The sequence below is a fragment of the Bacteroidales bacterium genome, assembly GCA_013314715.1.
GTDB lineage: Bacteria > Bacteroidota > Bacteroidia > Bacteroidales > GWA2-32-17 > Ch61.
Genome location: JABUFC010000028.1, coordinates 1 through 42,968 on the forward strand (window position 1 = coordinate 1; position 42,968 = coordinate 42,968).

Annotated in this window: 35 protein-coding genes; 9 read left to right on the forward strand and 26 right to left on the reverse strand. The window is 32.4% G+C overall.

The window, feature by feature from the left end:
• The first annotated feature begins 226 nt into the window (after positions 1–226).
• The 6 genes from HPY79_07820 to HPY79_07845 all read left to right on the forward strand — a co-directional run bounded on the left by HPY79_07820 (position 227) and on the right by HPY79_07845 (position 7,593).
• Positions 227–1,459 carry a DNA/RNA non-specific endonuclease gene (locus tag HPY79_07820; protein NSW45703.1) on the forward strand — a complete coding sequence of 411 codons (1,233 nt, stop codon included), beginning with the start codon at positions 227–229 and terminating at the stop codon, positions 1,457–1,459.
• 128 nt (positions 1,460–1,587) lie between these two features.
• Positions 1,588–3,975 (forward strand): PD40 domain-containing protein, encoded by a 2,388-nt coding sequence (locus tag HPY79_07825; GenBank protein NSW45704.1) that lies wholly within the window; start codon positions 1,588–1,590, stop codon positions 3,973–3,975.
• 2 nt (positions 3,976–3,977) lie between these two features.
• Complete coding sequence (locus tag HPY79_07830) at positions 3,978–4,526, forward strand: YfiR family protein (protein ID NSW45705.1); 549 nt, start codon at positions 3,978–3,980, stop codon at positions 4,524–4,526.
• Complete coding sequence (locus HPY79_07835; GenBank protein NSW45706.1) at positions 4,507–6,414, forward strand: response regulator; 1,908 nt, start codon at positions 4,507–4,509, stop codon at positions 6,412–6,414. The genes HPY79_07830 and HPY79_07835 overlap by 20 nt, the downstream gene beginning before the upstream one ends.
• Before the next feature lie 23 nt (positions 6,415–6,437).
• Positions 6,438–6,788, forward strand: coding sequence for an Hpt domain-containing protein (locus HPY79_07840; protein ID NSW45707.1), 351 nt, complete (start codon positions 6,438–6,440; stop codon positions 6,786–6,788).
• A gap of 46 nt (positions 6,789–6,834) precedes the next feature.
• Positions 6,835–7,593, forward strand: coding sequence for a toxin-antitoxin system YwqK family antitoxin (locus tag HPY79_07845; GenBank protein NSW45708.1), 759 nt, complete (start codon positions 6,835–6,837; stop codon positions 7,591–7,593).
• Here the strand turns inward: HPY79_07845 and HPY79_07850 are convergent.
• The 5 genes from HPY79_07850 to uvrB form a co-directional block, all read right to left on the reverse strand.
• Positions 7,530–8,009 carry a hypothetical protein gene (locus HPY79_07850; GenBank protein ID NSW45709.1) on the reverse strand — a complete coding sequence of 160 codons (480 nt, stop codon included), beginning with the start codon at positions 8,007–8,009 and terminating at the stop codon, positions 7,530–7,532. The two genes, HPY79_07845 and HPY79_07850, sit on opposite strands and share 64 nt — an antisense overlap.
• Positions 7,990–8,547, reverse strand: a complete 558-nt coding sequence (locus tag HPY79_07855) for a GNAT family N-acetyltransferase (GenBank protein NSW45710.1) — start codon at positions 8,545–8,547, stop codon at positions 7,990–7,992. Before HPY79_07855 ends, HPY79_07850 begins: the two co-directional genes overlap by 20 nt.
• Before the next feature lie 5 nt (positions 8,548–8,552).
• Positions 8,553–10,502 (reverse strand): ABC-F family ATP-binding cassette domain-containing protein, encoded by a 1,950-nt coding sequence (locus HPY79_07860; protein ID NSW45711.1) that lies wholly within the window; start codon positions 10,500–10,502, stop codon positions 8,553–8,555.
• Complete coding sequence (gene alaS, locus HPY79_07865; GenBank protein ID NSW45712.1) at positions 10,499–13,123, reverse strand: alanine--tRNA ligase; 2,625 nt, start codon at positions 13,121–13,123, stop codon at positions 10,499–10,501. Before alaS ends, HPY79_07860 begins: the two co-directional genes overlap by 4 nt.
• 106 nt (positions 13,124–13,229) lie before the next feature.
• Positions 13,230–15,233, reverse strand: a complete 2,004-nt coding sequence (gene uvrB, locus HPY79_07870) for an excinuclease ABC subunit UvrB (protein NSW45713.1) — start codon at positions 15,231–15,233, stop codon at positions 13,230–13,232.
• Positions 15,234–15,448: 215 nt separating this feature from the next.
• Between uvrB and HPY79_07875 the strand changes: the two genes are divergently transcribed.
• Entirely contained in the window at positions 15,449–16,840 is a 1,392-nt protein-coding gene (locus HPY79_07875; GenBank protein NSW45714.1) for an arginine decarboxylase, read from the forward strand.
• 4 nt (positions 16,841–16,844) lie between these two features.
• Here the strand turns inward: HPY79_07875 and HPY79_07880 are convergent, their stop codons facing one another.
• The 19 genes from HPY79_07880 to HPY79_07970 all read right to left on the reverse strand — a co-directional run bounded on the left by HPY79_07880 (position 16,845) and on the right by HPY79_07970 (position 37,164).
• The gene (locus HPY79_07880) at positions 16,845–18,839 is read right to left on the reverse strand and encodes a LysM peptidoglycan-binding domain-containing protein (protein NSW45715.1); all 1,995 of its coding nucleotides are present in this window, start codon (positions 18,837–18,839) and stop codon (positions 16,845–16,847) included.
• A 45-nt stretch (positions 18,840–18,884) separates the two neighbouring features.
• A complete protein-coding gene (locus tag HPY79_07885) occupies positions 18,885–19,274 on the reverse strand; it encodes a hypothetical protein (protein ID NSW45716.1) in 390 nt (129 codons plus the stop codon).
• A gap of 1 nt (position 19,275) precedes the next feature.
• A complete protein-coding gene (locus tag HPY79_07890) occupies positions 19,276–21,105 on the reverse strand; it encodes an ATP-binding cassette domain-containing protein (GenBank protein ID NSW45717.1) in 1,830 nt (609 codons plus the stop codon).
• Positions 21,106–21,107: 2 nt separating this feature from the next.
• Positions 21,108–22,454, reverse strand: coding sequence for an adenylosuccinate lyase (gene purB, locus HPY79_07895; GenBank protein NSW45718.1), 1,347 nt, complete (start codon positions 22,452–22,454; stop codon positions 21,108–21,110).
• 332 nt (positions 22,455–22,786) lie between these two features.
• On the reverse strand, positions 22,787–23,941 hold the full coding sequence (locus HPY79_07900; protein ID NSW45719.1) for a hypothetical protein: 1,155 nt from the start codon (positions 23,939–23,941) through the stop codon (positions 22,787–22,789).
• Between the two features lie 39 nt (positions 23,942–23,980).
• On the reverse strand, positions 23,981–26,035 hold the full coding sequence (locus tag HPY79_07905; GenBank protein ID NSW45720.1) for a hypothetical protein: 2,055 nt from the start codon (positions 26,033–26,035) through the stop codon (positions 23,981–23,983).
• A gap of 217 nt (positions 26,036–26,252) precedes the next feature.
• Positions 26,253–28,136, reverse strand: a complete 1,884-nt coding sequence (locus HPY79_07910; GenBank protein ID NSW45721.1) for a polysaccharide biosynthesis protein — start codon at positions 28,134–28,136, stop codon at positions 26,253–26,255.
• Positions 28,126–29,004 (reverse strand): 1,4-dihydroxy-6-naphthoate synthase, encoded by an 879-nt coding sequence (locus HPY79_07915; protein ID NSW45722.1) that lies wholly within the window; start codon positions 29,002–29,004, stop codon positions 28,126–28,128. Before HPY79_07915 ends, HPY79_07910 begins: the two co-directional genes overlap by 11 nt.
• Entirely contained in the window at positions 28,962–29,582 is a 621-nt protein-coding gene (gene mqnB, locus HPY79_07920) for a futalosine hydrolase (GenBank protein ID NSW45723.1), read from the reverse strand. Before mqnB ends, HPY79_07915 begins: the two co-directional genes overlap by 43 nt.
• Before the next feature lie 7 nt (positions 29,583–29,589).
• Positions 29,590–30,372, reverse strand: a complete 783-nt coding sequence (gene rlmB / locus HPY79_07925) for a 23S rRNA (guanosine(2251)-2'-O)-methyltransferase RlmB (protein NSW45724.1) — start codon at positions 30,370–30,372, stop codon at positions 29,590–29,592.
• On the reverse strand, positions 30,333–31,586 hold the full coding sequence (locus HPY79_07930; protein ID NSW45725.1) for a GWxTD domain-containing protein: 1,254 nt from the start codon (positions 31,584–31,586) through the stop codon (positions 30,333–30,335). The genes rlmB and HPY79_07930 overlap by 40 nt, the downstream gene beginning before the upstream one ends.
• 19 nt (positions 31,587–31,605) lie before the next feature.
• Complete coding sequence (gene radA / locus HPY79_07935; protein NSW45726.1) at positions 31,606–32,964, reverse strand: DNA repair protein RadA; 1,359 nt, start codon at positions 32,962–32,964, stop codon at positions 31,606–31,608.
• A complete protein-coding gene (locus HPY79_07940; protein NSW45727.1) occupies positions 32,964–33,356 on the reverse strand; it encodes a hypothetical protein in 393 nt (130 codons plus the stop codon). The genes radA and HPY79_07940 overlap by 1 nt, the downstream gene beginning before the upstream one ends.
• Complete coding sequence (locus HPY79_07945; GenBank protein NSW45728.1) at positions 33,349–33,711, reverse strand: hypothetical protein; 363 nt, start codon at positions 33,709–33,711, stop codon at positions 33,349–33,351. The genes HPY79_07940 and HPY79_07945 overlap by 8 nt, the downstream gene beginning before the upstream one ends.
• A gap of 87 nt (positions 33,712–33,798) precedes the next feature.
• A complete protein-coding gene (locus HPY79_07950) occupies positions 33,799–34,407 on the reverse strand; it encodes a hypothetical protein (GenBank protein NSW45729.1) in 609 nt (202 codons plus the stop codon).
• A gap of 34 nt (positions 34,408–34,441) precedes the next feature.
• Entirely contained in the window at positions 34,442–34,939 is a 498-nt protein-coding gene (gene rfaE2, locus HPY79_07955) for a D-glycero-beta-D-manno-heptose 1-phosphate adenylyltransferase (GenBank protein NSW45730.1), read from the reverse strand.
• A gap of 4 nt (positions 34,940–34,943) precedes the next feature.
• Positions 34,944–35,939: a flippase-like domain-containing protein gene (locus HPY79_07960; protein ID NSW45731.1), complete on the reverse strand. Its 996-nt coding sequence runs from the start codon at positions 35,937–35,939 to the stop codon at positions 34,944–34,946.
• Positions 35,940–36,290, reverse strand: coding sequence for an aspartate 1-decarboxylase (locus HPY79_07965; protein ID NSW45732.1), 351 nt, complete (start codon positions 36,288–36,290; stop codon positions 35,940–35,942).
• Between the two features lie 25 nt (positions 36,291–36,315).
• Complete coding sequence (locus tag HPY79_07970) at positions 36,316–37,164, reverse strand: pantoate--beta-alanine ligase (protein NSW45733.1); 849 nt, start codon at positions 37,162–37,164, stop codon at positions 36,316–36,318.
• Positions 37,165–37,265: 101 nt separating this feature from the next.
• Here HPY79_07970 and HPY79_07975 point away from each other — a divergent pair, with 101 nt between their 5' ends.
• The gene (locus HPY79_07975) at positions 37,266–37,970 is read left to right on the forward strand and encodes a UMP kinase (protein NSW45734.1); all 705 of its coding nucleotides are present in this window, start codon (positions 37,266–37,268) and stop codon (positions 37,968–37,970) included.
• Positions 37,971–37,974: 4 nt separating this feature from the next.
• Here the strand turns inward: HPY79_07975 and HPY79_07980 are convergent, their stop codons facing one another.
• Both HPY79_07980 and HPY79_07985 read right to left on the reverse strand, forming a co-directional pair.
• On the reverse strand, positions 37,975–39,087 hold the full coding sequence (locus HPY79_07980; GenBank protein NSW45735.1) for a hypothetical protein: 1,113 nt from the start codon (positions 39,085–39,087) through the stop codon (positions 37,975–37,977).
• Positions 39,088–39,154: 67 nt separating this feature from the next.
• Positions 39,155–40,789: a PD40 domain-containing protein gene (locus HPY79_07985; protein NSW45736.1), complete on the reverse strand. Its 1,635-nt coding sequence runs from the start codon at positions 40,787–40,789 to the stop codon at positions 39,155–39,157.
• Positions 40,790–40,972: 183 nt separating this feature from the next.
• On the opposite strand from HPY79_07985, the gene HPY79_07990 reads away from it, so the two are divergent.
• Positions 40,973–42,968: PKD domain-containing protein (locus HPY79_07990; GenBank protein ID NSW45737.1), on the forward strand; the 1,996-nt coding region annotated here is incomplete at its 3' end.

Consider the following 42,968-nt stretch of genomic DNA (forward strand, 5'->3'; position numbering starts at 1 on the left):
GTCATATTTCCTGATTTTTCTAATTTCATAACGCTAAAATAACCATTATTTCTGGAATTTTAAATAAAAACATCAATAAGTTATTAACAATCACATATTTGCATGTTAATAGCCTTGCAAAGGACTCTATTTTTAGGTATTTCAAACAATTTCAGAAAAGCATTTTTTTATTCACAAAGATATACGATTATTTAGTATTTTTATGCTTTAAAAAATATCATAAAATATGAAAATCATTAAACTATTGACCATTTTGCTTGCATGCATTACATTTGGTAGTTTATTCTCACAATCTGATACAGAAAATAAAATTAAGAATATTGAAAAAAGAATAAAACTATTAAGTGATAGTCAAATCGATTATTATAAACAGCTCGAAGTATATAAACACAAATGGATTCAAGAGCAATTAAAAAAATATGCCATACCTAAAATAACCGAAGAAGGTTTTTTGGTTTACCATTCTGCCATGGCTTTATTTTATATCGAAAAATATGGACAATCGAAATGGGTGGCTCATATGATTTTGCCCGATATTGCCACTGGTATCGAAACCAGAACCAACGATTTTAGACAAGACAGCCTTATTTCTGTTGGTACACCCGATAAAATCGATTATTTTAATTCGGGCTATGACCGCGGACACTTAGCCCCATCTGCCGATTTCCGATGGTCAAGAAAAGCGTTAAGCGAATCGTATTATTATTCGAATATGTCACCTCAAAAACCTGAATTTAATCGTGGTAAATGGTCACAAGTCGAAGATTTTCTTCGTCAATATGTAATTTATTCGGGGCACCCTATTTTTGTAATTACAGGTGGACTCCTTAACGATACCATCAAAAAAAGCATAGGAATAAAGAAAAAAATAAAAGTACCTCCCTACTTTTATAAAATAGCAGTTGACTTAGAAACTAAGCCTGCACAAGCCATAGCTTTCTATATGCTCAATGGAACCAATACTAAACCTATTATATCATACACCATTCCTATTGATAGCATTGAAAAAAAAACCGGTATAGACTTTTTCTATTTACTACCCGATACACTCGAAAATCGATTAGAAGCAATGAACGATGTTACTCTATGGCAATCAAAAGAAACAAAGGGCAATGTTAAACCATTGGAAGCAGAAGAGCTACCTAAAGGTGCTATTAATACTGTTGAAGCAGAAAAATATGTAAACCAAAAAGCCACAGTTTGTGGTACTGTTGTCGTTACTCGTGTTTTAAAAGATAACAAAGGCGTAGTTGTTAACTTAGACCAACGATTCCCTAACAATCTTTTTTCATTTACCATTTGGCAAAATAACATTCCTAACTTTAGCTACGAGCCAGCAAGTTATTTACTAAACAAAAAAATTTGTGTTACTGGCGAAATAAGCCTCTATCGAGGTAAGCCTACTACCGATGTTAGAAACGAAAAAGCAATTGAATTTTTAAACGACGAAAAAGAATAACCTAAATACAAAATATACGTAAAACATGCAAATCTATTTTTAGAGTGATACTTAAACTTAAACATACTATATTCATTATATTTGTAATGTCGCTCTTGACAGATTCACTACTAATTCTTTCTCAAAACATGCCACAAAGCAAAAAGAAACTACAAAAAATGGCTCAAAATTATTTCGACAACGAACAATTCGACAAAGCACTCCCATATTATCTCAAATTAGACAGTTTAGAGCCTAATAATTTTGAAACTAAATATTATATCGGAGCCTGTTATTTGAATTCATCTCAAGACAAAACTCAAGGAATCCCCTATTTAGAATTTGCGATTAAAAAAGGCGAAGCACTTTTGCCAAGTGTTGTATTTTACGATTTAGCAACTCTTTACCATTTAAACTATCAGTTCGACGAAGCCATTGAAATGCTCAAAAAATTTATCGATCGAGCTCCCAAAACCGATATTTTATTAAATAAAGCCAATTATTTAATTAAAAATTGTCAAAATGCGAAACAATTGCAAACTGTTGCCAATAATATTGACCTTATACGACTTGAAAAAAATATCAATACAGAAAATAGCGAAACAACCCCATTTATTTCAGCCGATGAAAATCAACTTTATTTCACCCGAACTTTTTATAAAAAAAACGCAGGTATTGAATTTGAAACTGCAAAAGAGATTTACTTAGCCACTAAAACAAACGAACAAACATTTGACATAAAAAAAATTAATTTTGAAAACAGTCAATTAAAAGCCTCCGTGTCATTAGCCGGTATATCGCCCGATGGCGAAACCCTATTCTTTGCAATTGGAGATGAAAACAATGCCGATATATATGCTTGTAAAATAAATAACGGTTCACTCGGTCCTCTTATTAAGCTCCCCGATATCATTAACTCACCCTATGCAGAAACCACCATAAGTGTTAGCCCTGATGGACGTACTTATTATTTTTCAAGCAATAGACCCGGAGGTTACGGTGGCAAAGATTTATATAGAGCCATTATGGACGACCATAACGAATGGTCTGTAATTGAAAATCTTGGACCATCAATAAATACAGAATTAGACGAAGATGCACCTTTTATACACCCAGATTCAAAAACACTTTATTTTTCATCTAAAGGACATAACAGTATTGGCGGCTACGACATTTTTTACTCACATAATATCAATAAAAACGAATGGGAATACCCTACCAATATCGGATTTCCAATAAACACCCCAACCGATAATGTGGGCTTTGTAATTACTGCCGATGGAAATAATGCCTATTTTACTTCATACAGCAATGATAATAAATATGATATTTATATTGCTATTCTTCATAAAACAATTCCTTTAACAATGGTAAAAGGTGTTATACGCGGTGGAGACCCTCCCAAGCCAATTAAAGCACGTATAAGAGTTATTGACAAAGAAACCAATCAATTAATCAAGTATGTTTACAATCCTAATCCAAAAACAGGTAAATACTTAATGATATTCCCTCCAAATAAAAACTACGATATGATTATCGAAGCCGAAAATTATTTGCCTCAACTCGTCAATATATACATCCCAAATCAAACCTATTTTTATGAACTATATCAAGAAATTTTTTTAAAACAAGTTAAAGTAAGCAAAAACGATACAGCTATTGGTCAAGAAATTAGAATATCTAACACCTTTTATGATATATATAAAACCGATATATCCGATAGCATTCTTACTATAGAACAACAAAAACGCCAAAAACACGTTGACGAGCTTCTTAAACTGGTAGAAAATATTATTACCACTACCGATAGTTTAACCATTGAACAAGTAGAAAAAACACTTACCAAAGACACTTCTATAAACAAAGAATATTTAACAAAAAATCGTTACAATAAATTACTCGACCTAGTGGAAACAGCTATCGAAAAAACAGACTCTACTACCCTTCAACTATTAGACGCCAATGCTATCTATAATGATGTAACCAATAAAATATTTTTTTACGGAACTCAACTTAACGAACAAAAAATGTCAAAAATTATTATCGGCAATGATACATTATACACCCTTCCGGCAATTAACACCATAAAACCTCTCGAAATAAAAACTCCATCCGTAGTTCAAATTAAAAACGATAGCATATTTAAACCAGTAAAAAAAGAACCCGATTTCAGAAATTGTCCTGACAGTTGCAAAAAATACATATACATAAACTATATATTTTTCAAGTCTGGCAAAAATAATATTGAAAATAAATATATAAACACATTAAAAGATATTGTTCAACTTATTTTAGCCAATCCTGATATTGGTATTGAGCTTAATGGATACGCAGACCCCAAGGGTGACAATCAAAAAAACTTAGAATTATCAAGAAAAAGAGCAAGTGCTGTGGCTAACTTTTTTGTTAACAATCAAATCTCACCTCGAAGAATAATAATTAACGGAAAAGGAGAAGTAGGAAACGAAACCGACGAAGACCTTACACTTCATCGAAGAACTGAAATAAAATTATTCGAAATTAAAGTTAAAGAATAAAAATGAAAATTTATAAATTCATATTATTCATTAACTTCATCCTCTTAAGTTATGCAACAAAAGCACAACAATACACCGAATATGAATTAAAATCTGCTTATTTATTTAATTTTGCCAAATTCATTACCTACCCACCTTCAACCTTTAATTCAACTCGAGACCCATTTATTATTGGCGTTTACGGAAATGATGCTTTTTTAGATGTATTACAAAATATTATTAAAGGTAAAAACATAAATGGTAGAAACGTAATTGCTATTAGTATTAACCAAATCGAAGATATTCAAAACTGTCAAATCGTTTTTTTTTCAAAAACTACTCGCAATCAAATTTTAATGTTTTTAGAATATATAAACAATAAACCTATTCTAAGCGTAGGGGACAATATTGAAGATTTTTGTGAAAATGGCGGAATCATTAATTTTACTCCTCAAAACGATCATAAACGCTTTGAAATAAACCCTAATGCTGCTCAACGTTCTAATCTTATTATAAGCTCTAAATTATTAGCATTAGCTAGAATTGTGAACGATGTCGAAAATAAGTTTTAAAAACATATCATTTAAGTATAAGATCATTGCAGTTATATTGCTGGTTTCGTTTCTAACACAATTTGTTGGAACAATTATCTATATTATTTTCGATAAACGCGATTTTCAGCTAAGTACTATCAGAGAATTAAACATTACGGGCGATATTATTGCCAATAATTCCGTTGCAACCCTCCTATTTAACGACCCATTAGAAGCCACAAAGGTTTTACAATCACTCAATACGAATCCTTATATTACTAAAACTGCCATTTATACCTCACAATTAAAAACATTTGCCGAAGTCGAAAAAAAGAAATTTTTTCATTACATTAATCCTATTAAAACCTCAAAAGATACCATTTTACAATCCGATTCCACATTTATTTTAATTAAACCTATTGTCGATCAAAGCGAAAACAATAAAATTATTGGCTATTTATACATAAGTCGCGAATTAACCGACTATTATAACCAATTTAAGCAAATCATTTCCATCAATTTAATCATTGCTGTTTTTCTATTGTTTTTTGCTTTTATTATAGCAACACAACTTCAAAAAATAATATCACAACCTATTTTAAGATTATCTTCTATCGTAAAAAAGATTGCTCAAAGTCGCGATTTCTCGATGCGAATCAACAAACGAGGCAACGACGAAGTTGGACAACTCATAGATATTTTTAACCATTTACTTCAAACCATTGAGTTACAAAATCGTGAACTTATTAAAGCTAAAGACGAAGCAATTAAACTAGCAAACACCAAACAACAATTCTTAGCAAATATGAGTCACGAAATTAGAACACCTATGAATGCCATTATTGGTATGATAAACATGCTTCAAAACACCAAATTATCTGATGAACAAAAAGAATATTTAAACCACATCCATCTATCAAGCAACAATTTACTTGTTATTATTAACGATATTCTCGATATTTCAAAAATTGAAAGTGGTAAAATTATTTTCGAAAAACATCGCTTCAACCTTAATGATACACTCGATAATATTCAAAAAATGTTTGAACCTAAAATTCTTGAAAAAGGATTAACATTTAATATAAAAAAAGATCCCCAATTACCTGTATTTTGGCTTGGCGATCAGGTACGTTTAAACCAAATTCTCATCAATTTAGTTGGAAATGCCGTAAAATTTACCCTACAAGGAAGCATCGAACTCCACGTTGAACTCAAACAACAAGTTAACGACAATATTTTTGAATTATTATTTAAAGTAAGCGATACAGGAATCGGTATTCCCGCCGATAGAAAAGAAAGCATTTTCGACAGTTTTACTCAAGCCTCAAACGACACCACCCGCAAATTTGGAGGAACGGGTTTGGGACTTACCATTGCCAAACAATTAGTAGAATTGCAAAATGGTAAAATTTGGTTCGATAGCGAAGTTAATCAGGGAACTTGTTTTTACTTTTACATTCCATTAGAAAAAACAAACCCTCCTACTTTAACCGAAATTCAAGCAAAAGCAGAATATTCCCTAATTAAAAACATCGATATATCTATTTTTCAAAATGCAATTATCTTAGTCGCAGAAGATAATCAGCTTAATCAATTTCTAATAAAAACACTTTTAATAAAACAAAACTTCAAAAATATACTTATTGCCAACAACGGAAAAGAAGCCATTGAATTATTACAAAACCACAACGTAAATTTAATACTAATGGATTTACACATGCCAGAAATGGACGGCTACGAAACCACTCATTTTATTCGAAACAATTTTACCAATGACAAGCAAAAAATACCCATTATTGCACTTACTGCAGCTGTTATACAAGGAGAAAAAGAAAAATGTCTGGCTATAGGCATGAACGATTACATTTCTAAACCATTTAATCCTAATGAATTATTTGAAAAAATCATTTTTTACTTAAACAAATAATCATATATTTACAAAAAAAATCAATGAAAGAAATACCCGATTTTTCATATTTAAACGAAGTGAGTGGTGGCGATTATACCATTATGCTTGAATTTATTCAAATATTTAAAGAGCAACTTCCCGAATTTATACAACAACTTAACGAAGCTATTCAAAATAAAAATTATAAACAAGTAGCAGCTATTGCTCATAAGGCTAAATCTACTGTTTCAATATTTGGCATGCACAGATGGGCAACACTATTAAAACAACTACAGATCGATATCAATCAAAACCATATTCCAGATAACCTTTCACAAATTGTAATTGATTTTGAAAAAGATTCACTAGAAACCATTGAAAAGGCATTGCAATATGCAGAAAAAAATAAATAAATACCTTACTTTACTAATTATCATGATTATGGCGGTAAAATGCAATATGTTTACAGCATCAGAAAAAGATTTAGTATATATAAAAGGTATTTATTACTATAAAAACACAAAAAAACCTTTTAACGGCATTACTAAAGATTACGATTCACTTGGAAATATTTATTCCGAATACAATTATAAAAATGGCAAACGATTTGGCAAAGCCCAAATTTGGTGGAGTAATGGTAAATTAGAATTTGAAGGAACATATGTAAATGGGCTTAAAGAAGGATTATTTAAAGGTTGGTATCCTAATGGACAAATAGGCACTATTCGAAATTACAAAGGAGGTCTTGAACATGGAGAGTGGAAAATATGGCACGAAAACGGGAACCTTAAAGAAAAAGGCCAATATGAAAAAGGTCTAAAAGTAGGTAAATGGAACTGGTACTACGAAAACGGGAAACTTTGGATAGAAATTAATTTTTGTAATGGATTAGAAAACGGAACATGGACAGCATGGTATCCCAATGGTCAAAAAAGAGAGGTTATTAATTATTCTAAAGGCAAAAAAAATGGACTTTGGCAAGAATGGAACGAAAAAGGTCGTTTATTATCTAAAGGTTTATACATTAACGATAAAGAAAATGGCAACTGGTACTATTTCTATCCAAATGGAAAGCTAAAAACTGAAATGTACTACGAAAATGGAAAATTAATATTTGAACAAAACTACGATACGCTGGGTAAACCCATAAAAAACTACTCAACTTCGTTATCTTCTTTCACTTCTTCAGATACCTCTTCTAATAAACGGTTAAAATAATTTTTTAAAGTCTGTGAAGTCTGCATCGAAGAAAGTAAATCATTATCTTTTTGCAAAAAACGTAATCGCAATACACGTTTCTCATCTATTTTTTCATTTTTTGATATTACACATACCTTAAAATTTCCATTTTTAAAAAAACCATGATATAATTCCACACGAATTTTAGCTTCAATGCTATCTATGGTTACATTATTCCATGTTAGTTTTCCATTTATTTCTTCGGTTTCACCCCACTTTTCTTTAAGTAAATCTAAAACAGCTATAGCAGAATCGCGTATTTCTAAATACGAAATTATTTTATTATCAGTACTAATTTCGCGTATAATTGATGCTTCAGGCCTTGATTCATCTTGAGCTTTAACAGCTAAAGTAATTAGCAATAATAATACAATATTAAAAATCCATTTTGCCATATTGATTCATATATTCATCGAACAACATTCGATAAAGTTTACTATCATAAAACGTTCCATTTACAAAAAAATTTTCTTTTAAAGTAGCTTCGTAAACAAATCCAAATTTTTCAAAAAAGCGAATGCTACGATCGTTATTTTGATGAATCTGCGCTTCAATTCGATGCAAGCCCTCTTCTGCATAAGCGTAAAACAATAACTCTTTTAGAGCTTTAGTCATTATGCCTCTACCCCAATACTTACTATCTAAAAAGCATCCTACCGATGCAAACTGATGATATAAATCGACTGTAAGAGAAATATCACCTATATATTTTTCACCCAAAAGCAAAAACCAAATATAAAAATCGGCTTTTGTACAATATTTGCTTAATAATTGTTTAGCTTCTTTTGTATTCTTAATAATAGAAAAACCACTATATCGAACTATTTCCTCATTTCCGTATAAACGCATTACTTCATTTGCATATTGTTCAATCATTTCTTCCTTAAGCGGAATTAAGTGATAGTTTTCAAAATCTATACGATGAGGATTCATAACTTTTAATTTGTTTTCTTTTCATTTAGCAACAATCCTAATTCTTCGCTCCATAAATCCCATTGTTCATATAGTAAATTTAAGTCATTTTTCATTTTTTCGTATTTCTCAAACCATGTATAATCAGACATTATGCTTTCATCAGCTTTTGCAATTAAATCTTCGGCTTCTTTAATTTTAACTTCTAACTCTGCTATTTCTTTCTCAGTTTTTTCAATTTGATTTTCTAATTTTCTGATGCGTTTATCAAATTCTTTTTTTTCTAAATAGTTTTGCTGATTACTTTTCTTTTCTAAAGTCTTTTCAATAGCATAATTATTAACATTACGATTAAACAAAAGTTGTAAATTTTCGGCTTTCTTTTTTTTCAGAAATTCCCATATATCTCCATCATATTGCTTAAGTTTTCCGTTACTAATTTCAACAATTTTATCAGTTAGCCCATCTAAAAAATCTCTATCGTGCGATACAATCAGCACTGTGCCATCGTATTGTTTGATTGCCTTCTTTAAAATTTCTTTTGAAGATACATCTAAATGATTGGTAGGCTCGTCGAGTACTAAAAAATTAACAGGTTCTAATAAAAGTTTAGCTAATAATAAACGTGCACGTTCGCCACCCGATAATACACTTACTCGTTTGTATACATCATCGTTGCTAAACAAAAAATAACCCAATATATTACGAATTTTTGGTCTAATATCAATAGGTGCAATATCTTCAATGGTTTGTATAACAGTTTTATTTAGATCGAGTACTTCATCTTGATTTTGAGCATAATAGCCAATTTTAACCTGATAGCCTTGTTTTACTATTCCCTGAGCTTCTATTTGTTGAGTAATTATTTTAACTAAAGTTGTTTTGCCTTCACCATTTTTTCCTACTAAAGCTATTTTCTGACCTCTTTCAATGGTAAAATCGATATCGTTTAGTACTTGATGGTTGCCATAATTTTTTGTTAAACCTTTTAATTCGAATACTACTGTACCACAATGAAGTGCAGGCGGAAAAACAATATTAATATTTTTATTATCAACTTCGTCAATTTCAATTTTTTCAATCTTTTCGAGTTGTTTTATTCGTGCTTGAACCTGATTGGCCTTTGTCGCTTTATATCTAAATCGTTCAATAAAACGCTCGGTTTGTTCTATTTCTTTTTGCTGATTTGCATAGGCTTGTTTTTGTAGTTCTATTTGATTCTGTCTAAATTCTACAAATGCAGAATAAGGCATATCATAATCAAAGATTCGCCCATTAACAATTTCAATAGTACGCTTAGTAACATGATTTAAAAAAGCTGTGTCGTGCGAAACAATAACCACCGCTCCATCATATATGGTTAAATAATCTTCGAGCCATTGTATCGATTCAATATCAAGGTGATTGGTTGGCTCATCAAGCAAAAGCACTTTGGGTTTCTGCAATAATATTTTTGCAAGTTCAATTCGCATTCTCCATCCTCCACTAAATTCCTGAGTAGGACGGTTAAAATCTGCACGACGAAAACCTAAACCCAACAATACCTGTTCCATCTGCTCCTCTATGGTATGTGCGCTTAAATAATGTAATCTATCATTCAACAAATGAATTTCGTCTAAAATTTTATTTAAATCTTTTTCATTGTTCTGCACTTTTTCTATTTGATCATGTAAATTTTCAAGACGCTCTTGTAAAGTTACAATTTCGCTAAAAGCAGTTTTTACTTCGAACCACAGAGTAGTAGTATCGCTTGCTGGTATATATTGGGGTAGATAACCAAAAGTGATTTCTTTTGGGCGTGAAATAATTCCTTCTTGAGGGGTTAAATGTCCTAAAATTAGCTCAAATAAAGTGGTTTTACCCGCTCCATTTCTGCCTATTAACCCAATCTTATCTTTCTCGCGAATAAGAAAAGATATTTGATTAAAAATATCTTGAGCTCCGTAACTAAATGATACTTTATTGAGTGCTATCATTTGCTCAACAACGAAAATAATTTTTCATTTATTTTTTGTAAACCATTCAAATTACTGCCTCCTGCTGTAGCATAAAAGGGTTGCCCTCCACCACCACCTTGTATTTCTTTTGCCAATTCTTTTATCCATTGTGATGCATTATATTTAGAATTTTGTACTAAATCGTCACTCAAACCAAGAGCTAAAAAGGGTTTTCCATTGCTTACAGAATAAAGAAAAACGACTGTTTGATTATCGTTTTTTAATTGGAATATCAAATCGCGCAATACATCAGTTGAAGGAACATCTACTTGTTGAGCAATAACATTATGGTTATTAATCATTACTTTTTTTAAACGTAATTCAACCAATAAAGACTTTATTTTTTCGCGTAATAAATCGTCATACTTTTTTTGCAACTCCTTGTTAGTATTAAAAAGTTGTTCAACAGATTTGATAACATCTTTAGGATTATTAAACAGGGCTTTTACCTGCTTCAAGTCTTTAACGGATTGGTTTAACCATTTCCAAGCCTCTACATTAGTAACCGCTTCTATTCTTCTTATTCCAGCTGCAATGGCCGATTCAGAAATAATTTTAAATAAACCTATAGTTGCAGTATTTTTAACATGGGTTCCACCGCAAAGCTCTATAGACGAACCAAATTTTACCACTCTCACTTCGTTACCATATTTTTCACCAAATAAAGCCATTGCTCCCATTTTCTTCGCTTCTTCAATTGGAATACTTCTATATTCTTGTAAATCAATAGCATTCCATATACGTTCATTAACTAAATTCTCAACTTTTTCGATTTCTTCGTCACTCATTTTTTGCATATGCGAAAAGTCGAAACGCAGGTATTCGGCATTTACCAGCGAACCACGCTGCTCAACATGATTTCCCAACACCTGACGCAGGGCTTCATGTAACAAATGCGTGGCTGAGTGATTTCGCTCGGTCAACTTTCGCTTTTCTTCATCAACCTGCGCAGTATAAACAGCATGAGGGTTAGACGGCAATTGATTGCAAATATGAATACTTAAACGATTTTCTTTTATCGTGTTTAAAATATTTATTTTTTCGTTCCCGTTAATCAACCATCCACAATCGCCTACTTGCCCACCGCTTTCTGCATAAAATGGAGTTTGGGCAAGTACCAAATGATATTGTACTTTACCTTTTTGTTCTACTTTTCGATATTTTATAATTTGTGTATCAATACACATAGTATCATAGCCAACAAAAATGCTATCTTCGCCTTGTATTAGCTCAACCCAGTCAGAGGCATCTACTTGAGCAGCTTTTCGTGAGCGTTCTTTCTGTTCGTTTAAACAAACATTGAATTTTTCTAAATCAACTTCTAAACCATTTTCACGAGCTAATATTTGAGTTAAATCGATAGGGAAACCATATGTATCGTACAATTCAAATGCAAATTCACCAGAAAGTATAGGTTTAGTTTGTAATAATTTTTTTTCTTTATCGATATAAGCTTCAAAACGTTTTATACCCGTTTCGAGGGTTCGTAGAAAAGAATTTTCTTCTTCCATAATGACTTTTTCAATGAGCGTTTGCTGCTTTTTCAATTCTTCGAAATAACCACCCATTTGATTTACTAACAAACTAACAAGTTTATATATAAATGGCTCATCGAAATGTAAATAGGTATATCCGTAACGTATTGCCCTTCGCAATATTCGCCTAATAACATAACCAGCACCCGTATTAGAAGGCAACTGTCCATCGGCAATGGCAAAAGATATTGCCCTTAAATGATCGGCAACAACTCTCATTGCCACATCTGTTGTATTATTGTTTCCATAAGGGACATTTGCCATTTGGGCTATTTGCTGAATAATAGGTTGAAATACATCGGTGTCGTAATTAGATTTTTTTCCCTGCATAACCATACATAAACGTTCAAAACCCATACCCGTATCGACATGTTTATTGGGCAATGGTTCTAGATTACCATCGGCTTTGCGATTAAATTGAATAAATACCAAATTCCATATTTCGATTACCAACGAATGTCCTTTATTTACCAATTGATCGCCAGGAATTTTGGCTATTTCATGCTCATCTCTCAAATCGATATGAATCTCAGAACAAGGTCCACAAGGTCCTGTCTCTCCCATTTCCCAGAAATTATCTTTACGTGACCCCATTAAAATACGGCTAGCGTCAATCCATTGTTTCCAATAATGGTATGCTTCGGTATCGGCTTCTAAACCTTCATCGGCAGAACCTTCGAAAACGGTAACGTATAATCGCGATTTATCAATTTTTAAAACTTCGGTAAGAAATTCCCAAGCCCAAGCAATAGCCTCTTTTTTAAAATAATCGCCAAACGACCAGTTACCCAACATCTCGAACATTGTATGATGATAAGTATCATGTCCTACTTCTTCCAAATCGTTGTGTTTACCCGAGACCCTTAAACATTTTTGCGAATTAGCAACACGTAAATATTCAGGTTGTTTATTTCCTAAAAAAATATCTTTAAACTGGTTCATACCAGCATTGGTAAACATCAAGGTTGGGTCGTTTTTTACCACAATAGGCGAAGATGGAACAAATTGATGTTGTTTTTGTTTAAAAAATTCAATAAAAGCAGTCCTTATCTTAGCAGATTCCATAAATTAAATATTTTATGTGCAAAGTTAGCAGAAATAATTCTTTTTGCATAAGATGTTTTCAATTGGAATATAAATCCAATACTTCAATATTTATTATTATTTTGTATCACTGTTTTTCTTTCAATAACTTTTGAAGGCGAAACATTTCGTCTCTGTACATAGCAGCCTCCATAAAATCGAGATTTTTTGCAGCATCCAGCATCTTGCGTTGACATTCCTTAATCGCCTTTTCCAATTGTTTTGCGTTCATATACTGGCTTACCGGATCGGCAGCTAACGAATTATCATTTTCAATGGTATATTCTGCTTCGGATTTTCGCTCTGTAGCTAACGATTTAGTTGTTTTAATTATTTGTTTCGGAGTGATATTATTTTCGATATTGTATTTCATTTGTTTTTCTCTTCTACGTTGCGTTTCGTCAATGGTTTTACGCATTGAGTCCGTTATTTTATCGGCATACATAATTACTTTACCCTCAAGGTGTCGTGCAGCTCTCCCCGCTGTTTGAGTTAACGAACGTTCTGAACGTAAGAACCCTTCTTTATCTGCATCTAAAATTGCCACTAAACTTACTTCGGGCAAATCTAAGCCTTCACGCAAAAGGTTTACTCCCACCAAGACATCGAATTGACCATTTCGCAAGCCATCCATTATCTCAATACGTTTTAAGGTATCTACATCTGAATGAATATAACTGCACTTAATATTCAAATCAAGCAAATATTTGTTGAGTTCTTCTGCCATACGTTTAGTAAGAGTAGTTACAAGTACACGTTGCTTTTTACTAACACGTTCTCGTATCTCTTTCAGTAAATCGTCTATCTGATACTGACTGGGGCGAACTTCGATAATGGGGTCAAGAATACCGGTAGGACGAACCACTTGCTCAACAATAATTCCTCCACTTAATTTTAGTTCTTCTTCGGCTGGTGTAGCACTTACAAAAATTACCTGATTGACCAACGACATAAATTCCTCGTATCGCAAAGGGCGGTTATCTTTAGCAGCTGGCAAACGAAAACCATATTCGACCAAATTATCTTTACGACTCCGGTCACCACCATACATGCCCCTAAGTTGTGGAAGCGTTACATGGCTTTCATCAATAATGGTAATAAAATCTTTCGGAAAGTAATCGAGTAAACAGAAAGGCCTACTCCCTGGTTGGCGTCCATCAAAATAGCGAGAATAATTTTCAATACCAGAACAATAACCAAGTTCTTTAATCATTTCTAAATCGAAGGTAACGCGTTCTTCTAATCTTTTAGCTTCTATTAAACGATTGTTTCGCTTAAAAAAATCGATTTGTAATATTAAGTCATTTTGAATTTGCTCAATTGCTTTGTGAAGCCTACTTTTTGAGGTAACAAAAATATTTGCTGGGTATATTGGGTATTCTTGATATTCCTCTATGGTTCTACCCGTTTCAGGATCGATGGTATAAATTTCTTCAATGGTATCGCCCCAAAATATTACTCGCAATGCCTCATCTCCATATGCTAAAAACACATCAACGGTTTCACCTTTCACCCTAAAGTTACCGCGTTTAAATTCGACTTCGCTTCTTGAATAAAGCGAATCGACTAATTTTCGTAAAAGTGTATCACGTGCAATCTTCTGATAACGTTTAATATGAATTACATTCTCATAAAAATCATCAGGATTTCCGATACCATATATACAACTTACCGATGAAACAACAATGACATCACGACGTCCTGACAACAATGCAGATGTCGCCGATAAGCGTAATTTTTCAATTTCATCATTGATAGATAAATCTTTTTCGATATAAGTATCTGTAGCAGGGATATATGCTTCGGGTTGATAATAATCGTAATACGATACAAAATATTCAACCTTATTTTTTGGAAAAAATTGCTTAAACTCACTATACAATTGAGCGGCTAAGGTTTTATTATGACTTAACACTAATGTAGGTCGGTTAACTTTTGACAAAACATTAGCAATAGTAAATGTCTTACCCGACCCTGTAACTCCTAATAATGTTTGAAACTTCGTATTCGCTTTTAAACCATTGACCAATTGATCAATAGCATAGGGCTGATCGCCAGTTGGTTGAAATGATGAATGCAACTCAAAATTCATAACACAAAATTAATAAATCTTAAATTTAAAATCACTAATATTTAGTCTAAATTAGCAACTTAAAAATTTTGTTGGTGATGCCCCAAAAAACATCAAAAAAATTCATATAAAGATAAAAATGAAAAGAAAAATGAATTAGTTTTGCAAAAATCTATTTAACTAAGTTAATTAGATTGTATATTAATTAAATAACTTAACTAACTTAGATTTGAAAAATGAAAACAAGGTATTATGATTTAATTGAACAAACATTTGATTGGCCACAAGCTGGTTTTGAAGTTATAGACGGAGAGTTACACTTCCATGATATTCCTCTAATGGATATTATAAAACAATACGGAACACCTTTAAAAATATCATATTTACCCAAAATTTCTGAACAAATACAAAGAGCAAAGCGAATGTTTAACGTTGCATTTGCTAAAACCGATTACAACGGAGACTATTTTTATTGCTATTGTACCAAAAGTTCATATTTTGAATTTGTATTAGACGAAGCACTTAAAAACGATATACATATTGAAACTTCCTCAGCTTTCGATTTTCCAATTTTAGACCGCTTGTACGAAAATGGTAAAATTACTACCGATAATTACATTATATGCAATGGTTTTAAAAAGCCCTTGTACATGCAATATATATGTGAATTTATTAATGGTGGCTTTCACAATACAATACCGGTACTCGACAATATGAACGAACTTTCGTATTACGAAAAAAATGTAAAAGTTAAAGCGAAATTAGGTATTCGTATTGCATCCGAAGAAGAACCAAGCTTTCAGTTTTATACATCGCGACTTGGTTTTCGATATAACGATATAATAGATTTTTATAAACAACGAATTAAGAACAATAAGAAGTTCGAACTTAAAATGTTACACTTCTTTATTAATACAGGCATAAAAGACACTTCCTATTATTGGAGCGAATTACATAAATCTGTAAATATTTACATTGAATTAAAAAAGATATGTCCTGAACTTGATAGCATAAACATTGGGGGGGGCTTACCTATTAAGAATTCATTAGCTTTTAGCTACGATTACGAGTATATGATAGAAGAAATAGTGAGCCAAATAAAAACATTATGTAACCAAGCCGATGTACCCGAACCCAATATTTTTACTGAATTTGGTTCATTTACAGTAGGCGAAAGTGGTGCTGTTTTATATTCAATTTTAGATCAAAAGAAGCAAAACGACCGCGAATTATGGAACATGATTGATAGTTCTTTTATGACCAACATGCCAGATATATGGGCTATGAATCAACGATTTATATTACTTGCTATCAATCGTTGGGATGAACCTTATGAACGTGTATTCTTAGGAGGTTTGACATGCGATAGTCAAGATTACTACAGCGAAGAAGCCCATGTAAATGCTATATACCTTCCTAAATTTGACGCAGAAAATCCATTATATATTGGCTTTTTCCATACCGGTGCCTATCAAGACACTTTAGGAGGTTACGGAGGTATTCAACATTGCCTTATTCCTGCACCCAAACACATTATTATTAATAAAGATGAAAATGGAGAATATTACACCAAACTTTTTGCAAAAGAACAAAGCGCCATATCTATGTTAAAGCATTTAGGCTATTAATTAGCTATGGTTTGTTTAAAACATTTACTTTTCTTACTTCAATAGGAGGAATCGATAAAGGCATTAGAAACTTATTAGTCACAATATTGGTTAAAACCATTTCATTTTGAACATCATCGTATCGAATAATAAAAATTCCTTTATTTTCGTAACCTCCTTTCTCTCCTATTTTTTCGAAATAAAATTTTGACGATAAAGTTGAAACATCTGTATGGTTTATACAATAAAAAAACTGAGATCCATATTTTTGAAGTAATGAAAGAAAGTATAAACTACAATCATAACCTAAAAAACTAAACTTAGTTGGTTCAATTTTATATAAATCTCTATAACTAAGCACAAAATTTTTAACCTGTGGATTGGAATAATCAACATAAAAAGGCTGAAATGCATGCGAATGTAAATTAAATAAATGCTCTAACTCGAAATTTTGTTCAAACTTTTTCCATGTAGGCATATACGATAAAATAAGCTTATAATTACGCGTAAGATCATTTAATTTGGTAATGGCATTGATTACAAAAACTTGTGATGATGATGGCAAAATGATAATATTTATTTTACGTTTATCGAGTGCTTTTTCAACAGCATCAATTCCTCCCTGCGAATAATTTACATCTTTTAGCGATGGACTTTTAGAGCCAAAATTATTATTAAATACATCTAAATACTGCTTTTTATATATATTAACTATTTGCAATTCATCATTTGCGTTACCATGAACAATTACGATGTTTAGTGAATCAAAAGCAGCTAAATATTTAGTAACTTGCGATAACTGTGAGTTTAGAGTAGTATTAAGTTGTATTACATTATCAAAATTAAATAACGCCTTATTAGTAGAAGAGATAGGATTTATAACAGCTATATGTCGAGCATGTGCCCACTCAGCCACATCATTAAAAATGTTATCGTAAAAAGGACCAATAATAAGTTGGACATCTTGCAAGTTTTTATCATTTAATAATAGCTTAATTTTTGCAGAATCACGTTTAACTTCATATTGAATAAGTTCAACGCTCAACCCCTGACGGCGAATAGAGTCGAGTGCCATTAAAAAACCTTCGTAAAATTCAATAAAAGGTTTAGGTGCTAATTTAAAATTTGGATCGGTAGAAGCATCTTCTTCGTCAATAAGTGCCTCATCGCCCATAAGTGGGATAAATAAAGCCACTTTTACATTTTTTAACGGAGATGTTTGCTGTTGTTTACAATCAGAAATTTTAACTGTATTAGGTTTAGTTTTATTAAAACTAGTGTCAATATTAGCAAGTGTTGTTGTTTCTTGTTTTATAGTATTTTTTTGTTCTTCAGCAACGGTTTGTTTGGTATTTTGTTCAATAGCATTTTTCATTTCTTTTTTAATTATGATTTCTTGCCCAATTTTTAGACCTGTAGTTTTTAATTCTGGATTTAATGCGTATAACGTTTCTTGCGTGATATTATATTGTTTGCATATACCATAAATAGTTTCGCCTTTTTGAACTTTGTGTTTAGCATTTTGAACTTCTGTATTATTTTGAACAGATGGATTTACTGCAACTTGTGGTTTATCATTTTTGTAATCGGCAGAAGTAATATTACGAACAGGAATTTGAATTTTTTGACCTGGTTTTATGCCATTTGAAACTTCTGGGTTTATTTGAACTAACTCTTCAATCGTTGTATTATTTTTCTTAGCAATACCATAAAGCGTTTCGCCCTTCTGAATTTCATATTCTTTTGTTTTATAGGGAGTTGCTTGTATAGGTATTCTTATTTTTTGTCCTGGCTTTAACCCATTTAAAACATCGGGATTTTCGTAAGCAATAGCATCGACACTCACTTCATAGGTTTTTGAAATGCTATAAAGGGTTTCGCTCTTCTGAACTTCGTGGATATAATATTTTTTTCCTTGAACAACCTCTATTTCGCTTGATTTTTTAACTTCCTGAGCATATGTATATGTAAGTGAACAAAAAAGAAACACAAAAAATAGTAAACACAAAAAATTTTTCATATCAATTTTTTTTACAAAAGTACACATTTTTTATACCATTGATAACTATGGACACAAAGATTGCAATTCCTTGATATTGCTAATTAAAATAGATTTAGGTCGTTGCTTGTAACGATAGTATATACGAATTGGCTCAAGGTGCTTTTCGCCTATCTTATTAAAGCTAACAATAATGGTATCGCCTTGGTTAAATTTCTGTTCGTTAATCGATTTACCTATTACAGAATAACTAAAATCTTTTATAGATGCATTATTTACAGTTAAGCTATCAAAAGTTACATTAACATACGAAGCTTTTGTTTTTAATAAAATATGATAATTTATGCCCTCAATGTTTTTCTCTTTTACACACCAATATTGCGATGTAGCTTTAGTAATTATAAACGAAGATGTGCAAGATTGAAAAAATAAAACAAATAAAAGATAAAGCTTCATATTATAACATTATGTGTTGATTTTGTATATCATGCAATTTTTTGTAGAGTCCATTTTTTGCCAACAATTCTTCGTGGGTTCCTTGCTCTATAACTTGTCCTTTGTTAATTACTAAAATTAAATCGGCGTTAACTATGGTTGATAAACGATGAGCAATAACTAACGAAGTGCGGTTTTTCATTAATTTTGTCAATGCATCTTGCACTAAACGTTCCGATTCTGTATCGAGCGATGAAGTGGCTTCATCGAGGATAAGAATGGGTGGATTTTTTAATACTGCCCTTGCAATACTAATTCGTTGCTTTTGTCCACCTGATAATTTATCGCCGCTATCGCCTATATTGGTATATACATGATTAGGATATTCCATAATAAAATCATAAGCATTAGCAACTTTGGCCGCTTCGAGCACTTGCTTTTCGGTAACCTCGTTAACACCAAAAGCTATATTGCGAAAAATAGTATCATTAAATAAAACCGGCTGTTGAGTTACAATCCCCATCAATGCACGCAAATTTTTAATTTTAACATTTTTAATAGGAATTCCATCGATTAAAATTTCTCCTTCAGTGGTATCAAAAAAACGAGGTATTAAGTCTGCAATGGTCGACTTACCTGCACCAGAAGGACCAACCAAAGCGACCATTTTTCCTTTTTCAATCGTAAACGAAACATTTTTAAGCACATACTCATTTTCATACTTAAAACTCACATTTTTAAACTCGATGGAATGATTAAAATCAGTTATAGCAACAGCTTGAGGATCTTCATATATTTTAATATCGGCAGCCATTATTTGCTCAATCCTATCGAGCGACGCCATTCCCTTTTGAATGTTGTAATATGCTTGCGAAAATGCCTTGGCTGGGTTTATTATTTGCGAAAAAATAACAAGATATGCTATAAATTCTTGCGACGAAAGTTCTGCTTTGTGATTGAGTACTAAAGTACCACCAAAATACATTAACGAGACTAAAACAACCGTTCCAAGGAACTCGCTTAATGGCGAAGCTAAATAACGACGACGAAATAACTTAATCATTAGTTGAGTATAAAAATGATTCATGTTTTTAAAACGCTGATTCATTTTATCTTCGGCATTAAAGCCTTTAATAATTCGAATTCCCGATAAAGTTTCTTCTACAACACTAATAATACCGCCTATTCTACGCTGTCCTTGGTTAGATTGTTTACGAAGCACTTTGCCCACTCTACCAATTACAATACCCGTTATGGGCAATAATATTAATGCAAACAACGTAAGCTGATAACTCATAAAAAAAAGTGTAACCAAATAAATTAGAATGGTAAGCGGATCGCGAAATATCATTTCAATAGAACTCATAATGCTCCACTCTATTTCTTGCACATCATTAGACATTCGGGTTATAATATCACCCTTTCGTTCATTCGAAAAGAACGATAATGGTAGTTGCAAAATTTTTGCATATAATTTATTTCGAATATCTTGAATAACCCCATTACGAATAGGAGCCATAAAATAATTGGCAAGAAAAATAAACATATTTTTAAGCAAAGAGGTAATAATAACAATAAGACTCACAATAAGTAAGGCCGAAGTTGGGCCATTGTTTTCTATTTGCTGTGTTAAAAAATAATTAAAATTATGCTGAATACTGTTTATTGAAAACTCAAAAGGGACTGCATCGTAAACAGCTTCTTGCGTTCCGAATAATATACCCAAAAAAGGAATAACCATCGTTAGGCTAAATAAACTCGATATAGAGCCTAAAATGTTAAATACTCCATTTAATATGGCTTTTCCCCAATAAGGTTTTACATATGATAATAATTTAACAAATTTCTTCATATTTATTGCTTCCCAGTATAATTAAAAGGACTTAAAAGCTTTAATTCTCTTTTTACTGATTCAGAAACATTAAGCTCTTCGATAAATGCATGTATATCTTCTTTTGTAACGGTTTTATGAGTACGGGTCAATTTCTTTAATGCCTCGTATGCACCTTCAACGCCCTCACGTCTTAATATTGTTTGTATTCCCTCAGCTATTACCATCCAATTATTATTCAAATCATTGTCAATAGCCGACTTGTTGACCATTAATTTATTCAACCCTTTCAAAATACTTTTATATGCTAAAAGCGAGTGGGCAATGGGATTTCCTATATTACGCAAAACTGTAGAATCGGTCAAATCTCGTTGAAGCCTCGATATAGGTAGCTTAGCACTTAAAAACTCGAACAAGGCATTGGCAAGCATCAAATTGCCTTCGGCATTTTCGAAATCGATGGGATTTACTTTGTGTGGCATAGCCGACGACCCTACTTCGTTTTCGTTGATTTTCTGCTTAAAATAATTCATCGAAATATACGTCCAAATATCGCGGCAGAGGTCAATTAAAATAGTGTTGATGCGTTTAATATTATCGAAAAGTGCTGCCAAATAATCGTAATGCTCAATTTGAGTGGTGGTTTGTGAGCGTTCGAGTTCGAGTATATGATTTACAAAGGCATTAGCAAATTCGTCCCATTTTATTTGCGGATAAGCGGCATAATGAGCATTGAAATTGCCAGTAGCACCACCAAATTTAGCAGCATAAGGTATAATATACAACATTCCTATTTGCTTATGCAGGCGTTCAACAAAAACCATCAACTCCTTACCCAAGCGTGTTGGCGAGGCAGGCTGTCCGTGGGTATGTGCCAACATGGGAATATCTTTCCATTCTTCGGCTAAATTCACCATGGTATCGACCAAATTATCTACCGTAGAAAAATAGTGCTGCTGCATCGCTTTTTTTAATAATAATGGAATTGCCGTGTTGTTTATATCCTGTGAGGTGAGACCAAAATGGATAAATTCTTTGTATTGCGATAAGCCAGCAGCATCGAATTTTTCTTTTAAGAAATATTCTACCGCTTTAACATCGTGGTTGGTTATTTTTTCAATATCTTTGATACGTTGAGCATCGTCGAGCGAAAAATTATCGAACCACGACATCAACACAGTATAGTTTGCACTATCGAAAGAAACAAGCTGTGGCAACGGCATTTTACATAGTGCAATAAAATATTGAATTTCGACATATAAGCGATATTTAATTAGTGCAAATTCGCTAAAATACTCTGCCAAAAAAGAAACTTGCTTTCGATAGCGTCCATCAATGGGCGTGATGGCTGTAAGTTCGTTTAATTGCATGGCTTTAAAATTTGTTGTAAAGGTACATTAAAATTTCAATTTCAATAACGATTGACCCCAGATTATGCATTTAAAATGCTTAATCTGGGGTCAATATAAAGTAAAAATAGCTGATATTAAGCTAATCAACAAATAAAGTTATTTTGATGATAGTTAATAAATTATATGTATTTGTTAATAAATGTTTTTTGACAGTCTGACGGTTTGCATGTTGTCGCAGCTGGCGATTTCGGAACCCTTTACTGTCAAGCAGCACAAAAGTTTGATAGTAACACTCAGCTTGATTTAATCACTAAACCGAAACTTTGGAGTAGCTGCTTTAGCATGAGTTTTCATTTTCTTTTATAGTGATAATATTCGTCAACATAATATCCGTTTTCTCTTATTTTCATACATTTTTTGCGTGCTTCATTCATTGAATCTGGTTCTTTATCAAAGTTCGAATAATTCCAATTATAATGTCCTGTGTCCCACTTTCCTTTAATATAAATGCCTGTGGATTCAGGAAAATAAACTTTTGCCATTGACCAGTTATTTAAATTTATTTCGGGAGTTTTTCTAATTAATGGTTCACGATTAGATTTTGGATTGAAATAGTAATGATGCTCCCACTCTCTAAAATGATTCTGCTTTTCTTCAAGTGTAGAATCTATTAACATATTCGTAAGTCCTAAGTTTTCGGAGTAAAGGTATATAAAATCCATTTTAGTTCTACTCCCGCCAAAACTTGCTCCACCATCATTAACATGTGTCAAGAAATCAATCTTAATGTTATTTTCAAGCAATACATCGTAGAAGAAATTTGAATTTTCCATTGTAAACAAAAGTATTATAAACTGTTTGGCTGTCGGAAAAATAAATGAGTTATAATTAGAATTCCATTCTTTACCTTCTTCATTAGCAACACGAAATTTATTATGATTTTGTTTATCTTTGGGATTTATTACAGTATACTTTATTCCTGATAATGAATAAATTGAAGTTCCACTCTTTAAACTATAAACATCTCTTTCAAGATTAATTAATTGACATTGGATAGCAAAAACCTTATGTGTATTTTTTTGAATTAGATGAGAGAAGTGAAAAAGGGCATGGTTTGGATAAAATACATCATTTTTAAGAAATAATTCCGTCCAATTTTTTATCACAACAGAATTTCCACCCCCAAATTCATCCAAAATATATCCGTTATAGAGAAGTGGATGCGGCAAAGGTTTTCCTTCTTTTTCGAGTTTATCGTAAACAAAACTGTATAATCCCATCATTTCTTTCGGAAAAGGGTTCCAATCAAGACAAGTAAAATCAGTATGAATGAAAATTTTAGGGAATTCTATGTTTTCTTTTTCACAATAATAATCCCAATAGAAAATATGCCTGAAGTCATATCCACTTGATGGATAATAACAAATTTTATTATTATTTTCCCAAAAGTAGTTTGGAAGTTTGTCAAGGTTTTCTGACTTGAATATTTCTCTTAAATTCTTCATAAAATTGATGTTACAAAGAATATAACAATTTATAAATTTCTATTTTTGCAAATCAATAGGAATTTTAACCTTGGGGTCTAATTTGGAAGCTTTTTGAAAATATTCTAAGGCTACATTTGTTTGATTGAGATTAAGATAAGTAATACCGATGTTCACCAATGTTTGTGCATCTTTTGGGTCAATTTCGACCGCTTTTTTCAAAAAAATCAACGATGAGTCGTATTGCAACGACATTCCATAAGCCACACCCAAATCTTTATTAACAGCAGCATTGTTGGGGTTAATAGCTTGTGCTCGCAATAAAAAATATTTAGCCTTGGGCAAATTATTTTTAAATTGCCCGTATAATATTCCTAATTGATAATTCACTTCAAAACGATTGGGATTAATAGTGAAATAATCTTCCCAAACCTTAATTTTGTAATCGACACTATCGGTAGCTCTTAATACCAATTCGGTATTGGAATATGCTAAATTATGCTCGGGATTAAGCGTTAACAACTTACGATATGCCCAAATGGTAGAATCTAAGTTTTTATTATATTCAAAGTAACCATTCCCAAGCAAAAGCAATGCATCGCCATAGTTGGGATAAATTTCGAGCGAATGAGTAAGATATTTAAGAGCCAGTTTTAAATACTCATTGCGTTTAGCCTCGTTTCCGGGTTTGGTAGCCTCTTCTATTAACTTTCCTCCAGCGGAGCAATTGCTTTTGGCACCATTGACCGAAACTTTAACATCGGTTGTAAAAAGTGTAAAATCGTTTTTCCAATCGCTATTACGCGCAATCGTTTTGCCTGCATAAGCAAGCATTACCAAAACAAACAAGGCTATGCGTAATGGTTCTGATTTTATCCATTTAGGCAAAACCTGTACAAAAAAATAAGCAGCTATCAAGCAAAACCCAATCGATGCTACAAAAACAAAGCGTTCGTTCATAAATACCCCAACCGGAAACAAAAAGTTAGAAACCGGAGCTAAACTAATAGCATAGAAAAAAATTGAAAACGATAGGAGCGATTTTTTTTTGAAATTTTTAAGCGCAATCCAAGCTAAAAACAACACTAATAGCAAAGACCCCCACGCATGCCAATGCGTCCATTCGGTAATGGGTATATGGTAGGGGTAATAATCGTATGTAAGCGGATGTGGAAAAAACAAAAGTTTAATATAAATACCCATAGTGTACATAATAGTTGCAAACTTTTGCGATGTATTCATTTCGAGAAAGGAGTCGTTCATCAATTCGGGCATGGTTTTAATACCACCCTGCCCCAATACCGATTGACGTATGGCAAAATAAATAATGGCAGCCGCTATAAGTGGCAAGCTTGTTTGAAAAATTGTTTTAGTTTTGGTATTGGTAAAAAACCATAAAGCAAGCGGAATAGTAACAATAAAAGTTGCAGCAATCTCCTTAGAAAGCATTGCCAGTAAATATGCTATAAAAGCCCACAATAAATTTCTCCATTTATCTTTACCCTCTATGGCCTTTAATACAAAATAAAACGAAACTAAAGCTCCCAGCAACGACATAATTTCGTCTCGTCCTTTAATATTAGCCACAACTTCGGTATGAATAGGGTGAGCCAAATATAATAAGGTTGTTAAAAGAGGTATGTACTGTATCCACGAATTAGCTTTATAACGTTCAGCTAACAACTTCTCTAAAACTAAAAGAAGCATTACACATAGGAATGCAAATAGCAATACATTAATAAAATGACTAACATGAGGATTTAAACCAAAAAACTCAATTTCTAAAGCAAAAGTTACCATCGAAAGTGGGCGATAACGACCTCCAGCAACCAAATCTTTTTTGACTTTAAAAAAACCTGTAAATAACTCATTTTTAAAAATATCAGGAATACCGGCAATACCTTTTTGCGTAAAATCGTTTTGAGTAATAACAATAGCATCGTCTAATGCATAATCGTTAAAAACTGTATTGCCATAATAAACAAAAGTCAATAAAAAAACAATCCAATAAGCATATTTTGTCAAAAATGTTTGATGGGTAGATATTGAATTATGGGCTGGTTGTGATGTTTTTGATAGAGGCACATTTTGTAACTTTTTCTTTTTATTTTTCATGTGTAATTATTTTTTAAATTATATACTAATGTTACATGGAATACGCCATTCGAACAAATAGTGATGTTTGTTTGTGTGTAAATTTCATTTTCGGTTTGTGTGAATTTGTTCTCATGGCTATTTCATAATCATTGATATTTGAGCGTTCAAATTTAATTATTTTAAGATGAAAAATAATAGCAGAAATAAACATAAAAAACATTCTTTGCCAATAGCTTTAATTGATATCTAATTTTTCGTATGCAGAATTCATGCTTTTAAATTCGGGTACAATTTTTTTCATTTTGCCAACCAACTCGTAATTGTCGAATTTTTTTACCAGGTTAATTAATTCGTCTATTTGTTCTTGAATTTCATTGTAAGGAGTTTCTGCAACTTTAGCAATCATAATAAGTGGATGATAGGTAGGCAAAGTATTTTCTTTTTTATTCAACAATTCTTCATAAATTTTCTCGCCAGGTCGCAATCCAGTAAAAACAATTTCAATATCTTTTCCTTCTTGCAAGCCAGCTAATCGAATCATTTTACGTGCTAAATCGACTATTTTTACAGGCTTACCCATATCGAATATAAAAATTTCGTTTCCATTTCCCATTGCTCCAGCCTCTAAGACCAATTGACAAGCTTCGGGTATGGTCATAAAATAGCGTGTTATTTCGGGATGCGTGACTGTAATGGGGCCTCCCATTTCGATTTGTTGTTTAAATCGTGGTATTACAGAGCCATTAGATCCTAAAACATTGCCAAATCGTGTAGTAATAAATTTGGTTTTCGATATTTTTCCAAGTGCTTGACAATACATCTCTGCAATTCGTTTAGAGGCGCCCATCACATTGGTCGGATTTACCGCTTTGTCGGTCGAAATCATAACAAATCGTTCAATTTCATATTGGTGGGCTAAATCGGCTATAATACGTGTTCCTTTTACATTAGTTAAAACAGCCTCAGCAGGATTATTTTCCATCACTGGAACATGCTTATAAGCTGCAGCATGATAAATAACAAGAGGTTTATATCGTTTAATAATATATTCAAGGCGTTCGCGGTTTGTAATGTCGCCAATAATATATTTATAATTTTTAAAGTTAACTTTTTCTTCTAATTCGAGTGTTAGTTCATACATCGGCGATTCTGCTTGATCGTATAATATAATCAACGAAGGCGAAAAGGCAGTAAGCTGAATAACAATTTCTCGACCAATAGAACCGGCCGCACCGGTTACCATTACCACTTTACCAGTTATTTGTTGGCTTATATTTTTCTTATCGAGTTGTATTACTTCACGTTCAAGTAAGTCTTCAATTTTAATTTGTTTTAATTGGTTTAAATTAAGTTCACCATTTATCCATAATTTTATAGGTGGCACCTCTAATACTTTTATTCCCAATTCTATCGCCTGTTCACTAATTTCGCGTTTGGTTTCTTTGGTTAAATGTTCGTCGGCTATAATTAAATGTGTTATTTTTTGTTTTTGTACTACATTTTCAAATTTCGAAAAAGGGTAAATTTTTATTCCATCTAGACGCAAATTTTTATTGTTATTAGAAACATCAAAAAAAGCAAGTACCCGATAGTTTACATTAAAATCGTTATCGAGGCTGCGTTTAACCGATAAAGCAAAATGCTCTTTACCAACTATAGCAACCTGTGAACGAAAACGTTGAGAAGTTGTTAATTCAAAAAAATACGATTTTATAAGTAAACGCAAAAAAACCATTAAAAAAACAGTAGCCAAAAATTCGATAATAATTATTGAAAAAGGAATAATAAAAATCGCTTTAAACCAATAAGTTAACACATTGATAATAATAAAAATGATAGACCCTGCAAACAATACTTTCAATATACGTAAAGAATCTTCAACACCGGTATATCGAACAATTCCGGCGTAGGTCTTAAATAAGTAAAAACTAAAACTTCTCACTAAAATAACAATTGGCAATACATAATAGATATATGGTATCCATTCGTTTTGCGGTATAGAGAAGTTGAATCGTATTAAATATGCTATATGCAAAGCAATAAAACAAATCAAAACATCAACACTAAATATAATCCAACGTGGTGTAGTTTTTCTAAGTAAAATTAAATTATTCTTCATCGATAAAAACATTTAACGGATTAGACGGTAAAAGATGAAGCTGTATTCCTTCGCTCAATAATTTTGCAATAGCTTCTTTTCCTTTTGTTCCAATATTAAGCGAAAATTCATTTACATACAAATCGATGTGTTGTTTTATGACATTTTCAGCCGTTTCTTGAGCATGAGCCTTAATAATTGACATAGATGCATCGGGATTTTGAAAAGCAAAAGTAATACTTTGATATAAAATATGATTTATTGCTTTTTTTATATCTCGAGGAAGATTTCTTTTAATTGCAATAGCCCCCAATGGAAGGGGCAAATGATACGAAGCTTCCCATTGCTCCCCCAAGTCGGCTATTTTTTGCAATCCTTTTCTTTGGTATGTAAAACGTGTTTCGTGAATTATAACGCCGGCATCAATTTCATTCTCCAACAAGGCCTCTTCTATTTCATTAAAAAAGTATTCTTTGGTTGCCTGCTGTGGACGATAAAAAAGTTGTAATAATAAATTGGCAGTTGTATTAAACCCCGGAACCCCTATTTTTACATAAGGTATTTCATCAGGATAAATTTTCTTTTTTGAAATAATGAGTGGACCATTTTTATATCCTAAAGCCGAACCTACTGTTAATAGTTCGTAGTGGTTTAATACTTGTCCAGCAGTAAATACGCTTATTTTAGTAATATCGGTTTCGCTATTTAACGCCCATTGATTAAGAGTTTTGATATCGGCAAAATGAAAATCGAAATGAAGATGCTGGGGATATTGAATACGTTGATTTATCCACGCTTCGAACATAAAAGTATCGTTTGGACAAGGCGATATACTTACCTTAAGCTTCATTTGTTGAAAGTAGAAAATATTTCCAACAAAGTTAGCCATAAATTATGAACTGCTAAAGCAATATTCCATTTTGATTTATCTCGCTCGCCTACCCTATTTGAAACTGCTCTTAAAGCAATTAACGGGATATTTTCGTATTTGCAAACCATGAAATAGGCAGCACTTTCCATTGTTTCAATATCGGCATTATATTTCTGTTGCATCATTTTATTTCGTGAAATATCGCTTGAAACAGTATTAACCGTAATACCGCAGACTTTTGGTATTTTCAAATTCCACTCGTTTTTATGTTCTAAAAATATTGTTTTTTTTTCTAACTCTGCCAAATGAATAAATGTATGCTCTTCTTGAAAACCTAAATCGCCAAAAGTATCGGCAATTACTTGAACTACCTGTCCCACATTTAATTGTTCGTTAAACGCTCCACAAATACCCATATTAATGACTAAATCGTATTTTTTTTGCTGCAATGTTTTGGTTAAGTAATAAATGGTGTTTGCGTTTCCCATTCCAGTAATCAATACATCAAATAAATTTGGGAATAATTGATTAAGTCTATTTTTATATTCAGTATGAATTTCAATATCGGTAGCCAAAGATATTAAAATGCGCGTCATACTACCATCATTTTTCTGTTCTTTGTCTAAGGCACTCAAAAAGCATGACACCAGCAGCAACCGAAACATTTAACGAAGCAATAACACCAACCATTGGAATAAAACACATTTCGTCAGCCGCTTTTAAAATAGAAGGTGAAATGCCTTTCTCTTCGCTACCCATAATAATTGCAAGAGGTAAAGTTAAATCGGATTTAAATAAGGAAAGACTTCCTTTTTCGGTAGCTGCAACTACCTTTAATCCATGATTCCTTAAATTCCTAACAGTGCTTAATAGCGACTTTTCGCGACAAACAGGTACATGTAATAACGCACCTGCCGAAGTTTTAATGGCATCCTCGTTTATTTCGGCCGATCCTTTTTCTTCGACAACAATAGCATGCACTCCTGCCGATATAGCAGAGCGTGCAATAGCACCAAAATTTCTAACATCGGTTACACCATCGAGTATTAAGATTAAAGGTGTCTGCCCCTTATTGAAAGTATCAAATACAATATTTTCTAACGATTGATATTCTATAAGACTTAATTTAGCTAATACGCCCTGATGGTTCTTAGATGCATATGGAAAAAATTTTTCTTCGGGCACAAACTGAATAGGGATATGATGTTGCTGAGCAACATAGATCAATTCTTTAATAAGTGGATTATTTTTTTTTCGGTCTATCCATATTTTATCGATATTTCTACCCGATTCGATAGCTTCTATAACGGTTCTAGCACCGTATATTTGTTGATTTTTAGTTTGCATTATTCGTTTGCTATTGAAAATACCCTTCCATTTCGCCATGTATCTATAGCCTGTAACCATGATATTTTATATCCCTCGTTACGTTCTAAAATAAAATGATTGCTAGTGAAGGGATTTTGTTTCTTAATAAAATTAAATACCAACACTTTAGCACTTTGTGGTGTGCCATATATCCATTGTTCAATATTGGGTGCTTTATAAATGGTAGTAGGAAGTCCAAAAATAATATAAACCATTCCCCTATCGGTTTTCCAACCTTCGGTATAACTTGTAAAATACAAATTCGCAAGCATAGCTCTGGTATAAAAAACTCGGATAAGTTCACGAGCTCGCGATATATTTCCAGTTGCATTGAGCCAAAAACGATCCACCGCTTCTTTTTTATCTGACAATAGATTTAGTTCATTAAACTCTTTTTGCGAGTTCAGCATTCGCAACGGTTGTAAAAGTTCACTCGGACGAACCAACGAAGGGAAATGATTAGCAAAATGAAAGATTGTAGTTCCATTGCCAATAGAATCTCGATAAATATGAAGTATAGTTGGCTTATTTAATACGAAATAACATGTATCGCAAATTAAACTGACGCGGATACTATCGGGAGTAGGCACAAAAAAATCTTTGTTACTTGTCATCTGGTAAGGTGGAGAGCATAATTTATAAGCATTGGGAAACCAAGCAAATTTCCACTCGCGTGGTAAATCCGAACGAAGTATTATTGAAAAAGTATCGCTATCGCATAACCATGGATCAAAATAAGGAATGCCTTGCTTATTTACCAACAAAAAATCGTTAGAATTTATTTTAGCTTTACGTTCAATATGAACATATTGATGAAAATGAGTTGAAAAAACAGGGTCATTGATAAACAAATCGACCATGTAATTCGATGAATCGTTAAGATTAACATCAAACTTTAAAATATAAAAATCTTTATTTTCATTCAAAATAGTTTTGGTAAAGCGCAGTGTATCCACCAATTTTAACCCTTGTGTTGTTTCGTATAATGTGTAATGAACATTTAAATTGCAGCTACTGCTTTCGCCATTGGGCAAAAACATCAAATCTTTAGAAGGTAACTTGCAATAAATAGAAGTGGTATTATTATTAATGTTATGGGCAATAACCTTAGCATGTATGGTTTGGGCATTAGGATTATATAAAAAATTAAGATTTAAGCGACGCGTGTTGGTTGTTTGTAGGGTTGACAAGCAAGAATATAGTCCCCCTAAAGCGACAAAAAAAATCCACAAAATTCTAATTTTTGATATGTTAATTAAAAATTCCCTCATTAAATTCTTTAAGATTACTAACTGTAATAATTTGAATTTTAAATTTGGACAAATTTATACCTTTTAAACCAAACTTAGAAATAATCATTTTTTTAAAACCCATTTTTTCAGCTTCGGCAATACGTTGTTCAATTTTTTGTACGGGTCTAATTTCACCATTTAATCCTATTTCTCCTGCGAAGCATGTTGTACGAGGGATTGCTTTATCGTAAACAGACGATAAAATAGCAAATACAACTGCTAAATCGATGGCTGGGTCAACTACACGGATTCCTCCTACAATATTCAAAAATATATCTTTATTGTACATTTTAACCTGAAGTCGTTTTTCAATAACGGCTAACATTAACGAAAGTCGCTTAAGTTCATAACCATTAGCTAATCGCTGTGGAAAATTATTGGCAGTAGTACTACTTAATGCTTGCACTTCGATCATAATAGGCCGAATGCCTTCGATAGTAGCGGCTATACACGATCCGCTTAAATTTTCGGTAGCTTCTGATATCAACAACTCCGAAGGGTTACTAACTTCTTTTAATCCTTCTTGACGCATTTCAAAAATACCGATTTCACTAGTCGATCCAAATCGATTTTTAATTGAACGCAAGATACGGTATGGATGCCCAGGTTCACCTTCAAAAATAAGCACGGTATCAACCATATGTTCCAAGACTTTCGGTCCAGCAATAGCTCCTTCTTTGTTAATATGTCCAATAATAAAAATAGGAATATTTAATTCTTTAGCTGTATTGATAAGTTTTGCTGTGCATTCACGTACTTGCGATAGGCTTCCGGCAAATGATTCAATATTTTCTGATTGTATCGTTTGAATAGAATCAATAATAACAATGTTGGGTTTAATTTGGTGAATTTGTGCAATAATATTTTCAAGGTTAGTATCACAAAGCAATAAACACGATGAGCCATCTCCTCCTAATCGTTGAGCTCTTAATTTGAGTTGCGTTTCGCTTTCTTCGCCCGAGACATAAAGAGAAGTAATCGACTTAACCCTCATTGCAAATTGCAACATAAGTGTAGATTTTCCTATACCGGGTTCACCTCCTATAAGCACTACCGAGCCAGCAACAATCCCTCCACCTAAAACTCTATTCAACTCGATACTTTTGGAATTGATACGTACAGTATCGTCGGCTACTATTTCATTTAAGCGTTTAGGAGTTTTAACATCCGTCTGTTTTTTTTGACCTGAAACCTTAGTTAGTATAGGCTGTTCTATAAATGAGTTCCAGGCACTGCATGAAGGACATTTACCTAACCATTTAGGCGATTCATAACCACACTCCTTACAAAAAAAAGCTAATTTAGATTTGTTACTCATTATTGTTCTCTTGCAAATTCAAGTCGTAAGAAAGCTCCATTTGAGCTACCATTGGGTAGTTGAGAACGTTGTAAAAATAAAAATTCCTTGTTAAGCTTTAGAATTTGATATTTACCGTCGTAGATACTGTCAAGTCCTTTGAAAGTAATAAAAGTTGGTTCTAAAAATTCTTTATCTATAACCCAAGAACCGGTATCGTAAAAAAGGCTATCGAATCGATATATAACACGTATTACTTGGTCGGGATTATTGAATGTCCATAGCTGAGTAATACCCGTATCGGAAGCTGTTAAATAATAGTAATGCCAAGTTCCTATTAGTTTTTTTTCGGTTTGTTTTTTACAAGCCAAAAATAAAAAAGCAAGAATTATAATAAAAAACCATTTATTCATTTTTAACAAACTCTTTACGAAGATAAGGTGAATAACATTGCAATATTAAGATGTTGTTTTTTATTTTTTCGATGTAATAATTAGCATCATCATATTGATTTAAGTTTTTAATAACTACATAATATTTAAAAAATTCGGATTTAACTTCATAATCGCCCGTATCAACCCAAACTCCATTTTTTATCCTATACAAAACCTGATTAGTTTCAAAACGATAAATAATCGTATCGTTTCTATCCGATGCATTTTGTGGTAATAACTTCCACTCACCAATAAGTTTATTTTCCTTCGCTTTTTTACACGAAGGCAAAATAAATAAAGCTAAAACAATAAATATTGATAAAAAAAATTTCATTGCTTTTTTTTTCAAAGATACAAATTTCTGTATTTTTTTGCAAAAAAATCAGAAAATCACCTAACAAGTAAGAGTGTTAAAGAAAAATTATGATTCCTCGAAATCCCCTGGAAAATAAATTAATTTTTTAGAAAACTTTTTTCTAAAAATTCCTTGAAAACCCAACACATGCATAAATTCTATTAAACTTCCAAATTCTAAATCTGAATTAAAATCTTTTGCTTTATTCCAGTATAATAATTTTTGTAAAAACATTAAATCAAAAGCTCCTGAATCAATCCAATCTACTACATTACTATAACCAGAAGCAAACCTAATATGTTTACAAACGTCCATAATATATTCCAAATTGTCGTAATTCCCTGTTAAGCATGTACTAAAATGAATAAATTGAATATTTTTACAATATCTTAAAACATCTACAATAGATGCCACATTAATACTTTTTTTTAACCCATTAATTCGACCATTTTCACCATGAGAAGCAATATATAACAATTTTTTATCATCTTTGCTTTCTTTATTATAAATATTTATCCAATGTTTTAACGATTCTAAATCATAAAACATTTTATAAAAGGTTTTTATATTGTAAATTTTGCCAAATTCACTAATAAATGGCCAGGAGGAAAAAGATTCAATTTTGTTATCTTCCCAGGGAGATTCCAAAACTAAGATAGAGTTATATGAATTCATCACTGTATTTTTTAATTAGCAAAAATTTGTTATATTATCTTTTCAACTCTTGAATGATTTTGGTTGTAGAAAAACCTTCGACAAAAGGTATAGTTTCCACTTTACCGCCATTTTCTAAGACAATATCGCTTCCCACGATAGTTGTAACTATATAATCGCCACCTTTTACTAAAACATCGGGACGAATGTATTTTATGAGTTCGAGCGGTGTATCTTCGTCGAAAAGTACCACCGCACTTACAAATTGCAAACTGGCTAAGGCTAAAGCTCTACTTTCTTCATCTTGAATAGGACGCTCATTGCCTTTTAATCGTTTTACCGAAGCATCAGTATTTAATCCAACTACAAAGACATTGCCCAAAGAGGCTGCCTTCATCAAATATTCAAAATGACCACGATGCAAAATATCAAAACATCCGTTAGTAAAAACAATTTGCTGGTTTTTAAAACGCCAAAATGCTAATAAACGAGCGAATTCTAGTTCGTCTTTCGATTTAAAAATCTTGCTTTTAATTACCTTTTCGTAATCCATAATACTATGCTTTTTTGTTTTTATTATATAAAAATATCAACAACATGGTTATAGGTCCTAAAATAAGTACCATCAACGTTTGCGACTCATGGCAAAGCGTGGCATAAAGCAAACCGTCGGCTTGCGACACACCAAACAACATAAGCCCACGCGAAACAATCCAATGAAATGCTCCAAAACCATTTTGAACAGGCGCCGACATACCCAATCCACCAATGCTTAAAACAAATAAACTATCGATAAAAGTCAATTGCGAAGTTGCTGGTAAAGCAAAAAAAACAACATAAGTCATTAAAATATAACAGGTCCAAATAACAAGTGTATATAACAAAAACAACCAAACTTTTTTTAAATGGAATACCGATAATAACCCTTTTATTAGGCCCTGAACAAAAATTTTTATCTTTTTAGCTACCGACCATTCTGATATTCGCTTACGCAGAAACCACAAAGAACCAATCGTTGCCAAGAAAAAAAAGAATAAAATAATGAGCGAAGACGATGAACCATTAAATTTATCATATATAGGATTTACCGCATTATCCATAAAGAAGGAACTAAAAAACGAAAAATCGAGAATCAAAACAGTAGATATAACAGACAAAAGAGTTAAAAAGTCGATAATTCTTTCGGTAATAACCGTACCAAATGAAACATCGAAGGGAATATCGTTTGTTTTTTTTAAAGTTGCACAACGAGTAACTTCTCCCATTCGTGGAATGGCAATATTAGCAAAATAAGCCATCGTAACAGCATAAAAAGTAGTACGAATAGGTGGATTTTGGTTACTAGCCTGTAGTAATAATCGCCATCGCAGAGCCCTAAAAAAGAACCCACCCAAAGCAAACATCAACGAGAGCAATACCCATTTAAAATCAGCTTTTAATAATTCTTTCCAAGCGTTTTCTAAATCTATACCTTTAAATGCTAAGTATAGTAAAAATATGGCTAATGATGGGAATACAATAAAATTTAATACTATGTTGAGTTTTTTTTTCAACTACAACAAACGATTCGTTCTGGTATCGGGAAAAATCAATGACGGTTTAAATGCTTTTGCTTCTTCGAAAGGCATAATGGCATAAGATAAAATAATAACCACGTCACCGACAGCAGCTTTACGAGCAGCTGGACCATTTAAACAAATAACGCCACTGTTTCGTTCACCTTTAATAACATAGGTTTCAATGCGTTCGCCATTATTTACATTTAATACATGTACCTTTTCGTTTTCAATTAAATTGGCTGCTTCCATTAATGCCTCGTCGATGGTAATACTTCCAATATAATTCAAATCGGCTTGGGTAATGGTTACTTTATGTATTTTTGATTTTAAAACTTCTATGTTCATATTTTTGATAATAGAGACTGCAAAGTTATAATTTTATTTCGATATTATCTATGAGTCGCACATCATTACAAAATACCGCAATACAAGCAGTAACCGATGTATGCTGTTTAAAATCAATAATAGGTTTTAACGTAAAAGTATTTACCATCTCAATATATTCAACCTTAAAGGGTGCGACCGATTCAATAGATTCGATAACCTTTGTTTTTATTTCTTGTATTGTCATAACTTTTATCCATTCAGGGATATGCGATAAAGTTTGGTATATAATTTTAGCATTTTCAAAATCTATTTTCGATAACCTTAGGTTGCGAGAACTCATAGCTAAACCATGAGGTTCGCGTACAATATCGCAAGGGACAATTTCTATAGGGTACTTTTCTAATTCAACTAAACGACGAATAACGGCTAACTGCTGAAAATCTTTTTTGCCAAAATAAGCTTTATGGGGCATAACTATATCGAATAACTTCGAAACAATGAGTGCTACTCCTTGAAAATGTCCAGGACGAAAAGCCCCTTCCATCACTTCTTCTAAGTATCCTAAATCGAAACTACGTTTTTCAGCTGTTGGATACATTTCCTTTTCATCAGGCAAAAAAACAATATCGCATACCTTTGTATTTTGCAACAATTCAATATCCTTATCAAATAAGCGTGGATATTTTTCGTAATCGTCTTTATTGTTAAATTGAGTTGGATTAACAAAAATACTGACAACAACCACATCGCACTGATTCCGTGCACATTGCATAAGCGAAAGATGCCCCTGATGCAAAGCCCCCATGGTTGGAACAAAGCCAATGGTTTGCCCTTGATTTCGTCTTGCTTGCAGTTCGGCTTTTAAATCTTTTATATGCTTTAAAACAATCATTTTTTTTTGCAAACCTAATGCATTTTTTAATGTTGAAAAATGATTTTCTTTAGATTATTAAAAAACAAAAATATACTTTACTTTTGCTAAAAAATTAAACTATGATGTATCATCGAATTTTATTAAAACTTAGTGGCGAATCGCTCATGGGCAGCGAAGGTTATGGCATTGATAGCAGCAACTTGATGCACTATGTAAATGAAATTGCTCAAGCTGTTAATATGGGCATCGAAATAGGCATTGTAATTGGTGGTGGTAATATTTTTAGAGGACTAAAAGGCTCAAAACAAGGTTTTGATAGAGTAAAAGGCGACCAAATGGGAATGTTGGCAACCGTTATCAATAGCTTAGCCTTAAACTCAGCATTTGAGAGCATAGGAATAGCCTCGAAAGTTTATACAGCGATTCGCATGGAACCTGTTGGCGAACTTTATCAAAAAGATAAAGTATTGGAAGCACTTAAGCAAAAAAAAGTATGCATCATTGCAGGCGGCACCGGTAATCCATATTTTACAACCGACACCGCCTCTGCGCTTAGGGCAATTGAAATAGAGGCTAACGCTCTTCTTAAAGGTACTCGTGTCGATGGCATTTACACAGCAGACCCCGAAAAAGACCCACAAGCCGTAAAATACAAACAGCTCAGTTTTACTGAAGCATATGAAAAAAAATTACAAGTAATGGATCTTACAGCCTTTACTTTATGCCAAGAAAATAAAATGCCTATTGTAGTTTTTGATATAAATAAAAAGGGTAATTTAGTTGAATTGCTACAAGGAAAAGATGTCGGAACAATTGTCAAATAAATCTTTAATCTTCAAACTTCCTCAAATAAAAAGGGAACTCTTGAGCAAGCTCACCCGAATAATAAAAATCAAAACCAATGGCGCCAAAAGTATATATTTTGCCATGTATATTTATGTGTGAACCTCCCACTTCTGGATTGGGTTTAGGTTTTGAAAATGCAAATCCAACATTATAAAGCGTTACAAGTATCTCGGGACGGTTAGAAATATCATAATTTGCTCGTTTCCATTGCTTTTGTACTTGATGCAAATACAATGCAGTATATAAGTATTGGTAATAATGATTTCTATAATTTACCAAACGATAATATCTTTCAGTATCGGGATTTTCTGACTGAAAATCGAGTAAATGTTTATATTTAGGTCCAAGATAATATATAGATGAACTATCTTTAAGATTTTGTTCTATAGCACGTGCAGTAAAATCTTTTATACCTGTTATGCCTAAACTAAACTGCGATTCTACTGATAAAACTTTTAGGGGTCCTATATATCTTTTATATATTTCGCGTTTTGAGTTAAAAAGCCTTATTTGTTCGCCAATTAAACAACAAACAACTAAACGCGGTTCAACTCCCGCAACTTTAGAAGCGCTATCAATTATTTTTTTATCTTTTTTTATAGCTTCTTTCAAATCGTTCCATTCTGAAATATTCATCCATGGATATACACTTTTAAGAGTATCTTTAGGATAATTTTTATTATAAGAATTTAAAAGTTCTCGTTTTAACTCGAAGTAAGGTGAATTTTTGGGCATTCGTAATTCTGCTGCTGCAATCATTTGTTCTAAAACCACGGGATTTTCAGCATGCTTTGATGCTTCAAATATCACATTAGCATTGTATGGATAAAATTTACCGAGTAATGATATAATTAAATATTGTATAGGTCTCTTATCGTCAAAAAGTTGTTTATTTTTAGGATCGTTTGGATCGTAAAGTTTTTGTTTATCAGAAATTTCTTTAAACATTCTATCGTTATAATCGACTCCACCTGGATCGTCGGTAATGTGTAATTTAACAGCAAAATATGCACCTGTTAAAATAAATCCAATAAATGCAAACACTAAAACAATTCCGTATAAGGCATACTTAATAAAAGGCTTTCTTACAAACATAAGTTTTACAAAAAAAACGCTGCAAAGCTATAAAATTCAATAATACGTTCTACCGTTTAATATAAAATTATTCTGTTTTGGATTTTAACTTACCTAATGGTTCTAAAATTAAGGGTTTTTCCATTTCGTATAATGATGAATGCTGAGGTACATTAAATATTTTTGGTTCGAATTCATATTGCTCATTCTCACATATAATGGAATATTCTCTATTTTGCTTTAATATCATTACATAATACCCTGTTTCTTTATTGGGCTTGTATTGTCCCATTAACTTTCCGGTTTTATTATCAATAACCTTTATTAAAACATCTTTAACTGGAATACTATCTTTGCCTTCAAAAAAAACCTTACCTTTTATTACTGCGGCGCTTCGCTCTGGTAATGATAATAAGTTCATAACATAAATATCTTTTCCGCCATAGCTATCATCACGTATTGAAGAGAAATAGGCTCTTTTTTCATCTGCCGATAAATGATAATAAACATCGTCTTCAGTACTATTAATCGGATAACCTAAATTTTTGGGTTCACTCCAAATGCCATCTTCTTTTAATTCACTGTAAAATAAATCATAACCTCCTAAAGTATGATGACCTTTAGATGAAAAATATAATGTATATCCATCAGGTAATAAAAAGGGACCTTCTTCATCGTAAGGTGTATTAATAATGTTACCTAAATTTTTTGCATAACTCCATTCACCATTGGGCAATCGGACAGACATATATAAATCTTTTCCACCATAACCTCCACTTCTATCGCTCGAAAAAATTAAAATATTCTTATCTGCTGAAATAGTTGCGTGAGTTTCATTTGCAGATGAACTTATCTGGGGCTCTAATTTTACGGGCTTTGTCCAATTACCTAAGCTGTCTTTAATTGATGCATAAATATTACCAATACCAAAGTCGTCTTTGTAAATATATAATTCTTGTCCGTCAGCTGAAACACAAATGCTAGCCTCATGCATATCGGTATTTATATTAGGACTAATTTTTTCGGGAATTTCCCAATGATCATTCACTTTTTTTGAAACATATATATCTTCAAAATACCGACCATCATCGGTTTTCATTCCTCCTGTACTACCTTTTCTTCGCGATGTGAATATAAGCGTATTTTCATCAGAAGTTAATGTAGGCGAATGTTCATCATATTCTGAATTTATTACAGGACCTAAATTTTCAATCGATATTTCGATAGAATCATTTATTAATAACGGAGCATTTTTACAAATATCCATCATTCGTTTACTTTCTTTATATTCATTCGATTCTGGTTTCAAATATTCTAAATATTTAGCAAAATAATTTTCAGCTTGATCGAACTTATATAACATATGATTCACTTCGCCTAATAGAAAAAAAACTTTATACGGTGCATTACGTTCTTTAAAACTATATTCTTGCCAATTTTCGACAACCGATTTTGACGCTAATAACAAAAAAGGAAGTGCTTTCGCTTTAAGTTTAGGAATTCGTATATAACACAAGCCCATTAAATAATTGTAGTTCGCATTTAATGAATCTTTTTTTAGCAAATATGCTAATTTTGGAATAGCTTCTTCGTAATTTTTAAAACTTATAAAACGACGAGCCTCTTTAAAATTATGCTTCAACTGTATTTTAGAAAAAAATTGAGCATCCGTAGATTTAGCTATCAATAAAAAAGCACAAACAATTATTATAGCAGTTCGCATATTTTTTTTAACAAAAATAGTCTATGTTTTTTTAATTACAAAGAATTTTTCAGTATTTTCAACATTTTAATTAAAAATACAATACAACTTTGAATAAAATTCATTTTTATTTGAATATTAAAAAATAAATTCATAACTTAGGCAACCAAATTTTTATTTTTACGTCAATAAACTAAAAAAGTTATGAAAACAATTTTATTTTTATTTTTTATTTTAATTATTAGCCCTTTATATTCACAAAAAGAACATCATCATCATAAAACATGTAAACATGAACATAAAGGGAGACCTGCCAATGATACTACCATTAAAGTTATTCAAACCTTTCATCGTGATGATAATGCCGGTGAAGCAATCATTATAGCTCGATATAGAGATGATACACTAGCTGATAAATGGTTAAAAGAATACATGCAACGAATCCGAAATAAGGTTTCTGAAAATATGTATCTTAAAGGAACCAAAGCCAGCGGTTGTTCTAATCTCGATTTTGAAAATGGAGATTTTTCAAATTGGACATGCCAAACGGCAACCAATTATGGTTATCCTGCCGGCAATGGGACACCTTCACCGGAATCTACTTGGTCAGGAACCGCTCCAGTTGCCAATAGACACGTCATAACCAATGCCGGAAGTGGAAATGACCCATACGGAAATTTTCCTATGTTAGCACCTAATGGAGGTTCTTTTTCAGTAAAATTAGGTAATAATGATATTAACTATGAAGCAGAACAACTAATATATACCTTTTTTGTTAACCCTCAAGATACGAATTTTATTTATAAATATGCTGTAATTCTTGAAAACCCAGATCCACCTCATACTTGGGAACAACAACCCTTTTTTGAATTGAAAATATACGATGGCTCCAATCAAGTTATACCATGTAGCTATCAACAATATGTTGCAGATGGAACTATCCCAGGATTTTTTAATAGTCCTAGTAACTCTAATATAAAATGTAAATCATGGACTACAGTAGGTATCAATTTAGGACCTTATGTAGGTCAAACCATTACAATTGTTGTTACTAGTGCCGATTGTGCCCAAGGAGGGCATTTTGGTTATGGATATATCGATTTTATTTGCCCTTCTTCGTTTACATTAACTCCTAGTATTTATTGTGACGATGTTACATCTACTACTCTTTCGGTTCCAGATATTGACCCAGGTATGACTTATCAGTGGTCAACCGGCGAAACCACACCAACCATTACCATTAATCCACAAAATTACAATGGCTCAAATGTAAGCGTTTATATTCAATCACCAAGTTCAGTGGGACTTTGCGGATTTTATTATTTATTCCCCATTGAAGTTGTTTCTTTAACCCCATCATTTAACACCACCACAAACTGTCTAACAGTTAATTTTACCGATCTATCTACCGTTTCGGGCACCAATATTACTGGATGGTCTTGGGATTTTGGAGACGGTCAAACATCTACACTACAGAATCCTACTCATACTTATGCAACTGCCGGAGATTATAACGTTACACTAACCATTTCAGCAGGAGGGTGTCAAAAATCAATTACTCAACATGTAACTGTTTCAGGACTAAGTATAAATGCATCATCAACCAATCCGCTTTGCTATGGGCAAGGTGGAAGTGCTACTGTTACAGCTTCTGGAGGTAGTGGAAATTATACATATTCGTGGAACACCTCTCCCCCTCAAAACACTGCGACAATTAATAATCTACCACCTGGCACTTATACGGTTCAAGTTACAGAATCAGGAGGATGCAATGGAACTGCTACCGTTACTATTACTGAACCTCCACAAATGCAAATATCTACCTCACAAACCAATGTAACATGTTATGGAGCCAACGATGGCACAGCAACCGTAAATGTCAGCGGAGGCACAGGAACCTATACCTACCAATGGAGCAATGGTCAAACAAATTCAACTGCGACTAACTTAATTGCAAATACTTATACTGTAACAGTAAAAGATGGTAATAACTGTTCTATTACTTCATCTGTAACTATTACTCAGCCACCGCAACTCACCATAACCGCTTCGGCTTCGCCATCGTCGATATGTCCCGGTGCCAATAGCACACTCACTGCTTCAGGAGCAGTTTCGTACAATTGGGATAATGGTTTAGGTAGTGGCAACTCACTAACGGTTAGCCCATCGGCAACTACGGCTTACCATGTTACCGGAACCG

Bases quoted from the DNA above. Each gene is read 5' to 3' on its own strand.
- HPY79_07840 (NSW45707.1), top strand. From the start codon at position 6,438: ATGAAAGAAATACCCGATTTTTCATATTTAAACGAAGTGAGTGGTGGC.
- HPY79_07915 (NSW45722.1), bottom strand. From the start codon at position 29,004: ATGGCTAACTTTGTTGGAAATATTTTCTACTTTCAACAAATGAAGCTT.
- rfaE2 (NSW45730.1), bottom strand. From the start codon at position 34,939: ATGGATTACGAAAAGGTAATTAAAAGCAAGATTTTTAAATCGAAAGAC.
- purB (NSW45718.1), bottom strand. From the start codon at position 22,454: ATGCAATTAAACGAACTTACAGCCATCACGCCCATTGATGGACGCTAT.
- HPY79_07900 (NSW45719.1), bottom strand. From the start codon at position 23,941: ATGAAGAATTTAAGAGAAATATTCAAGTCAGAAAACCTTGACAAACTT.
- alaS (NSW45712.1), bottom strand. From the start codon at position 13,123: ATGGAATCTGCTAAGATAAGGACTGCTTTTATTGAATTTTTTAAACAA.
- HPY79_07850 (NSW45709.1), bottom strand. From the start codon at position 8,009: ATGGCAAAATGGATTTTTAATATTGTATTATTATTGCTAATTACTTTA.
- radA (NSW45726.1), bottom strand. From the start codon at position 32,964: ATGAGTAACAAATCTAAATTAGCTTTTTTTTGTAAGGAGTGTGGTTAT.
- HPY79_07845 (NSW45708.1), top strand. From the start codon at position 6,835: ATGTTTACAGCATCAGAAAAAGATTTAGTATATATAAAAGGTATTTAT.
- HPY79_07890 (NSW45717.1), bottom strand. From the start codon at position 21,105: ATGAAGAAATTTGTTAAATTATTATCATATGTAAAACCTTATTGGGGA.
- HPY79_07880 (NSW45715.1), bottom strand. From the start codon at position 18,839: ATGAAAAATTTTTTGTGTTTACTATTTTTTGTGTTTCTTTTTTGTTCA.
- HPY79_07965 (NSW45732.1), bottom strand. From the start codon at position 36,290: ATGAACATAGAAGTTTTAAAATCAAAAATACATAAAGTAACCATTACC.
- HPY79_07830 (NSW45705.1), top strand. From the start codon at position 3,978: ATGAAAATTTATAAATTCATATTATTCATTAACTTCATCCTCTTAAGT.
- HPY79_07875 (NSW45714.1), top strand. From the start codon at position 15,449: ATGAAAACAAGGTATTATGATTTAATTGAACAAACATTTGATTGGCCA.
- mqnB (NSW45723.1), bottom strand. From the start codon at position 29,582: ATGACGCGCATTTTAATATCTTTGGCTACCGATATTGAAATTCATACT.
- HPY79_07905 (NSW45720.1), bottom strand. From the start codon at position 26,035: ATGAAAAATAAAAAGAAAAAGTTACAAAATGTGCCTCTATCAAAAACA.
- rlmB (NSW45724.1), bottom strand. From the start codon at position 30,372: ATGGCGAAATGGAAGGGTATTTTCAATAGCAAACGAATAATGCAAACT.
- HPY79_07825 (NSW45704.1), top strand. From the start codon at position 1,588: ATGCCACAAAGCAAAAAGAAACTACAAAAAATGGCTCAAAATTATTTC.
- HPY79_07820 (NSW45703.1), top strand. From the start codon at position 227: ATGAAAATCATTAAACTATTGACCATTTTGCTTGCATGCATTACATTT.
- HPY79_07975 (NSW45734.1), top strand. From the start codon at position 37,266: ATGATGTATCATCGAATTTTATTAAAACTTAGTGGCGAATCGCTCATG.
- HPY79_07860 (NSW45711.1), bottom strand. From the start codon at position 10,502: ATGATAGCACTCAATAAAGTATCATTTAGTTACGGAGCTCAAGATATT.
- HPY79_07940 (NSW45727.1), bottom strand. From the start codon at position 33,356: ATGAATAAATGGTTTTTTATTATAATTCTTGCTTTTTTATTTTTGGCT.
- HPY79_07910 (NSW45721.1), bottom strand. From the start codon at position 28,136: ATGAAGAATAATTTAATTTTACTTAGAAAAACTACACCACGTTGGATT.
- uvrB (NSW45713.1), bottom strand. From the start codon at position 15,233: ATGAATTTTGAGTTGCATTCATCATTTCAACCAACTGGCGATCAGCCC.
- HPY79_07855 (NSW45710.1), bottom strand. From the start codon at position 8,547: ATGAATCCTCATCGTATAGATTTTGAAAACTATCACTTAATTCCGCTT.
- HPY79_07885 (NSW45716.1), bottom strand. From the start codon at position 19,274: ATGAAGCTTTATCTTTTATTTGTTTTATTTTTTCAATCTTGCACATCT.
- HPY79_07985 (NSW45736.1), bottom strand. From the start codon at position 40,789: ATGCGAACTGCTATAATAATTGTTTGTGCTTTTTTATTGATAGCTAAA.
- HPY79_07950 (NSW45729.1), bottom strand. From the start codon at position 34,407: ATGAATTCATATAACTCTATCTTAGTTTTGGAATCTCCCTGGGAAGAT.
- HPY79_07980 (NSW45735.1), bottom strand. From the start codon at position 39,087: ATGTTTGTAAGAAAGCCTTTTATTAAGTATGCCTTATACGGAATTGTT.
- HPY79_07835 (NSW45706.1), top strand. From the start codon at position 4,507: ATGTCGAAAATAAGTTTTAAAAACATATCATTTAAGTATAAGATCATT.
- HPY79_07970 (NSW45733.1), bottom strand. From the start codon at position 37,164: ATGATTGTTTTAAAGCATATAAAAGATTTAAAAGCCGAACTGCAAGCA.
- HPY79_07945 (NSW45728.1), bottom strand. From the start codon at position 33,711: ATGAAATTTTTTTTATCAATATTTATTGTTTTAGCTTTATTTATTTTG.